The following is a 56048-nucleotide window of genomic DNA, read 5'->3' as shown; positions in this document are numbered from 1 at the left end:
AGGCCAAGCACGGCTTCACCAACCCCGACGCCGACCGCCTCAGCCATGCCGGCCACGGCAGCGAGAAAGGCCCGGATCTGGCCTACAGCAAGGTCGCCGATGAGAACTCCTGGGCCGACATGCAGAGCTTCTTCAAGGAAATCTTCCCCTAATGACGGGCTTGCGGCAGGGGCTCCCTGGCGCCGGCTCGCTCACCCCGCCAGCACGACCCGTTCGCGCGCCCGTCGTCGCCCCGGCACCTCGACCGGGGCGCGCTGTCAGACGAGAGCAACTGTTCGAAAAATGTTGTTTTAATAACAAAATATCCGCACGCATGTGGTGATATTTTGTCTTTATGCGTTATCTTGACGCAATTAAAACAAGATATTCCCCCTGGAGCCCCAACATGCACCCTCGCATTCTGGAAGTCACCGAGCGGGTCATCACCCGTAGCCGACCGACCCGCGAACGCTACCTGGCGATGATCCAGGACGCGGCCAGCAAGGGCCCGCAGCGGGGCAGCCTGCAATGCGCCAACTTCGCCCACGGCGTGGCGGGCTGCGGCGGCATCGACAAGCAGCGCCTGCGGCTGATGGACTCGGCCAACGTCGCCATCGTCACCGCCTACAACGACATGCTCTCTGCCCACCAGCCCTACGAGACCTACCCCGAGGTGCTGCGCCAGGCCCTGCGCGAGATCGGCTCCGTCGGCCAGGTCGCCGGCGGTGTGCCGGCCATGTGCGACGGCGTCACCCAGGGCGAGCCGGGCATGGAGCTGGGCATCGCCAGCCGCGAAGTGATCGCGATGTCCACCGCCATCGCCCTGTCCCACAACATGTTCGACGCCGCGCTGTTCCTCGGCGTGTGCGACAAGATCGTCCCCGGCTTGATGATGGGCGCCCTGCGCTTCGGCCACCTGCCGTCGCTGTTCGTACCCGCCGGCCCCATGCCCTCGGGCCTCTCCAACAAGGAGAAGGCCGAAGTCCGCCAGCGTTACGCCGAAGGCAAGGCCACCCGCGACGAGCTGCTGGAAGCGGAGATGCAGGCCTACCACAGCCCCGGCACCTGCACCTTCTACGGCACCGCCAACACCAACCAGATGCTCGTGGAGATCATGGGCCTGCACCTGCCGGGCGCCTCTTTCATCAACCCCGGCACGCCCCTGCGCGAGGCCCTGACCGCCGAAGCCGCGCGCCAGGTGACCCGCCTGACCCGCCAGGCCGGCCAGTTCGTGCCGCTGGGGCACATCGTCGACGAGCGCGTGCTGATCAACGCCGTGGTTGCCCTGCACGCCACCGGCGGCTCCACCAACCACACCCTGCACCTGCCGGCCATCGCCCGCGCCGCCGGGGTCCAGCTCGATTGGCAGGACATGGCCGAGCTGTCCGAAGTGGTGCCGACCCTGGCCCACGTCTATCCGAACGGCAAGGCCGACATCAATCACTTCCAGGCCGCCGGCGGCGTCGCCTTCCTGGTGCGCGAACTGCTGGATGCCGGCCTGCTCCATGAAGATGTCGAGACCGTCGCCGGCCGTGGCCTGCGACGCTACACCCAGGAGCCCTTCCTGGAGGACGGCCACCTGGTCTGGCGCGAAGGCCCCGCCGCGAGCCTGGACGAGAACATCCTGCGGCCCGTCGCGCGGCCGTTCTCCCCGGAGGGCGGCCTGCGGGTGATGACGGGCAACCTCGGCCGTGGGGTGATGAAGGTCTCCGCCGTCGCCCCCGAGCACCGCGTGGTGGAGGCCCCGGCACGGGTCTTCCACGACCAGCAGGCCCTGGCCGATGCCTTCAAGGCCGGCGAGCTGGATCGCGACCTGGTGGCGGTCATGCGCTTCCAGGGGCCGCGCTGCAACGGCATGCCCGAGCTGCACAAGATGACCCCCTTCCTCGGCGTCCTGCAGGACCGTGGCTTCAAGGTCGCGCTGGTCACTGACGGGCGCATGTCCGGCGCCTCCGGCAAGATCCCCGCCGCCATCCACGTCACCCCCGAAGCCTATGACGGCGGCCCCCTGGCCCGTGTGCGCGACGGCGACATCGTTCGCGTCGACGGCGTGGCCGGCACCTTGGAACTGAAGGTGGACGCCGCCGAGTTCGCCGCCCGCGAACCCGCCCCCCCCATGCACCAGGCCGAAGTCGGCTGCGGCCGTGAGCTGTTCGCCTTCATGCGGGCCGCCTTCAGCTCCGCCGAAGAGGGTGCCAGCGCCTTCACCGGCAGCCTGGAGGGCCTCAAGTGAGCCTTGCGCTGGTCGGTGATATCGGCGGGACCAACGCCCGCTTCGCCCTGTGGCGGGAACAGCGCCTCGACGCCGTGAAGGTGCTGGCCACCGCTGATTTCCCGGACCCCGAGTCAGCCATCCAGCACTACCTGGCTGGGCTCGACCTGCCCCTCGCCGAGCTGGAGGCCGTCTGCCTGGCCTGTGCCGGCCCCGTGGGCGGGGAAGACTTCCGCTTCACCAACAACCACTGGCGGCTCAACCGCACCGCCTTCTGCCAGCGACTGGGCATCCAGCGCCTGCTGCTGGTCAACGACTTCACCGCCATGGCCCTGGGCATGACCCGCCTGCGTCCCGAGGAGCGCCAGGAGGTGTGCCCCGGCACTCCCGAAGCGGATCGTCCCGCCGTGGTGATCGGGCCCGGCACCGGGCTTGGCGTCGGCACCCTGCTGCCCCTGGGCGAGGGCCGCTGGACGGCCTTGCCGGGGGAGGGCGGGCACGTCGACCTGCCGGTGGGCAGCGTTCGTGAGGTCGCCCTGTGGCAACACCTGCACCAGCACCTCGGCCATGTCAGTGCCGAGAACGTGCTCAGCGGCAACGGCCTGCTGCAGCTCTATCGCGCCAGTTGCGCCCTCGATGGCAGCGAGCCGCATCTGGACAGCCCGTCGGCCATCACCTCGGCCGCCCTGGCCGGCGACCGCGAGGCGAGGGCGGTGCTGGAGCAGTTCTGCACCTGGCTCGGCCGCGTCGCGGGCAACAACGTCCTCACCCTCGGCGCCCGGGGCGGGGTCTACGTGGTGGGCGGCGTGGTGCCGCGCTTCGCCGAGTTCTTCAAGGCCAGCGGCTTCACCCGCGCCTTCGCCAGCAAGGGCTGCATGAGCGGCTACCTGGAGGGCATCCCCGTGTGGCTGGTGACGGCCGAGTACCCGGGCCTCGAAGGTGCCGGCGTGGCGCTGCAGCAGGCGATGCGGGCGTGAGGCGCAATCACGGGAAGCGGACGCGAGGCACGTTCCCGGCAGGCGACCTGTTGTAGGGTGGACCGCGCTTCATCGGTCCACCGATGGCGATGCGCCGACGCCGACAACTGGATGAAAGAGTCTCGGCATCAACGCCTTGCATCCAAACGGACATGACCGATAACAACAAAGGACGGCCGACATGAGCCCTTCCGGAAAGCACATCCTCCTGGTGGATGACGACCAGGAAATTCGCGAACTGCTGCAGGCCTTCCTCAGCCGCGCCGGCTTTCAGGTGCGCACCGTGGCCGATGGCGCGGGCTTTCGTGCCGCCATGGACGAGGCCGGTGCCGACCTGGCGATCCTCGACGTGATGCTGCCCGACGAGGACGGCTTCAGCCTCTGCCGCTGGGTGCGCGAACACCCGCGCCTGGCCCAGGTGCCGATCATCATGCTCACCGCCAGCTCCGACGAGGCCGACCGGGTCATCGGCCTGGAGCTGGGCGCCGATGACTACATCGGCAAGCCCTTCAGCCCCCGCGAGCTGCAGGCCCGGGTCAAGGCCCTGCTGCGCCGGGTCGGCTTCGGTCAGGAGCGCGAGGCCCAGGTGGTCAGCTTCGACGCCTGGCGTCTGGACATGGTCAGCCACCGCCTGTTCCACCGCGACGGCGAGGAGGTGATTCTCTCCGGTGCTGACTTCGCCCTGCTCAAGCTGTTTCTCGACCACCCGCAGCAGATCCTCGACCGCGACACCATCGCCAACGCCACCCGCGGCCGCGAGGTGATGCCCCTGGAGCGCATCGTCGACATGGCCGTGAGCCGCCTGCGCCAGCGCCTGCGCGACACCGGCAAGGCGCCCCGGCTGATCCGCACCGTGCGGGGAGCCGGCTACCTGCTCGCCGCCCAGGTTTCCTCCCGCCGTGCTTAGGGCCGTGCCGCGTTCGCTGCTGGCCCGCATGCTGCTGCTCACCCTGCTGGTGGTGGTGCTGGCCCAGGCCCTGTCGAGCCTGATCTGGGTCTCCCAACTGCGCGCCAGCCAGCTGGAGGGGCTGCTGATCAGCGCCCGCAGCCTCGGCCAGTCCATGGCCGCCAGCGTCAGCTACATCCGCTCGCTGCCCCTGGGCTACCGGCCCATGGTGCTGGACCAGTTGCGCAGCATGGGCGGCACGCGCTTCTTCGTCTCCCTCAACGACAAGCCGCTGGCCATGCGTGTGCTGCCGGAAACCCCGCGCAAGCAGGCGGTGCTCGCCGAGGTGGAGGCGGTGTTGCGCGAGCGCCTGGGCAGACCGGTGGAGATGTCGCTGCACTTCGTCGAACCGGCGGATCTGCGGCTCTTCAACAGCGGCCTCAAGCTGGACGAGTTGCCGCGCTCCTGGGCCCACTACGCCCTGACCCTGGAGCCCCTCGACCCGCCGGTGCTGGTGACGCAGATCCGCATCAGCCCCAACGAGTGGCTGTACCTCGCCTCGCTGCTGCCCGAGCCCTACGCCGGGCTGGAAGACCAGGGCCTGCCGGCCCAGCAATGGGGCTTCATCCTCATCACCAGCGCCTTCCTGCTGCTGTTCATCGGCCTGCTGGTGCGCTGGCAGAGCCGCCCCCTCAAGCGCCTGGCCGCCGCCGCGCGGGAAATGAACCTGGGCGCCGAGGTGCGCCCGCTGCCCGAGGCCGGTGGCAGCGAAGTGGTGGAGGTGAGCCGCGCCTTCAACGCCATGCGCGAGCGCATCAGCCGTTACCTGAGCGAGCGCAGCCAGCTGTTCAGCGCCATCTCCCACGACCTGCGCACCCCCATCACCCGTCTGCGCCTGCGGGTCGAACTGCTGGAGGACGAGGCCCAGCAGGCCAAGTTCAACCGCGACCTGGATGAACTGGAACTGTTGGTGAAGGGGGCGCTGCAGTGTGTGAAGGACACCGACATCCACGAGAACATCGAACAGGTGGACCTCAACCACCTGCTCCACAGCCTGGTGGAGCCCTACCTGGCCAACGGCCGGGTCACCCTCGACGGCGCCGCCCTCGAGCGCTACCCCGGCAAGCCGCTGGCGCTGCGGCGCTGCATCGGCAACCTGCTGGACAACGCCCTGAAGTACGGCGAGCGCGCCCACCTGCGGGTGGAGGACGGCCCTGGAGCCTTCGTCCTGCATGTGGACGACGAGGGCCCGGGAGTGCCGGAGCAGAAGCTGGAGCAGGTGTTCGAGCCGCATTTCCGCCTGGCCGGCCAGCAGCAGGGCTATGGCCTGGGCCTCGGCATCGCCCGCAGCCTGGCCCATAGCCACGGCGGCGGGCTGAGCCTGCGCAACCTGCGCGAGGGCGGCCTGCGGGTCACCCTGCGCCTGCCGCGCACAGGCGCTGACGCGCCCTAGGCGCCGGTGGCGAAGCCGGTGAGCGCCTCGCCATCCAGGCGGTAGCGCACCCACTCGTCCTGGGGCTTGGCGCCGATGGCCTGGTAGAAGTCGATGGCTGGCTGGTTCCAGTCCAGCACGCTCCACTCCAGGCGCCCGCAGCCATTGGCCACCGCCTCGCGGGCCAGGGCACGCAGCAGGTCCCGGCCCGCGCCCACGCCGCGCTTGGCCGGGGTGATGTAGAGGTCTTCCAGGTAGATCCCGTTGCGCCCCAGCCAGGTGGAGTAGCTGTAGAAGTACACCGCGTAGCCGATGGGCTGGCCGTCGCACAGGCACATCAGCGCCTTGGCCGGCGCGCCCTCGCTGAACAGCGTGCGCTGGATGTCCTCGACGCTGGCGATCACCTCATGGCGTGCGCGCTCGTAGTCGGCCAGTTCGATGATGAAGTCCAGGATCTGCTGGGCGTCGCCGGGTTGGGCGGGGCGAATCTCGATGTTCATGGGGCTCTCCAGTAAAGGGGCGCCCATGCTAGCGGCACAGGTAAGCTGCATGAAGTGCATTTATGTCATCAGGAGCTGAAAGCTGTGCATTACTTGCTGCGCCGCCTCGACCTCAACCTGCTGCTGGCCTTCGACGCCCTGCATCGCCACCGCAACGTCAGCATCGCCGCCAGCGAACTGGCCATCAGCGCCTCGGCCTTCAGCCATGCCCTGGCCCGCTTGCGCCAGGCCCTGGACGACGAACTCTTCCTGCGCCAGGGCAGCCGCATGCAGCCGACCCAACGGGCCGAGCAGCTCGCCGGCCCGGTGGCGGCCGCGTTGCGCACCCTTGGCGAGGGGCTGGAGCAGTGGGACCCGTTCGACCCCGCGCGCAGCCAGCGCACCTTCGTCTTCGCCGTCACCGACTACACCGCCTTCGCCCTCATGCCGGCCCTGGTGGAGCGCCTGCAGCGTCTCGCCCCGGGCATCCAGCTACGCCTGGTGCACGCCGAGCGCCAGGTCTCCATCGACGACCTGGCCAGCGGCCGCATCGACTTCGCCCTGGGCTACGGCGAAGAGCAGGACCAGTTGCCAGCGGGCATCCAGGTGCTGGACTGGTTCAGCGACGCCTACCAGGTCATCGCCCGGCGCGACCACCCCCGCGTGCAGGGCGCGCCCGACCTGGATGCCTACCTGGCCGAACGCCATGCGGTGGTGACGCCGTGGAACGAACCGAGTGGGGTGATCGATCAGGTGCTGGCACGCATGGGGCTGCGGCGCGACGTGGCGCTGTGGCTGCCCTCGGTACTCGCCGCGCCCTTCATCATCGGCGCCAGCGACCTCTTGATGACCGCCCCCGGCCACGCCGCCGAGACCCTGCGGGACGTGGCTGGCATCGCCCTCTACCCGGCGCCCTTCGCCATCCCGCGCTACACCCTGCGGCTCTACAGCCACGCCCGCTACGCCGGCCGCGACGCCCATGCGTGGATGCTGGAGCAACTGCAGGCGCTGCCGATCCGCTCGCGGTCGCCGAACTGAAACATCACTGTCATCAACTCGTCATCGCGGGCAGCGATGATGCAACTGCACCCAACGGGCAGTGGGTGCGTGCATATCGTTGTTTCCACATCGATCGTGCCCTCGCTGGGCAGGAACCGACCTTCAAAGGTCGGTTTTTTTTCGCCTGCGTATCCTGCCGCGGTTTCCCGACCTGAAAGCACATTGTGAAATTCCGGCTGGCCGCTCCTGACATCAGATCGCAACATCCCTCCTTCAGGATGCGCGCAGTTTTCCCCTCGGACCCCCGCCGTGACCCGTGCCGTACGTGATTGCCGCAAGCTCCTGGACACCATCGCCATGAACAACGAAGACGCCGCCATCGCCGTGATGAAGGCCGCCGAACGCATCGGCGATGCACACCTCAAACAGCAACTGCTGGAGATCATCCAGCGCATGCACCAGGACGCCGCCGACCTGCGCACCCTGCGCGAGCGCATCGACCAGCGCGCCTGAGCCAGTCGAGGTACTCGGGGGCGTGCATGGCGCCCCTCCGGTGCGCCGTGCCGGTCGCGGCGTCCTCCAGTTCAGAGCGCAGGGAGCGGAGCCTCGTTCACCTTGCGGTGCGTCAGCCGGCGCCGCCCAGCACGCCTTCGCGGCGTAGCAGGTCGAGCACCGCGTGTAGGTCGGGCAGCACGGCCAGGCAGCGGCGCCGGATGTCTTCGGGGGGCTGGGTCAGGTCCGGCACCATCAGCGTTGGCACGCCCGCGGCATGGGAAGCGGTCACGCCGGGGATGGAGTCCTCCACCGCCAGGCAGTCCGCCGGGGCCAGGCCCACGCGCTGTGCCGCCAGCAGATAGAGCGCCGGGTCGGGCTTGCCCAGGTCCACGTCGTCGCGGGTGACCACTACGTCGAAGTAGCCGTCGATGCCGCCCAGGGCCAGGTGCTCGTGGGCCGAGCGGCGGTGGGAGGAGGTGGCGATGGCCATCGGCCGACCGCTCTCGCGCATGGCGCTGAGCAGGGGGACGACACCGGGCTTGAGCGGCAGGCCGTCCTCCAGCATGAAGGCCTTGTGGCGCAGGTAGGCGGCGCCGAAGTCGTTCAGCGGGAAGTCGGCGCCGTAGTGCCCGAACAGGCGCTGGCGGTAGGCCGGCCAGTCGATGCCCACCAGGCCCTCGCACAGCGACTTGGCATCCGGCAGGCCGAGGGATTCGAGGGCGTGCAGGGAGCAGGCGAGGTTGAGGGTCTCGGTGTCCACCAGGGTGCCGTCGAGGTCCAGCAGGAAGCCGGCGATGCGGGGCGGGTTCATCGGCGAGTCTCCTGTGCCGTCGAAGGAGCCCGCATGCTGAACGATCCGAGTGGCGATGTCGCCTGGTTTCATGTGGCTAGGTGCCACCGACCCAGGCCAGGTCAGCCCCGGCGATGCGATAGCGGTCGCGCCCCTGTTGCTTGGCCTGGTACATCGCCGCGTCGGCGTCCTTGATCAGTTGGGTGTGGCTGCGCTCGTCACCAGGGCGGAACAGCGCCACACCGATGCTCACCTGCACCTCGGCGCTCTGACCTTCCAGTTGGTAGGGCTCGCGGACGGCAGCCAGCACTTTCTCCGCCACCGCATGTACCGCCGGGCGGTCGCACAGGGGGTGGACGAGCAGGGTGAACTCGTCGCCGGCCAGGCGGTAGACCAGATCGGCGCCGCGCAGGCTGGCGCGCAGGCGTCGTGCCACTTCGCGCAGCAGCGCATCGCCGGCGTCGTGGCCGAGGGCGTCGTTGACCCGTTTGAAACCGTCCAGGTCGAGGAACATCAGGGCGAAGGCTTCGCCGTGGCTGTCGGCACGCTGCATCAGTGTCGGCAGGTGGTCGTACAGCGCCCGGCGGTTGGGCAGGCCGGTGAGCGGGTCCTGCAGGGCCTCGCGGCGCAGGCGGTCTTCTCGCTGCTTGCGCTGGCTGATCTCGTGGAGGAAGGCGTTGAACAGTACCCTGCCGCCGGCCCGCAGGACGTCGATGTGCACTTCCAGGGGGATCAGTTGGCCGTCCCGGTGCAGGGCGTCCAGTTCGATGCGCCGGCCCAGCACCTGGTGCTCGCCGGTCTGCAGGTAGTGGCGCAGGCCGTTGAGGTGCGCCTGGCGCATGGGCTCGGGAATGAGCAGGTCGTGCATGGCCTGGCCGATGGCTTCGTCCCGGGTCCAGCCGAACAGCGCCTCGGCAGCGCGGTTCCAGGCACTGATGCGGCCCTCGCTGTCCATCGCCACGTAGGCGTCCTGGGTGTGTTCCAGCACCGCGCGCAGTTCCATTTCACGCTCTGCCAGGGCTTGGGTGCGCTCATGGACGCGCTGCTCCAGGGTGCGTTGCAGCTCCGCCAGGTGGGCCTCGGTGTGCTTGCGTGCATCGATGTCGTTGATCACCGCGAGGAAGTGCTCCAGGGCGCCACGGCGGTCGAGCTGCTTGGTCACCGTGATGCTCACCCAGATCTGGCGGCCGTCCTTGCGCACGTAGCGCTTTTCCAGCTCGTAGCGATCGATCTCGCCGCGGATCAGTCGCTGCACCTGTACCAGGTCGGCATTCAGGTCCTCGGGCACGGTGACGTCCGCGAAGCTCATGCCGGCCAGCTCCACGCGGCTGTAGCCGAGCAGTTCGACCAGCGCCTGGTTGACCCGTAGCCAGCGCCCTTCGGGGCTGATCACGGCAAGACCGGAGCCGACGCGCTCGAAGAGCATCTCGAAGCGGCCTTCCGCCTCCCGGGCCAGGCGCCGCGAGTCGAGGGCCGCCTCGCGCAGGTGGAATTCGCGGGCGACCAGGGCCGCCAGGTCTTCCAGCACCCGGCGTTGTTCGTCGGTGAGCTGCCGAGGGCGGTTGTCGATGGCGCACAGGGTGCCCAGGGCGAAGCCGTCGCGGGTGCGGATCGGCGTGCCGGCATAGAAGCGGATGTGGGGTGCCCCGAGCACCAGGGGGTTGTCGCGGAAGCGGGCGTCGGTGCGGGTGTCCTCCACCACCAGGGTGCCGCTGCCGCCAATGGTGTGGGCGCAGAAGGCGGCGTCGCGCGGAGTTTCCTGCACGTCCAGCCCCACCCGGGACTTGAACCACTGGCGGTGCTCGTCCACCAGGGACACCAGGGCGATGGGCACACCCAGGCTGCTGGCCAGTACGCGGGTGATGCGGTCGAACACCTGCTCAGGCGGTGTGTCGAGGATTTCCAGGCTGCGCAGCAGATGGAGGCGTTCGGCTTCGTGTTGAGCGTTGCTCATGGGGGTCAGGGTTCGCTTGGCTTTGCTACAGCCTAGTAGAGCGTCACCCAGCATGTGTTCATGAATTCCGGGCCGCCCCCTGGAGGAAGAACTGCTCGCCTTTGCGCCGGAAGGTCAGGCCATCGGCCACTGCACCTCGGGCAATTGCTCGAACGCCGGTCGGGCGAACAGGAAGCCCTGATAGAGGTGGATGCCCAGCGCCTTGAGCTTGGCCAGCTCCTCGCCGGTCTCCACCCCCTCGGCGATGACCTCGATGGACAGCGCCTGGCAGACGCCGAGAATGCCCCGGACGATGGCCTCGCGCACCGGGTCCTGGTCGATGTTGCGGATCAGCGCCATGTCCAGCTTGATGATGTCCGGCTGGAACTCGGCCAGCAGGTTGAGGCCGGAATAGCCGGCGCCGAAGTCGTCGATGGCGGTCTTGAAACCCTGCTTGCGGTACTCGGCGATGATGCTTTTCAGGTGGGCCTTGTCTACCAGCTCCTCACCCTCGGTGATCTCGAAGATCAGTCGGCTGGTCGGGAAGCCGAAGCGCCGTGCCGCGTCCAGGGTGGCGCGGATGCAGGTGGCGGCCTGGTAAACGGCGTTGGGCAGGAAGTTGATGCTGACGTAGCAAGGCACGTCCAGGCGTGCGGCCAACTCCACGGCCTTCACCCGGCAGGCCTGGTCAAAGGCGTAGCGGTTCGCCTCGGTGACCTGCTCCAGCACGCTGCTCGCGCCCTGGCCGTCGAGCCCGCGCACCAGGGCTTCGTAGGCGAACAGGCTGCCGTCACGCAGGTCCACGATGGGCTGGAACGCCATGCTGAAGTCGAAGTCGAGTGCGTTGCCGTCACGGCAGTGGGCGCAGGGGCTTGGGCGATCGGTCGGGGTGTACATGCAGGCTCTCCATGAGGGAAGCGAAGTGTGAGTCCCGTCACGCCTTAATGCTAGACGCCCGTTTCAGGGGGCGCAGGTGGCAGTTTGTCGGTCGTTGGGAAGCCGCGGGCGGATGTCGGCGCCGGCCTGCATCGAAGCCGGCTCCTGCCTGGGCGCCTGCCTGCTGATGACCGAGCTGCGTCAGCGCAAGAGTGCTCAGCCCTGGCGGAAGGCGACGCCTCGGCGGGTGAGGGTGATGGTCCGGGCATCGACCAGCAGGCGGCCTTGGGCATCACAGGTTTCGGACCAGTCGAGCTGGGCCCGGATGAGGCCGAGTTCATCGAGGTCGCGCAGGCCGATCAGCACCCGCTGGGGGTCGCCGTCGAGGTGGCGGGCATCGCGAGGGTGTTCCTCGCTGAGTTGTTCGATCAGGGCGCGCAGGAGTTGGGTACGGCTTTGTATATCCATGGACTGGTAGGGCGCAGTCGGATTCATGGGGTGGGATTCTAGACCAGCCTCTCCGCTCCGGGGCACCCATCGATCCACAGATGGGGCAACGTTTTTTTCACCGTATCTTGATGGGCGCTTTACGGCCGCTTGGCCAGTCTGTGGGCGAATCGAACGAGGACACGCCCATGCCCCGAGGCCCGCACTTCTCACTCACTCTCGCGGCTGTGGCGGCATTGCTGCTGCTATGCATCACCGCAGCCCAGGCCCGCACGCCGCCCCTGGATGCCCCGACAGCCCGATCCCGGGTCGCTCCGGAGGAGTTCGCCGCCCGCCCGACAGGAATCCAGGGGAACTTCAATCGTCCGGGCGGATGATGCCCTTGCGCACGGCGTAGAGGACCAGCCCTGGCACGTCGTGGATGTCCAGCCGCTTCATGATCTGCGCCCGGTGCGCCTCCACCGTCTTCACGCTCAGGCACAGGCCGTCGGCGATGGCGCGGGTCGAAGCCCCCCGGCAGATCAGCCGGAGTATCTCCACCTGGCGCTGGGTCAGCTCGGCGTCCATCTCGTCGCGGCTCGCCAGAGCCTGCTCGATCACCGGCTGTGCCACGGCGGAACTCAGGTAGCACTGGCCCCGGTCCACGGCCTTGAGGGCCATGTGCAGCTCGGACATGGCCGCATCCTTGAGCAGGTAGCCGGCGGCACCCTTCTTCAGCGCAGAGAGCACCAGCTCCGCCTCGGCGTGCATCGAGAGCATCAATACGCGGGATTCCGGTACCTGGTGGCCCAGGCGTTGCAAGGCTTCTAGCCCGTCGAGGCCGTGCATGGAAATGTCCAGGAGGATGATGTCGGGTCGCAGGCGCTCGGCCATGGCAACGGCCTGTTCGCCATCTTCCGCTTCACCGACGACTTCGTAGCCTTCGAGTTCGTTGACCATGGCGCGGACGCCTACGCGAATCAGGGCGTGGTCGTCGGCCAATAGCAGTCGACAGGTCATGGGCGCTCCTTGCTCATTGCGAGACTCGGGTACTCCTGACGCACGGCGCGCCCCGAAAAGGCAGGCCGTACAGCTACGGAGTAGCACCGAACGCAAAAGTTCGCCTCTTTGGTCCGGACGAACGGTAGCAACCGGCCATCATCGATGGCCGGGGAGCGGAAGGCCCTAGCGTGCGCTTTCGTGCGCGCGTGGGTTGGACTGGCCGCGGGCGTATTGCACGATCACTTCCGACAGACGGCCGAGGGGCTCCGTCACCTGGGCTGCGCCCATGCGCAGCGCCTCCTTGGGCATGCCGAAGACCACGCAGCTGGCCTCGTCCTGGGCTACGGTGCGGGCGCCGGCCTCACGCATGGCCAGCAGGCCACGGGCGCCGTCATCGCCCATGCCGGTCATGATCACGCCCATGGCGTTGTGCCCGGCGTGGCGCGCCACCGAGCGGAACAGCACGTCCACCGAGGGCCGGTGGCGATTGACCGGGGGAGCGTCGATCACCTCCACCAGGTACTGCGCGCCGCTGCGCTTGAGCTGCATGTGCCTGCCGCCCGGGGCCACCAGGGCCAGGCCCGGCCGTACCCGGTCCATGTGCCGCGCCTCGCGCACCTCGATGGCGCAGATGCTGTCCAGGCGCTGGGCGAAGGCGGCGGTGAACTTCTCCGGCATGTGCTGGACGATGACGATCCCGGGGCAGTCCACCGGCAATTGGCGCAGCACCACTTCCAGGGCCTGGGTGCCGCCGGTGGAAGTGCCCAGCGCCACCACCCGGTCGGTGGTGGACAGGGTGGTGGGACGGGGAGCGGGTGCCTCCTTGGTGGGGGCTGTCGCCACGGGTGGGGAGGGCATCGCGCGTGGGTGGCTGCGAGCGGCAGCCTCGATCTGCCGGATCAGCTCGCCAGACAGTTGCTGAAGGCTGTCCTTCAACCCCTGGCGGGCCTTGGCGAACACCCCAACGGCACCGGCGGCGAGGGCCTCCAGGGTCACCGCCGCGCCTTTCTCGGTCAGCGTCGAGCAGATGATCGCCGGGGTCGGGCGCTCGGCCATGATCTTGCGCAGGAAGGTGATGCCGTCCATGCGTGGCATTTCCACGTCAAGCACCAGCACGTCGGGCCATTGCTTGCGCATCTTGTCCAGGGCGAACAGCGGGTCGGCGGCCTGGCCGATCACCTGGATGCCGGGATGGTTGTCGAGGCACGCGGTGAGCACCTGGCGCACCAGGGCCGAGTCGTCGACGATGAAGACCTTGATCATGGCGGCGTTCTCCCTGGCCGGGCTCATGTGCGTTGGTAGACCGAGGGGCGGACCGCTCGCAGCGGCAGCTTGAAGCCGTGCAGGCTTTCGGCGTGGCCGATGAAGAACAGGCCCTCCGGGCGCAAGCGCTCCACCAGCCGCTCGACGATGCCGCGCTTCTCGTCCTGGCCGAAGTAGATCAGCACGTTGCGCAGGAAGATCACGTCGAAGGGGCCGATCTCCCGGGGGATCGGCCGGGTCAGGTTGAGTTCGGCGAACATCACCCGGTGACGCAGTGCCTGGTTGATGCGGAACAGCCCGGCGCTTTCCTCCACGCCGCGCAGGCAGTAACGCTGCAGCCAGCCGGGGGGGAAGTGCTCGGTCTGCTCCATGGGGTAGGTGGCGCTGCGGGCCTTTTCCAGCATGCGCAGGCTGAGGTCGCTGGCGAAGATGGACCAGTCCTTGGTCCGGGCATGTTCGGCGAGGGTCATCGCCATGCTGAAGGCCTCCTGGCCGGATGAGCTGGCCGCGCTCCACAGGTGCAGCGGTTTGCGCTGGTGGGCGGCCCACTCGCCGAGCTCCTTGAAGTGCTGCGGCTCGCGGAAGAAATAGGTTTCATTGGTGGTCAGCAGGTCCACCACCAGGCGCCGCTCGTCCTGGTTGGCGGGATCGCCGAGCAGGCGCAGGTAGTCGCTGAAGGAGTCAACGCCCACCGCCCGCAGCCGGCCCATCAGGCGGCCGGCCATGAGGATGCGCTTCTGATCGGTCATGTGGATGCCCGAAGCCTCCAGCATCAACTGCTGCAACTGCCGGAAGTCGGCGTCGCTGAGCTTGGGCAACTGCCGGTGGGGCATCAGCCGGCCTGCTGGGCGAGGCTCAGCTGGCGGATGTCCTCCAGCGACAGCACCCGCCGCACGTCGAGGATGATGGTGAAGCCGCGTTCGTCCCGGGCCATCCCGGCGATGAAGTCGGTACGGATGCCGGCGCCGAAGGGCGGTGCCTGCTCCACCTGATCCGTCTCGATGTCCAGCACGGCATCCACGGCATCCACCACCAGGCCGATGCGCTGGTGCTGTTCGTCCAGGTCCAGCTCGATGATGACGATGCAGGTGCGCTTGTTCGGCACGCTCAGGTCCTGACCGAAGCGCGCCGCCAGGTCCATCACCGGTACCACGTTGCCGCGCAGGTTGATCACCCCGTGGATGAAGATCGGCATCATCGGCACGGTGGTGACCTGACCGTATTCGATGATTTCCCGCACCAGGTCGATGGGCAGCGCGTAGCGTGCATCGCGCACCCGGAAGGACAGCTGCTGCACGCTTTCCGCCGCCTCGCTGGCCAGGACTGCCTGGAGTTCGCTCATGCCGCTCCCCTCAGTTGAAGTTGACGAAGTGGCCTTCATCGGCCACCGGCTGGGGCTTGCGGGCCACGGCGGTGCTCGGCTTGCGCAGCTCGCGCACGGCCGCTGGGCGCTCCGTCCGCACGGTCGAGGCGGCCCGCGCGCTGGTCGCTTCGAGGCGGAAGTAGTTGATCAGCTCGAGCAACTGTCCGGCCTGGGCGTTCATCTCCTCGGCGGTGGCCGCCAGCTCCTCGGAGGCGGAGGCATTCTGCTGAGTGATCTGGTTCATCTGGCCCATGGCGATGTTGATCTGCGACGCGCCGGTGCTCTGCTCGCGGGAGGCAGCGGTGATCTCCTGCACCAGATCGGAGGTTTTCTGGATGTTCGGCACGATCTCGTCCAGCAGGTGCCCGGCCTGCTCGGCCAGTTGCACGCTGTTGCTGGCCACGCCGCCGATCTCCTGGGCGGCCACCTGGCTGCGCTCGGCGAGCTTGCGCACTTCGGCGGCGACCACCGCGAAGCCCTTGCCGTGGTCGCCGGCGCGTGCAGCCTCGATGGCGGCGTTGAGGGCCAGCAGGTTGGTCTGGTAGGCGATGTCGTCGATGATGCCGATCTTGTTGGCGATCTGCTTCATGGCCTGGACCATCTCGCCCACCGCCTGGCCGCCCTGCACGGCGTCATTGGCGGCCTTGCCGGCGATGCCGTCGGTGATCTGCGCGCTTTCGGTGTTCTGCGCGATGGAGGCGGACATCTGCTCCACCGAGGCCGTGGTCTCCTCGACGCTGGCCGCCTGTTCGGTGGCCGCCTGGCTGAGGGACTGGGAGGTGGCGCTGACTTCCTCTGAGGCCGAGGACAGCGAGTCGGCGGCGCTGCGCACGTCACTGATCACGGTGCGCAGGCGCTCGGTCATGTGCTTCATGGAGGCCAGCAGGCGGCCGGTCTCGTCGCGGCTGTCCACCTCGATCTCGGTGGACAGGTCACCTTCGGCCAGCTTGTCGGCCACGGCCACCGCGCTGTTCAGGGGGCGGGTGATGGAACGGGTGACGAAGATGCCGATGGCGAAGCCGAGCACGGCGGCAATGATCATCAGGGTGATCAACTGGGCGCGTGAGCCAAGGTAGATCTCGGTGATGGTGTCGTTGGCCTCCTTGGCGCGGGCGTCCTTCTGGGTCACCAGCTCGGAGAACAGCTTGTCGGCGCTGTTTCCCTGGGCTTGCAGCTCGGGCATCAGCGCGGTGAACTCGGTATCACTGGCCAGGGGGACGGTCTTGCTCAGTTCGAGCATCTGCCGCACCACTTTTTCGTAACCCGCCAGGCTCGCCTCCATCTCCGCCAGCTTGGCCATGGACTGTTCGCTCTTGAAGCTGCCCCGAGCGCTGTTGATGTGCTCATGCACGCTCTGCAGCGCCTCCACGACCTGGTCGGCGGTGTGCTGGCGTTCCTCCACGGTGGTGGCCAGCAGGTGGCTGCGCAGGTGACGACCGATGTAGATGAGGTCCATGTTGCCTCTCATCATGGTCTTCAAGGCACCGACTTCGCCCAGGTACATCTGGTCAGTGAGGTCGTTGACCCTGTGCAGGTTGGCGATGCCCAGCCCACCCACCGCAGCGGTGAGCAGCACCACCAGGGTGAAGCCGGCGATCAGCCGGGCTCCGATTTTCATGTTGCGGATGAATTGCATGGTGAGGCTCTCCTACTGACCCGCGAGATCGGGCCGTGCTGGTACGGGGTTGGCGAGGGTGCGCGGTTCTGCGTCCGCGTTCTGTTGCAGGTGCTGGAGCAGGCTGGCGATGTCGAGGATCAGCGCCACCTGGCCGGAGCCGAGGATGGTGGAGCCGCTGATGCCGCGAAGGTGTTCGAAGAGCAGGCCGAGGGGCTTGATCACCGTCTGCAGCTCGCCGTGCAGCTCGTCGACGATCAGCCCGGCCTGGCGCCGCCCGAGGCTGACCACCACGATGTTGCGCCGGCCATGGGCGCTGCAGGGCAGGTCGAAGTGGGCGGCCAGGTCGATGCAGGGCAGGGGCCGGCCGCGCAGCTCGATGTGGCCGTAGGCACGGCGGCCGAGGCGCGCCTCGTCCAGTTCCAGGCACTCGGTGACCAGGTTCAGCGGCACCACGAAATGCTCGCCGCCCAGGCTCACCAGGAAACCGTCGATGATGGCCAGGGTCAGTGGCAGGCGGATGCGGAAGGTGCAGCCCTGGCCGGGGCGTGAGTCGATCTCGATGCTGCCGCGCAGGGCCTCGATGGCGCTGCGCACCACGTCCATGCCGACGCCCCGGCCGGAGAGGTCGGAGACGTTGTCGGCAGTGGAGAAGCCGGCGGCGAAGATCAGCCGCTGCACCTCGTGTTCCGGCGGGTTGGCCTGCGGGTCCAGCAGGCCGCGCTCGATGGCCTTCTCGCGGATACGTGCAGTGTTCAGACCCCGGCCGTCGTCGCTCACCTCGATGACGATCATTCCCGACTCGTGGTAGGCGTTGAGCCCCAGGTGACCCTCGGCGCTCTTGCCGGCGGCCAGGCGCTGTTCGGCGGGTTCGATGCCGTGGTCGATGGCGTTGCGCACCAGGTGGGTGAGGGGGTCGGCGAGCTTGTCGATCACCGTCTTGTCCAGCTCGGTGTCGGCGCCGCGGATCTCCAGGCGGATGTCCTTGCCCAGTTGCTGGCTGACGTCGCGCACCACCCGGTGGAAGCGGTTGAAGGTGTCGCCGATCTCGATCATGCGCAGCTTCAGCGCCGCCTCGCGAATCTGTTCCACGCGCTGGTTCACCGTCTGGGCGCTCTCCTGGCACTGCGGATTGCCGTGTTCCTGGGCCTGCATGCGGGCGGCGGCAGCGCTGATCACCAGCTCGCCCACCAGGTTGATCAGCTCGTCGAGCTTGTGGGCGGCCACCTTCACCAGGGTGCTTTCCGTGTTCGGTGTGCGGCGCTCGCCGTCGCGGCGGGTTTTCTGCTGGCGGGCGAGGGCGGCGTCCACCGCTTGAGGGGCCACCAGACCCTGTTCCACCAGCACCGCGCCCAGGGGCGGTCTCTCCGCCGGGGCGCTGGCCTGGACGGCCAGGCCCTGCTGCAGTTCGTGTTCGGTGAGCAGGCCGGCGGCGACGAGGATGCCGCCGATGCGCTCGTCGGCCTCCGGCAGCGCCTGGATCAGCCGCAGGCAATCGTCCAGGGTGCTGGCCGGCGGCAGCATGCGCAGGGTGCAGAAGTCGCGGATGAACTCGAAGACGTCCTCGATCTCGGTCTTGCTCGCCGGGGTGTCCAGGTCGATCTCCAGGCCCAGGTAGCAGGTTTCCGGGTCCATCTCGGCGAAGGGCGGCAGGCTGTCGTCGAGTACTTCCAGGGCGGTGATCGTGCCCAGACGTCCCAGGTACTGGACGAAGGAGATCGGGTCGAAACCGTTGCGCAGCAGGTCGCCGTCGAAGCGCAGCGACAGGTGCCAGGCGCCGTTGCCGCGCTCTTCCCGCAGGGCGGCCGGGGCATCGACGGCCTCGACCACGGCGGCCAGGGGTTCGCCCAGGTGCTCGGCCAGGGCCGCCAGCAGCTCGGCCTGGTGCGCTTCGTCCACCGGCAGCTCGCCGGTCTCCGGGTCGATCAGGGCGATCATCGAGACGATCTCGTCGAGGCAGCGCAGCATCAGCGAGACCAGCGACGGCTCCAACTGGCGCTGACCGTCGCGCACTGCCATCAGCAGGTTTTCCAGGTGGTGGGTGAAGCTGGCCAGCGGGGTCAGGGAGAACAGCCCGGCCGAGCCCTTGAGGGTGTGCATGGCGCGGAACAGGCCGTTGATGGCCTCGGCGTCGTCAGGCTGCTGATCCAGTTGCAGCAGGTATTCCTCGGCTTGCTGGCTGAGGTCGCGGGCTTCTTCGATGAACCCCTGCAGCAGTTGGCTCCACTGGTCTCCGTTGAGCATGGCGGTCTCCGCTCAGGCCGTGGACGTGGCTGCGGCCGGGAGCAGGTGCTCCAGGCGCAGCAGGGTGATGAGTTCCAGAGGGCCGCCCTGGATGCCTTCCATGACCAGCACGGCGCCGTTGCCGAGCACCTGCCGACGCAGCGCCAGGAGCAGTTGCAGGCCGGCGCTGTCGAGGTCTTCCAGGGCGTGCAGGTCCAGTCGCCAGGGTTGGTCGGCAGCCTGCTCGGCCAGCCGCGCGGTCAGCTCGGCGTGGGCATCGGCCACCTCGTAGATGGTCAGGCTGCCCTCCAGTTCGAGGTGCCCGGGGGATTTCACATGGACCGTGAGCATTTCAACCCACCAGCTTCTCGACAGCGGCCAGCAACTGTTGCGGCTGGAACGGTTTGACGATCCAGGCGCGGGCGCCGGCGGCCTGGCCTTCGGCCTTCTTCGCCTGCTCGCTCTCGGTGGTGAGCATGACGATGGGGGTGAAACGGTAGTCCTTGCTGTTCTTGATCTCCTTCACCAGGCTGATGCCGTCCAGGTTGGGCATGTTCACGTCGCTGATGATGAGGTTGATCTTCTGCCCGTTGAGCTTGGTCAGGGCGTCGCGGCCGTCGACGGCTTCGATGACCTGGTGGCCGGCGCCGCCCAGGGTCATCTTCACCAGTTGTCGCATCGAGGATGAGTCGTCGACGATGAGGATGGTCTTGCTCATGTGTGGCTCCCGGATCAGAAAAAGGTGACTTCGTTGTCGGCCGGCTTGGCACGCCGGCCGGTGCGTTCTTCGTCGGTGGTGAACTGTCGGCGCAGCTCGGCCAGCCAGCGCTGTGGCTCGCCGAGGATCGAGTCCTGGCTTTGCACGGCCTGGCGCAGGCGCTCGATGTCGTGCTGCAGGTGGTCGAGCATCTGGTCGGTGCGGTCCTGGAACTGCATGCCGACGATGATCTGCTGGATGTCGCCCTGGGTGGTGCGGGCGTCCTGCTGCAGGGCGATGGCGCTCTCGGCCAGTTCGTCGAGGTTGGTGCCCAGGTCCTTCATGATTTCCCCGGCTACCTGATCCAGGTAGCGCAGGTTGTTTTCCTCGCTGCTGGACAGCTCGGCGGCGGCACTGACGGTGCCGCGGATGGCCTGGTTGATCTCGCCGACCTTTTCCACCATGCGCTGGCCGGTCTCGGCGGAAAGGCTGGAGAGTTTGCGCACCTCGTCGGCCACCACCGAGAAGCCGCGTCCATAGTCCCCGGCGCGGGCCGCTTCGATGGCGGCGTTGAGGGCCAGCAGGTTGGTCTGGCTGGCGATGTCCTGGACGTGCTTGGACATGCTCTGCAGTTCGGTGGCGTAGCTGTCCAGGTGGCCGATGGTGTTGAGCAGCTCGGTTTTGCGATCGGCGGACTTGTGGAAGGCGGTGGTGACTTCGTCCAGGCGCTGCTGAGCGTGGCGCAGGTTGTCGGCGACGCCGGAGCCACCCACCACGTTCTCCGAGCGTTGCAGGGTCTGGTCCAGGCGCTGGGCGAGGCTGGAGAAATGCTGGAACAGCTGGCCGATGTTGCTGGACACCAGCTCGCGCACCTGGCCGAGGTTCTGCCCCCAGGCCGGCAGCACGCTGACCAGCAGCGGCACGCAATCGGCCTGCACCGGCGTGCTCGGCAGGTCATCCACCTGGGGTTCGCGTGTCGGCGGCGTGCTGCGTGGACGCAGCGCGACGGCGGCGCCCGCCGCCAGTGCCAGGCCCGCTCCGGTGACCCAGGGCTGACCGAGTCCGAGGCCGGCGAAGCCGAGGAGGAGGGCGAGGCAGAGGAGGGAGTAAGCCAGCACGGGACACGTCCTGTGAGATGCGCAATGTTCGAAAAGATAGGTCGCGCCTGGGGGGCTCGATATAGGGATTCCCCCTAGGGGCCCTAGGGGCGCTGGCAGGGGGCGGAGTGCCGGGTCGCGCGCCGACGGCCACCTGGGGGTGGGTGTGAAGGCGTGGCGCTTCGGTGGCCGGTTGCGGATTTTGCCAAGCGCGTCAGGCGCTTGCGTTCACGCAGCGCTTTGTAACGACCCCGTGACCATCGACAATCCCTTTGTTACCCAGGGCCTTTCGGGGCGTGTTTAGACTGCTGGTCAGCGCAAGCACCGACTTGCATGACCAATAAGAACAACAAGGTATTGCCGATGAATGCTCTGTCTCGCCTGACTGCTGCCGTCTCCCTCGCATCGCTGTTCCCCCTGTCCGCCCTCGCCGGCGAAGTGGAAGTCCTGCACTGGTGGACCTCCGGCGGCGAAAAGCGCGCGGCCGACACCCTGAAGAAACTCGTCGAAGAGAAAGGCCACTCCTGGAAGGACTTCGCCGTTGCCGGTGGCGGAGGCGAGGCGGCCATGACCGTGCTGAAGACCCGCGCCGTGTCCGGCAACCCGCCCTCGGCGGCCCAGATCAAGGGCCCCGACATCCAGGAATGGGGCGAGTTGGGCCTGCTCACCGAGATGGACGAAGTGGCCGAGGAGGGCAAGTGGGACACGCTGCTGCCCAAGCAGGTGGCCAGCATCATGCAGCACGACGGCCACTATGTGGCGGTGCCGGTGAACGTGCACCGGGTCAACTGGCTGTGGATCAACCCCGAGGTGTTCAAGAAGGCCGGCGCCACGCCGCCCGCTACCCTCGACGAGTTCTTCGCCGCCGCTGAAAAGCTCAAGGCCGCCGGCTTCATCCCCGTCGCCCACGGCGGCCAGCCCTGGCAGGACGGCACCGTGTTCGAGGACCTGGTGTTCGCCATCCTCGGCCCCGAGGGCTACCACAAGGCCTTCGTCGAGCAGGACAAGGCGACCCTCACCGGCGAGCCCATGGTCCAGGCCTTCGCCGCGCTGAAGAGGCTGCGCGGCTACCTCGACGCCGACGCCGCCGGCCGTGACTGGAACAGCGCCACTGGCCTGGTGATCAGCGGCAAGGCCGGCATGCAGATCATGGGCGACTGGGCCAAGAGCGAGTGGACCGCCGCCGGCAAGGTGGCGGGCAAGGACTACCAGTGCCTGCCGTTCCCCGGCACCCAGGGCAGCTTCGCCTACAACATCGACTCCCTGGCCATGTTCAAGCTGAGCGACGCGGAGAACCGCAAGGCCCAGAACGACCTGGCGCGGACGGTGATGGAGCCGCAATTCCAGCAGTTCTTCAACCAGGAGAAGGGCTCGATCCCGGTGCGCCTGGACCAGGACATGTCCAGCTTCGACGCCTGCGCCCAGCAGTCCATGAAGGACTTCAAGGCCGCCGCTGCCGGCAACGGCCTGCAGCCCAGCCTGTCCCACGGCATGGCCGCCTCCAGCTACGTGCAGGGCGCGGTGTTCGACGTGGTGACCAACTTCTTCAACGACCCCGCCGCCGACCCGAAGAAGGCCGCCCAGCAACTGGCTGCCGCGATCCAGGCCGTCCAGTAACCGCCGATTGACCCGCCCACGGCGCAGGCCCCGCTGCCTGCGCTGCGGGCCCGGCCGTGCCGAATTTCCCCTGCCAACCCGGAGCGCCCCATGAGTTCGACCGCCGCCTTCGCCAAGGCCTCACCGCTGGATGCGCTGCAGCGCTGGCTACCCAAGCTGGTGCTGGCGCCGAGCATGCTCATCGTGCTGGTGGGCTTCTACGGCTACATCCTCTGGACCTTCGTCCTGTCCTTCACCAACTCGCGCTTCATGCCCAGCTACAAGTGGGTGGGCCTGCAGCAGTACCAGCGCCTGTGGGACAACGACCGCTGGTGGGTGGCGAGCCAGAACCTGCTGGTGTACGGCGGGCTGTTCATCGCCATCAGCCTGGTGATCGGCGTGTTCCTCGCCGTGCTGCTGGACCAGCGCATCCGCCGCGAAGGCTTCATCCGCACCGTCTACCTCTACCCCATGGCGCTGTCGATGATCGTCACCGGCACCGCCTGGAAGTGGCTGCTCAACCCCGGCCTGGGGCTGGACAAGCTGCTGCGTGACTGGGGCTGGGAAGGCTTCCGCCTCGACTGGCTGGTGGACCCGGAGCGGGTCGTCTACTGCCTGGTGATCGCCGCCGTCTGGCAGTCCTCGGGCTTCGTCATGGCGCTGTTCCTCGCCGGCCTGCGCGGGGTCGACCCGTCGATCATCCGCGCCGCCCAGGTGGACGGCGCCAGCCTGCCGACCATCTACCTGCGCATCGTCCTGCCGAGCCTGCGCCCGGTGTTCTTCAGCGCGCTGATGATCCTCGCCCACATCGCCATCAAGAGCTTCGACCTGGTGGCAGCGATGACCGCCGGCGGCCCCGGCTACGCCTCCGACCTGCCGGCGATGTTCATGTACGCCCACACCTTCACCCGTGGGCAGATGGGCCTGGGTGCTGCCAGCGCCATGCTCATGCTCGGCGCCGTGCTGGCGATCATCGTGCCCTACCTGTATTCCGAACTGAGGAACAAGCGCCATGACTAGCCTGGCCGGAAAGTCCCCGCTCAGCGTCAGCCGCCTGGCCATCCACGCCACCCTGATCCTCGCCTGCGCGCTGTACCTGGTGCCGCTGGTGGTGATGCTGCTGACCAGCTTCAAGACCCCCGACGACATCCGCACCGGCAACCTGCTGTCCCTGCCGGATGCCTTCACCCTGATCGGCTGGGCCAAGGCCTGGGCCAGCGTCGGCGGCTACTTCTGGAACTCGGTGATGATCACCGTGCCGGCGGTGCTGATCTCCACGCTGCTCGGCGCGCTCAACGGCTATGTGCTGTCCATGTGGCGCTTCCGGGGTTCGCAGTTGTTCTTCGGTGCGCTGCTGTTCGGCTGTTTCCTGCCGTTCCAGGTGGTGTTGCTGCCCGCGTCCTTCACCCTCGGCAAGCTGGGGCTGGCCAACACCACCGGCGGCCTGGTGCTGGTTCACGTGGTCTACGGCCTGGCCTTCACCACGCTGTTCTTCCGCAACTTCTACGTGAGCATCCCCGATGCCCTGGTGCGGGCGGCGCGGCTCGACGGCGCGGGGTTCTTCACCATCTTCGGGCGCATCCTGCTGCCCATGTCGGTGCCCACTGTCATGGTCTGCCTGATCTGGCAGTTCACCCAGATCTGGAACGACTTCCTCTTCGGCGTGGTGTTCGCCAGCGGCGACAGCCAGCCCATCACCGTGGCCCTGAACAACCTGGTCAACACCAGCACCGGGGCCAAGGAATACAACGTCGACATGGCCGCCGCGATGATCGCCGGCCTGCCGACCCTGCTCGTCTACGTATTCGCCGGCAAGTACTTCCTGCGCGGCCTCACCGCCGGTGCGGTGAAGGGCTGAAAAGCGGCTGCGCCCGTTCGCGGCGCTTCTGATTAGTGGAGATCGACATGGCAACCCTCGAACTGCGCAACGTGAACAAACGCTACGGCAGCGGCCTGGCCGACACCCTCCGTGACATCGAACTGTCCATCGACTCGGGCGAGTTCCTGATCCTCGTCGGGCCTTCGGGCTGCGGCAAATCCACCCTGATGAACTGCATCGCCGGGCTGGAAGCCATCAGCGGCGGCGCCATCCTCGTGAACGGCCAGGACATCAGCAGCATGAGCCCCAAGGACCGGGACATCGCCATGGTGTTCCAGTCCTACGCCCTGTACCCGACCATGAGCGTGCGCGAGAACATCGCCTTCGGCCTGAAGATCCGCAAGCTGCCTGCCGCCGAGATCGAGGCGGAGGTGAGCCGCGTGGCCAAGCTGCTGCAGATCGAGCACCTGCTGGAGCGCAAGCCCGGCCAGCTCTCCGGCGGCCAGCAGCAGCGCGTCGCCATGGGCCGGGCCCTGGCACGGCGGCCGAAGATCTACCTGTTCGACGAGCCGCTCTCCAACCTCGACGCCAAGCTGCGGGTGGAGATGCGCACCGAGATCAAGCTGATGCACCAGCGGCTGAAGACCACCACCGTCTACGTCACCCACGACCAGATCGAGGCCATGACCCTGGGCGACAAGGTGGCGGTGATGAAGGATGGCGTCATCCAGCAGTTCGGCACCCCGCAGCAGATCTACAACGACCCGGCCAACCTCTTCGTCGCCGGCTTCATGGGCTCGCCGCCGATGAACTTCATCCCCCTGCGCCTGCAGCGCCGCGACGGCCAGTTGTGGGCGCTGCTGGACAGCGGCCAGGACCGCTGCGAGCTGCCCCTGGGCGAGCGCGGGGCCGGGTTCGAGGAGCGTGACGTGATCCTCGGGGTACGCCCGGAGCAGATCCTCGGTGCCGCGCCGGACAGCCGTGGCACCCCGGGCGTGCGGGTCGAGGTGGAGGTGGTCGAGCCCACCGGCCCGGACACCCTGGTGTTCACCAGCCTCAACCGCACCAAGGTCTGCTGCCGCCTCGGCCCGGATACCGTTCCCCGGCCAGGTGAAAGCCTCACGCTGCACATCGATCCGAGCAAGGTGCTGCTGTTCGACGCCAACAGCGGCGAGCGGCTGCGCCCGGCAGGCCCTTCCAGCAGCCCCGGGCTGCCCGCCAACGTGGCGCAACTGAAGGGGCGTTGAACCATGGCTCGGAACCGCCGGGCCACGGCAGGCAGGGTGCTTCGTCTCAGCCCTGCCGATCGCCCCGTGGTGGGCTGATGCCCACCCTGCGAGGGCGCCAAGGGAACGTTCCATCGCAACACAACAATAAGAATGGAGTGGACATGAACACGAAGATCCGAGGTTTGTGGGTACTGCCCTGCACGCTGTTCGCCGCCTCCGGGCTGGCACAGGCGGTCGAGTTCAGCGGGTACGTGCGCAGCGGCGCCGGCGGTTCCAGCGAAGGGGGCACGCAGTCCTGCTTCCAGTTGCCGGGGGCGCAGTCGAAGTACCGCCTGGGCAACGAGTGCGAGCAGTACATGGAGCTGGACCTGCGCCAGGACCTGCTCAAGCTGGACGACGGCTCGGTGGTCAGCATCGAGGGCATGGCGCAGTTGTACAACCAGTACGGGCACACGCCGAAGTTCACCGGTGACTACGGTTTCGCGCGGATGAACCAGATGTACGCCGAGTGGAGCAACATGCCCGCGCTCAACGGCGGTTCGTTCTGGGCGGGGCGCCGTTTCTACAAGCGCAACGACATCCACATCTCCGACTTCTACTACTGGAACCAGAGCGCCACGGGCTTCGGCTTCGACGAAGTGGCCATCGGCGACCTGAAGTACAGCTACGTGTTCTCGCGCAAGGACAACTACGAGCAGAAGCCCTACATCAACCGCCACGACTTCAACGTCGGCGGCTTCCAGACCAACCCCGGCGGCGAAGTGGAGCTGGGCGTCAGCTATATCGACAAGCCCGACAGCACCGGTGCCCACAGCGGCTGGTCGGTCTCGGCGCAGCACAAGCAGCAGGCCTTCCTCGGCGGGGTCAACACCCTGGCCCTGCAATACGGGCGCGGCCCCGGCACGGCGCTGGGCTACACCGGCGACCCGACCCTGGACAACGCCAACAAGAGCTGGCGCCTGGTGGAGTTCTTCGACTGGCAGGTGACGCCGCATTTCGGCGGGCAGTTCGAAGTGGTCTACCAGAAGGACACCCGCCCGGACGGCGACGACCAGAACTGGCTGTCCATCGGCGTGCGCCCGGTCTACGCCTTCACCGACCAGTTCAAGCTGGTGACCGAGCTGGGCCGCGACCAGGTGGAGGCCCCCGGCGGCACCCGCAAGCTCACCAAGTTCACCGTGGCGCCCACCTGGTCGCCGTCCGGGCCGGGGTTCTCCCAGCGTCCGGAGTTCCGCCTCTACTACACCTACGCCAGTTGGAACGAGGCCGCCCAGCGCGCTGCCAGCGAGCTGGCCGCCGGTTCGGCGTTGTCCGACACCGGGGCCTTCGGCGATGCGTTGCATGGCTCCAACTTCGGCGTGCAGGTGGAGTACTGGTGGAAGTGACGGGAGCGGCCCGTGGCGGCTGCTGAGCGCGACGGGGCGCGCCGCGCAGGGCAGGCGGGGGAGGGCGGCGCGCATCCCCTCGACGCCCTGCTGCGGCCGGCCAGCGGGCAGCTGTTCCGCTGGTACGAACACCAGGGGCGCGAGCTGCTGCTGGTGGAGCATCCCCGCTGCTCGGCGGTGTTCAGTCGCCAGGGTGGGCAGTTGCTGCATTACCAGCCGCGGGGCGAGCACCCGGTGCTCTGGTGCGCCCGTCACTGGCCGCGCGTGGGCGCCATTCGCGGTGGCGTGCCGGTGTGCTGGCCCTGGTTCGGGCGCCATCCGGTGGAAAGCGGCTGGCCCCACCACGGCTGGGCGCGGCTCTCCGACTGGCGGCTGATCGGCAAGGACGCCGACGCCCAGGGCGTGCGCCTGGAGTGGCGCCTGCAGTTGCACGACTGGCAGGTGGAGCTGCGGGCCTGCCTGGGGGATACCCTGAGCCTGGAACTGGTGACGACCCACCATGACAGCGAGCCGTGCGTCCTCAGCCAGGCCCTGCACGCCTACTGGCGGGTGTCGGATGTGGCGCGGGTGGCGCTGCTCGGCCTGGATGGCGCCGACGGGCACGACCTGCTGGCCCGAGAGCCCTGCCGGCAAGCCGGTGAACTGCGGGTCACCGAGGGCGTGCACAGGCGCTTCCAGCGTGGCGGGGCGCTGACCCTGCAGGACCCGGGCTGGCAACGGCGGCTGCGCATCGAGGGCGGCGACAACCCCCACACCCTGGTCTGGCACCCCGGCAGCCGGCCGCTGCCCGAGGTGAGCTGGGCGGAGAGCCTGGGGTTCCTGTCGGTGCAGGCCGCCGCCTGCGGCGACCCGGAGCGGGTCCTGGCACCGGGGGACGAGGCCAGGTTGGCGCTGAAGGCCTGGATCGCGGGGTAGCGGCGTAGCCCGGGCTTCAGCCCGGGAATCGGTGGCGGGAAATCCCCGGACTGAAGTCCGGGCTACGTTCCTGAATCTGCCAAGGCACGGGGTACAACCCAGGCCACCGTGCCACGCCCGTGATGGGCTTCGCGTAGCTCAGCCCATCCTACGAAGGCGGTGCTGCCGCCGGATCATTGGGCTCGAATCAATCGACGGGGTAGCCCTGGCTTCAACCCGGGAAGGGTTGGCGCGGGTTTCCCGGACTGAAGTCCGGGCTACGTTCCTGAATCTGCCAAGGCACGGGGTACAACCCAGGCCACCGTGCCACGCCCATGATGGGCTTCGCGTAGCTCAGCCCATCCTACGAGGGTGGTGCTACCGCCGGACCATTGGGCTCGAATCAATCGACGGGGTAGCCCTGGCTTCAGCCCGGGACGAGGCGGCGGGAGGTCCGCCGTGCCCTATGGGGTGGGGCTCAGGCCGGCTCTTCATCCGCCGGGTAGCGGCTGGCGTTGAGGCTTTCCTTGATCTTGCGCAGGTGCGGCTGGAAGTCGATGCCCCGGCGCAGGGTCACGCCGGTGGCGAGCACGTCGAGCACGGTGAGCTGGATGATCCGCGAGGTCATCGGCATGTAGATGTCGGTGTCCTCCGGCAACGGGATGTTGAGGCTGATGGTGCTGGCCTTGGCCAGCGGCGAGCCGGCGGCGGTGAGGCCGAGCACCGAGGCGCCGTTCTGCCGGGCCAGGCGCGCCACCTCCACCAGCTCGCGGGTGCGCCCGGTGTAGGAAATGATCACGAACAGGTCCCCGGTGTGGGCCACCGAGGCGAGCATGCGCTGCATCAGCACGTCGGAGTGGGCCGAGACGGCCAGGTTGAAGCGGAAGAACTTGTGTTGGGCATCCAGCGCCACCGAGGCCGAGGCGCCGAGGCCGAAGAAGTGGATCTGCCGGGCCTGGATCATCAGGTCCACCGCGCGGCTGATCAGCTGCGGGTCGAGGCTCTGGCAGGCGCTGTCCAGGGAGGTGATGGCGCTGCCGAAGATCTTCCGCGTGTAGGCCTCGGGGCCGTCGTCCGCCGAGACCGCCTGGCTGACGTAGGCCGCGCCACTGGCCAGGCTCTGGGCCAGTTGCATCTTCAGCTCCGGGTAGCCGTTGACGCCGAAGGAGCGGCAGAAGCGGTTCACCGTGGGCTCGCTGACCTGGGCGGCCTGGGCCAGGGCGGCGATGCTGAAGCGGGTGGCCTGCTGCGGGTCCTGCAGGATCACCTCGGCGACCTTGCGTTCGGCCTTGTTGAGTTCGTCGAGACGGCCCTGGATCTGCTCCAGGAGATTGCGCATGCGGTCCATGGGGATTCCTTAGCAGGGCCTGCGGAAACGGTGGCCTATCGTACTGAGGGCCACAGTCGCCAGCCAGAGGTAACAGGGGTGTGACTAAATGTTGTGTTTATTACTACATTTATTCTTGTGTTGCGAGTTCTGGCGGTGTAAATCTCTCACGACCTTGTTGAAGAACAAAACATCATGGCTGTCATCACTGTAGAACCCTGCACCTTCGCCCTGTTCGGCGCCCTTGGCGACCTGGCCCTGCGCAAGCTGTTTCCGGCGCTCTACCAACTGGACCGCGCGGGGCTGCTGCATCCCCGCACCCGCATCCTCGCCCTGGCCCGTGAGAGCGACGAGAACGGCGCCCGCCAGGCCGCCATCGCCGAGCATCTGGGGCGCCATGTGCCCGAGCGCGAGATCGACCCCGACCAGGTGGCGCGCTTCATGGCGCGGCTGGAATACCTGTCGATGGACTTCTTCCTCCACGCCGAGGGCTACCGTGAGCTGGCCGAGCGGGTGGGGGCGGACGAGCCGCTGATCGCCTACTTCGCCACCCCGGCCTCGGTGTATGGCGCCATCTGCGAAGGCCTGGCCCAGGTGGGCCTGGTGCAGAACACCCGGGTGGTGCTGGAGAAACCCATCGGCCATGACCTGGAGTCCTCCCGGCGGGTCAACGACGCCGTGGCGGTGCACTTCCCGGAGAGCCGCATCTACCGGATCGACCACTACCTGGGCAAGGAGACGGTGCAGAACCTGATCGCCCTGCGCTTCGCCAACAGCCTGTTCGAGACCCAGTGGAACCAGCACCACATCTCCCATGTGGAGATCACCGTGGCCGAGCAGGTGGGCATCGAAGGGCGCTGGGGCTATTTCGACGAGGCCGGCCAACTGCGCGACATGGTGCAGAACCACCTGCTGCAGCTGCTCTGCCTGATCGCCATGGATCCGCCCAGCAACCTCTCCGCCGACAGCATCCGCGACGAGAAGGTCAAGGTGCTCAAGGCCCTGGCGCCCATCACTGCCGCCCAGGTGGCGCAGCAGGTGGTGCGCGGCCAGTACATCGCCGGCAGCAGCCAGGGCCGCGCGGTGCCGGGCTACCTGGAGGAAGAGAACGCCAACACCCACAGCGACACCGAGACCTTCGTCGCCCTGCGGGCCGACATCCGCAACTGGCGCTGGAGCGGCGTGCCCTTCTACCTGCGCACCGGCAAGCGCATGCCGCAGAAGCTGTCGCAGATCGTCATCCACTTCAAGGAACCGCCGCACTACATCTTCGCCCCCGAGCAGCGGCCGCTGATCAGCAACCGGCTGATCATCCGCCTGCAACCGGACGAAGGCATTTCCCTGCAGGTGATGACCAAGGAACAGGGCCTGGACAAGGGCATGCAACTGCGCAGCGGCCCGCTGCAACTGAATTTCTCCGACACCTACCGCAGCGCGCGCATCCCCGATGCCTACGAGCGCCTGTTGCTGGAGGTGATGCAGGGCAACCAGAACCTCTTCGTGCGCAAGGACGAAATCGAATACGCCTGGCAGTGGTGCGACCAGCTCATCGAAGGCTGGAAGCAACTGGGCGATGCCCCCAAACCCTATGCCGCCGGCACCTGGGGCCCGGTGGCCTCCATCGCACTGATCACCCGAGACGGAAGGAGCTGGTATGGCGATCTCTGACCTCCGATTCCCCCCGGCCGTGGAGCCGGTGACCCTGGCGGACGCCGCCGAACTGGCCGGGCACCTGGCCCAGCGCGTGGCCGAGGCCCTGCGCGAGGCCCTGGCCGCACGCGGCAGCGCCACCCTGGTGGTGTCCGGCGGGCGCAGTCCGGTGGCCTTCTTCGAACGCCTGGCGCAAGCGCGGCTGGACTGGTCCGCCGTGACCGTCGGCCTGGCCGACGAGCGCTGGGTGCCGGTGAGCCACCCGGACAGCAACGAAGGGCTGGTGCAGCGCCACCTGCTCCAGGGCGAGGCCGCCAAGGCCCGTTTCGTCGGCCTCTACCAGGCTGCCGCCACCCAGGAGGAGGCTGCGCGCCTGGCCGACCAGGCCCTGGAAGCGCTGCCGCAGCCCATCGACGTGCTGGTGCTGGGCATGGGCGAAGACGGCCACACCGCCTCGCTGTTCCCCGGCAGCCCGAACCTGGCCGAGGCCCTGGACCCGGCCTGCCGCGCCCGGTGCCTGGCGACCTGGGCACCCAGCGTGCCCCACCAGCGCCTGACGCTGCCCCTGGCCCTGCTGCAAGGCAGCCGCCTGACCCTGCTGGCCCTGCAAGGGCGCGGCAAGCTGGACACCCTGGCCGCCGCGCTGCAGGGCGAGGACGTGGCGGCCATGCCGATTCGCGCCTTCCTGCGCCGGCCGCTTTCGATCTACTGGTGCCCCTGAGGCTCCATCCGCCTCAAGGGCTCATGCAATGGGAGTAATGCCATGACCACCATCCACAAGCCGCGAACCGCCGTTCGCCGCGTGCCGAGCATGGCCGAGAAGGTGGAGATGATCGACCGGCTCTGCGCCGAGGCGCGCATCCTGCCGGTCATCACCATCGAAGACGAAGCCCACGTCCTGCCGCTGGCCGACGCCCTCGCCGCCGGTGGCCTCAAGGTGCTGGAAGTGACCCTGCGCTCGGCCCACGGCCTGGGCGCCATCCGCCTGCTGCGGGCGCAGCGCCCGGACCTGCTGGTGGGCGCCGGCACCGTGCTGGACGAAGCGATGCTGGCCGAGGCCGAGGCTGCCGGCGCCCAGTTCCTCGTCAGCCCCGGCTGCACCGCCGAACTGCTCGATGCCGCGTTGCACAGCCCACTGCCGCTGCTGCCGGGCGTGGGCAGCGCCTCCGAAATCATGCTCGGCCACGCCCGCGGCTATCGGCGCTTCAAGCTGTTCCCGGCGGAGGTCTGCGGCGGCGTCGCCGCGCTCAAGGCCTTCGGCGGCCCGTTCCCGGCGGTGCGTTTCTGCCCCACCGGCGGCGTGCGGCCGGACAACCTGGTCCAGTACATGGCCCAGCCCAACGTCATGTGCGTGGGCGGCAGCTGGATGCTGGACAGCGCCTGGCAGCGTGCCGGCGACTGGGACCGCATCACCCGCACCACCGCCGAAGCCCTGGCCCTGCTGGCCTGAGCCCCTACCCGGAGCGCGCCATGTCCCTGTTCACCGCCGAGACCCTGTTCCCCCACGCCGAGCAGATTCCCGAGGCCTGGCGCCTGGGCGAGCCCGTCGAGCAACGCGACTACCTGGTGGATGGCGAGCTGCGCCACTGGGCCGGCCCCCTGGCCCCGGTGCGCAGCCCGGTCTACCTCAAGGGGCCGCAGGGCGAGGAGCAGGTGGTGCTCGGCAGCACCCCGCTGCTGGATGCCGAGGCCGCCCTGCAGGCGCTGGACGCCGCCGTGCGCGCCTACGACAAGGGGCAGGGCGCCTGGCCGACCCTGCGGGTGGCCGAGCGCATCGCCCACGTGGAGTGCTTCCTGGCGCGTATGCGCGAGCAGCGCCAGGCGGTGGTGAAGCTGCTGATGTGGGAGATCGGCAAGAACCTCAAGGACTCCGAGAAGGAGTTCGACCGCACCTGCGACTACATCGTCGACACCATCGAGGCGCTCAAGGAGCTGGACCGCCGCTCCAGCCGCTTCGAACTGGTGCAGGGCACCCTCGGGCAGATCCGCCGCGTCCCCCTGGGCGTGGCGCTGTGCATGGGACCGTACAACTACCCGCTGAACGAAACCTTCACCACGCTGATCCCGGCACTGATCATGGGCAACACCGTGGTCTTCAAACCGGCCAAGTTCGGCGTGCTGCTGATGCGCCCGCTGCTGGAGGCGTTCCGCGACAGCTTCCCGCCCGGCGTCATCAACATCATCTACGGCAAGGGCCGCGAGACCGTCAGCGCCATCATGGCCAGCGGCAAGGTGGACGTGTTCGCCTTCATCGGCACCCACTCCGGCGCCGCCGACCTGAAGAAGCTGCACCCGCGCCCGCACCGCCTGCGCGCCGCCCTCGGGCTGGATGCGAAGAACCCCGGCATCGTGCTGCCCCAGGTGGACCTGGACAACGCCGTGGAAGAGGCCGTCACCGGCGCGCTGTCGTTCAACGGCCAGCGTTGCACCGCGCTGAAGATCCTCTTCGTCCACGAAGACGTGCTGGAACCCTTCCTCACCCGGTTCAGCGCGCGCCTGGCGCGCCTGCGCCCTGGCATGCCCTGGGACGACGGCGTGGCCCTGACCCCGCTGCCGGAACCGGGCAAGGTGGACTACCTCGACGGCCTGCTGCGCGATGCCCTGGAGCAGGGCGCGCAGGTGGTCAACGAAGGCGGCGGCCGGCGTCACCAGAGCTTCTTCTACCCCGCGCTGCTGTGCCCGGTGACCCCGGCCATGCGGGTCTACCACGAGGAACAATTCGGCCCGCTGGTGCCGGTGGTGCCCTACCGCGACCTGCAGACGGTGATCGACTACGTGCTGGATTCCGACTACGGCCAGCAGTTGTCCATCTTCGGTAACGACCCCGCCGAAGTGGGGCGGCTGGTGGACACCTTCGCCAACCAGGTGGGGCGCATCAACATCAACGCCCAGTGCCAGCGCGGCCCGGACAGCTTCCCCTTCAACGGCCGCAAGAACTCCGCCGAAGGCACCCTGTCGGTGCATGACGCCCTGCGCACCTTCTCCATCCGCACCCTGGTGGCGACCCGCTTCAACGCGGACAACAAGGCGCTGGTCAGCCGCATCCTCGGCAACCGCGAATCCAGCTTCATCAGCACGGACTACATCTTCTGATGCGTCGCGGCGTGCTGCTGGCGGTGGCGCTGCTGCCGCTGCTGGCCTGGGGCGAGGAGCCAGGGTGCGGCGACTACCTGGCGGCCCTCGGCGTCACCGCGCCCGGGTTGCAGTTCGACGGCTGCCGCCTGGAGGCGGGCGGCCAGCTGCGCCAGCGGGTGGCCGAGTACAGCATCCCCGGGCGTGACGCCCGAGCGCTCGAGGCCCGGCTGGAACAGCGCTTCGGCATGCAGCCGCTGCGCTTCGTCTGCTGCGGCTGGGAGGCCCCGTCCGTCTACGCCCCCCATCCCGCCGGCCGGCCCTACGGCTACGAGATCGGCATGGGCTCCGGCGAAACCCTGGAAAAGGACTGGACCCGCATCGAACGCTTCCACGTCCGCGTCACCCTCTTCCTCGAAGAACCCTGACCCGCACATTTCCTGGGCTTCAGCCCAGGGAGCAGGGGGTTGGGGCATTCCCCGGACTAAAGTCCGGGCTACCCCGTGCTTCAACCTGCAGTCGTTTACTGGCACCCGTAGCCTGGGCTTCAGCCCAGGGAGCGGGGGGGGTTGGGGCATTCCCCGGACTGAAGTCCGGGCTACCCAGTGCTCGCCCCCGCAGTCGTTTACTGGCACCCGTAGCCTGGGCTTCAGCCCAGGGCGCGGAGGTTGGGCATTCCCCGGACTGAAGTCCGGGCTACCCAGTGCTCGAACCCGCAGCCGTTTACTGGCACCCGTAGCCTGGGCTTCAGCCCAGGGAGCGGGGGGGTTGGGGCATTCCCCGCACTGAAGCCCGGGCTACCCAGTGCTCGCCCCCGCAGCCGTTTACTGGCACCCGTAGCCTGGGCTTCAGCCCAGGGCGCGGAGGTTGGGGCATTCCCCGAACTGAAGTCCGGGCGACCTGTCAGCCGTTACGCCGCACATGCAGTTGCCGTGGGACGGCCGTGACGCCGGGCTGGTAGTCCCCGGCGATGGCTCGCAGGGCCTGGGCCAGGACGGCATCGGCGATCAGTTCGTGCTGCTGGCGCATGGCGTTCACCGGCAGGGGCAGGAAGTCCAGCAACTGGGTGTCGCCGAAGGTGCCGACGCGCAACGCCCGGGGCCAGGCGCCGCGTTCGCGCAGCACGTCCAGCACCCCCGCCAGCAGCACATAGGCAGTGGTCACCAGGGCGTCCGGCAGGTGGGCCTGTTCGTCCAGCAGGGACTCCATCATCTGGCGCCCGCATTCGCGGCTGAACTGCGTGCCCTGCATCACCCGCACCTCACCCGCGAACCCCTCCAGCGCCAGGCGGAAGCCCGCTTCCCGCTCGCGGCTGATGTTCAGCTCCGGGCGCGCGCCCAGCAGCGCCACCTGGCGCAGGCCGGGTGCCAGCAGGCTGTGGGTGAGCTGCTGGCTGGCCGGGCGGTCGTCGCTGACCACCGAGCCGAAGCGCGTCGGGTCCAGCACCCGGTCGACGCCGATCACCGGCAGCCCTTCGGCCAGCAGGTCGGCCAGGGTCGGGGCCTCGGGCGGCAGGCAACTGGCGACCACCAGCGCGTCACAGCGGCGGGCGGCGAACAGCTCCAGCAACTGGCGCTCGCTGGCCGGGTCGTCGTCCGAGCTGGCGATCAGCACCTGGTAGCCCCGGGCACGCGCCCGCTGCTCCAGCAGCTTGGCCAGGCGCGCATAGCTGGGGTTCTCCAGGTCCGGGAGGATGAACCCCAGGGTGCGCGTCTGCCCCCGGCGCAGGCCGGCGGCCTGGGGGTCGGGGCGGAAGCCGTGGGCTTCCACCACTGCCTGCACCCGCGCCACCGTGGCAGGGGAGATGCGCTTCTGCTCGGCCTTGCCGTTGACCACATAGCTCGCTGTGGTGAGGGAGACGCCGGCCAGGCGGGCGATGTCGCTGAGTTTCACGTTCGGGGTCCTCACTGGGGCACGGCGGGCGGATGCACATTTCGTCCGCCGGGCACTTCAAGCGGCGAAGGATATCGGTTACCGTGCCGCCCACGCTTAGTGAAACGATTCAGCAAAGCCCTTGTCCAGATGTTCCCACGTCCTGCCTGGCGTGGTCACGGACCGCACGCACCTGCCCGGGCGCGATGGAAGGCAACCCCTAAGCTGATGCAGATGGCACAACGACAAGAGGGCCCCGAGGCCCGTTTGGAGGCACGCATGCTCGAACTGACCCCCGGACAGGTGTCCATGGGCCTGGCCGCGTCGGACAAGGCCGACGCCCTGCGCCAGGTGGCGCAGCGGCTGGTGGCGGACGGCCTGGCCGCCGACGGCTACCTGGCCGCACTGGAGGCCCGCGAAGCGCAGGGCTCCACCTGCCTCGGCCAGGGCATCGCGATTCCCCACGGCACCCCCGAGACCCGCCACCTGGTGCACGCCACCGGCGTGCGCCTGCTGCATTTCCCCGGTGGCGTGGAGTGGGGCGATGGCCAGCGCGTGTACCTGGCCATCGGCATCGCCGCCAAGTCCGACGAGCACCTGCGCCTGCTGCAACTGCTGACCCGCGCCCTCGGCGAGGGCGAGCTGGGCGAGGCCCTGCGCGCGGCCGAGAGCCCCGAGGCGATCCTCCAACTGCTTCAGGGCGCCCCCCGTGACCTGGCGCTGGACGACCAGTTGATCGCCCTCGGCAGCGAGGCCGAAGACCTCGACGAACTGGCCTTGCAAGGCGCCCGCCTGCTGCGTCGCGCCGGCTGCGTCGACAAGGGCTTCGCGGCAGCCCTGCTGCAGCGCGAGCCGCTGCCCCTGGGCGACGGCCTCTGGTGGCTGGACACCGACCAGGCCGTGGAGCGGCCTGGCCTGGCCTTCGTCGCCCCGGCGGCGGCCCTGCAGTACCAGGGCCAGCCCCTGGCCGGCCTGTTCTGCCTGGCGAGCCTGGGGGATGCCCACCAGGCCCTGCTGGAGCGCCTCTGTAGCCTGCTGGTGGAAGGGCGCGGCGGCGAGATCGTGCACGCCGTCTCCAGCCGTGCGCTGCTGGAAACCCTCGGCGGTGACTCCATCGCCGACTGGCCGAGTCTGCGCGTGCCCCTGGCCAACGCCCACGGCCTGCATGCCCGCCCCGCCAAGGAGCTGGCCCAGGCGGCCAAGGCCTTTGCCGGGGAAATCCGCATCCGTGTCGCCGACAGCGGCCAGCCCGCCGTCAGCGCTCGCAGCCTGAGCAAACTGCTGGCACTGGGTGTGCGCCGTGGCCAGGTGCTGGAGCTGCTGGCCGAACCGGCGATTGCCGATGAGGCCCTGCCGGCCCTGCGTGATGCCATCCTGGCCGGGCTCGGCGAAAGCGTTGAGCCGCTGGATGCAGCGCGACCCGAGGCACCCTCGGAAGCACCCGAGGCCCCAGTCGCCGGGCCCACCGCACCGCAGCCCGGCGAGGTGCTGGCGGCCGTGTCGGCGTCCCCCGGCATCGCCATCGGCCCGGCCCATGTCCGCGTGGCGCGGGCCTTCGACTACCCGGCCCGGGGCCAGTCCCCGGCGCAGGAGCGCCAGCGCCTGGAGCAGGCCCTGGCCCATGTGCGGGGCGAGATCGAGGCGCTGGTGGCGCGCAGCGAGGTCAAGGCCATCCGCGAGATCTTCGTTACCCATCTGGAAATGCTCGCCGACCCCTCCCTGGTGGAGGACGTGGACGCGCGCCTGGCCCGTGGCGAGAGTGCCGCTGCCGCCTGGAATGCGGTCATCGGCGAGGCGGCCCGCCAGCAGGAAGCCCTGCAGGATGCGTTGCTGGCCGAGCGTGCCGCCGACCTGCGCGACGTCGGCCGGCGCGTGCTGGCCCAGTTGTGCGGCGTGGAGGAGGTGCCCGAGCCCCGCGAGCCCTACGTGCTGGTGCTGGACGAAATGGCCCCCTCGGACGTGGCCCGCCTGGACCGCGAGCGGGTCGCCGGCATCCTCACCGCCCGGGGCGGCGCCACCTCCCACAGCGCCATCGTCGCGCGGGCGCTGGGCATCCCGGCGCTGGTGGGCGCGGGGGCGCGGGTGCTGGCCCTGGCGCCGGGCGCCATGCTGCTGCTGGACGGCGGGCGAGGGCGCCTGGTGGTGGAACCCGAGGCGGCGCTGCTGGAGCGTGCCCGCCAGGAGTGCAGCGAACGCGAGCGCCTGCTGCGCGAGGCCGAGGCCCACAAGCTGGAGCCGGCGGTGACCCGCGACGGCCATGCAGTGGAGGTCTGCGCCAACCTGGGCGACGCCCGGGGCGCGGCGGCGGCCGTGGCCCAGGGGGCCGAAGGCATCGGCCTGCTGCGCACCGAATTCATCTTCATGGCCCACGCCCAGGCCCCCGACCTGGCCACCCAGGAGGCCGACTACCGCCGGGTGTTCGACGCCCTGGACGGGCGCCCGCTGGTGGCGCGGACCCTGGATGTGGGCGGCGACAAGCCCTTGCCCTACTGGCCCATCCCCACCGAGGAGAACCCCTTCCTCGGCCTGCGCGGTGTGCGCCTGACCCTGCAGCGCCCGCAGGTGATGCGCACCCAACTGCGCGCGCTGCTGCAGGCCGCCGAGGGCCGGCCGCTGCGCATCATGTTCCCCATGGTCGGCAGCGTCGGCGAGTGGCGCCAGGCGCGGGACATGGCCCGTGAGCTGCTGGGCGAGCTGCCCCATACCGACGTGCAACTGGGGATCATGGTGGAGGTGCCGTCCGCCGCCCTGCTGGCGCCGGTGCTGGCCCGCGAGGTGGACTTCTTCAGCATCGGCACCAACGACCTGACCCAGTACGCCCTGGCCATCGACCGTGGCCACCCGACCCTGTCCGCCCAGGCCGATGGGCTGCACCCGGCGGTGCTGCAACTGATTGACATGACCGTGCGTGCCGCCCATGCCCACGGCAAGTGGGTCGGCGTGTGCGGCGAACTGGCCTCCGACCCGCTGGCGGTGCCGCTGCTGGTGGGGCTGGGGGTGGACGAGCTGAGCGTGTCCGCGCGCAGCATTGCGGAAATCAAGGCGCGCATCCGCGCCATGAGCCAGGCAGCCGCCCAGGAACTGGCCGCCGTGGCCCTGCAGGCCGAAAGCGCCGAAGCCGTGCGCGAACTGGCGGAGCGATTCTGATGGCACGCATCCTCACCCTGACCCTCAACCCCGCGCTGGACCTCACCCTGCGCCTGCGCCAACTGGTACCGGGCGCAGTGAACCGGGGCGATGCCCTGGTGGCCCACGCCGCCGGCAAGGGCCTCAATGTGGCCCAGGTGCTGGCCGACCTCGGCCACAGCCTGTCGGTGGCCGGCTTCCTCGGTGCCGACAATGCCCAGCCGTTCGAGGCGCTGTTCGCCCGGCGCGGCTTCCACGATGCCTTCGTCCGCGTCGACGGGGAGACCCGCAGCAACCTCAAGCTGGCCGAGGACGACGGCCGCATCACCGACATCAACGGCCCCGGCCCCGAAGTCGACGCGGCCGCCAGGGCCGCGCTGCTGGAGCGACTGGATCGCCTGGTGCCGGGCCACGACCTGGTGGTGGTGGCCGGCAGCCTGCCCCGGGGCGTGGACCCGGACTGGCTGCGGACGCTGCTGCAGCGCCTGCGCGGGCTGGGTGCCCGGGTGGCGCTGGACACCAGCGGCGCGGCACTGCGGGCCGGGCTCGACTGCGCGCCCTGGCTGGTGAAGCCGAACCAGGAGGAACTGGCGGACGCCTGCGGCCAGCCCCTGGATGACGCCGCCGCCCAGGCCGCGGAGGCCCAGCGCCTGCACGCGATGGGCATCGAGCACCTGGTGCTGTCCCTGGGCGCCGACGGGGTGCGCTGGTTCAACCCGGGCGGGGTGCTGGCGGCCTGTCCGCCCAGGGTGCAGGTGGTGAGCACCGTCGGCGCCGGGGATTCGCTGCTGGCCGGCATGCTGCACGGCCTGCTCAGCGGCTGGTCGCCGCAGCAGACCCTGCGCCACGCCACCGCCATTGCCGCCCAGGCCGTCACCCAGATCGGTTTCGGCATTCACGACCGGGTCCAACTGGCCGCGCTGGAAGGCGCCGTCACCCTGGTCGATGCCCCCGCACAGCACGAGGTCTCCCGATGAAACTCGCCCTAGTCACGGCGTGCCCCAACGGGGCCGTCACCAGCCTGATCAGCGCCCGCCTGCTGGACGCCGCCGCCCGCCGCCTGGGCTGGAGCACCTGCGTGGAGATGCCCGGCGGGGCGCCGCTGTCCGCCACCGACCTGGCCGCCGCCGACTGGGTGCTGGTGGTGGCCACCGGCGAGGTGGACCTGTCGCGCTTCAGCGGCAAGCGGGTGTTCCTCTCCAGCCCGGTGGAGGCGCTGCAGGCCCCCGAGCATTTCCTGCGCCGCGCCGAGGCCCGCGCGGCCCTGCGCGAGCCCTCCGAGGTCGGCGCCCGTGTCCAGCGGCCGCGCCTGGTGGCGGTGACCGCCTGCCCGACCGGGGTGGCGCACACCTTCATGGCCGCCGAGGCCCTCAAGCAGGCCGCCCAGCGCCTGGGCTACGACCTGCTGGTGGAAACCCAGGGGTCGGTGGGCGCCCGTGATCCGCTGCCGGCGGACGCCATCGCCCGTGCCGACGTGGTGCTGCTGGCCACCGACATCGAGGTGGACCTGGCGCGCTTCGCCGGCAAGCGGGTCTACCGCTGCGGCACCGGCGTGGCCCTCAAGCAGGCCGAGGCGACCCTGGAGCGCGCCCTGGCCGAGGCCCGCGAGCTGCAGGCGGAGGTCTCCTCCGGCCCTGCACCGCGTGCGGCGGAGAAGGGCGGCGAGGCCAAGGGCCTGTACAAGCACCTGCTCACCGGCGTGTCCTTCATGCTGCCGATGGTGGTGGCGGGGGGCCTGCTGATCGCCCTGTCCTTCGTCTTCGGCATCGAGGCGTTCAAGGAGCAGGGCACCCTGGCCGCTGCGCTGATGCAGATCGGCGGCGACACCGCCTTCAAGCTGATGGTGCCGCTGCTGGCCGGCTACATCGCCTATTCCATCGCCGACCGGCCGGGCCTGGCACCGGGGATGATCGGCGGGCTGCTGGCCGGCACCCTGGGGGCGGGCTTCATCGGTGGCATCGTCGCCGGTTTCATCGCCGGCTACTGCGCCCGCGCCATAAACCGCTGGCTGCACCTGCCGCAGAGCCTGGAGGCGCTGAAGCCGATCCTGATCATCCCGCTGCTGGCGAGCCTGGTGACCGGGCTGGTGATGATCTACGTGGTGGGCACGCCGGTGGCCGGCATGCTCGCCGCGCTGACCCGCTTCCTCGACGGCATGGGCGCCACCAACGCCATCCTCCTCGGCGTGCTGCTGGGCGGGATGATGTGCGTGGACCTGGGCGGGCCGATCAACAAGGCTGCCTACGCCTTCTCGGTGGGCCTGCTGGCGTCCCAGAGCTATGCGCCGATGGCCGCCACCATGGCCGCCGGCATGGTGCCGCCCATCGGCCTGGGCCTGGCCTGCCTGCTGGCACGGCGCAAGTTCGCCCAGAGCGAGCGGGAGGCGGGCAAGGCGGCGCTGGTGCTGGGGCTGTGCTTCATCTCCGAGGGGGCGATTCCCTTCGCGGCCAAGGACCCGTTGCGGGTCATCCCGGCCAGCATCGCCGGCGGTGCGCTCACCGGGGCGTTGTCCATGTACTTCGGCTGCAAGCTGATGGCGCCCCACGGCGGGCTGTTCGTGCTGCTCATCCCCAACGCCATCAACCAGGTGCTGCCGTACCTGCTGGCCATCGTCGCCGGCAGCCTGCTCACCGCTGTGCTCTACGCCCTGCTCAAGCCCGCCGCCGCGCCGGATCTGGTGCTGGAGAAGGCGGGCGCCTGAGCCCGTCGCCCGCGCCGCTCAACCGGCGCGGGCGCGAATCCCGGCCAGCTCCACCTCGTCCGCCTGCAGCGCGTCGGGCAGGGTCTCGCGCAGGTAGGTCACCCAGGTCCTGATCTTCGCGTCCAGGTACTGGCGCGAGGGGTAGAGCGCGTAGATGTTCAGGCACTGCAGGCGGTAGTGGGGCAGCACCGGTACCAGGGAGCCGTCGCGCAGTCCGTCCATGGCCGAGTACAGCGGCAGGACGCTGATGCCCATGCCGGAGCGGATGGCCTCGGTCATGGCATCGCCCACGTTCACCTGGAAGCTGGGGTTGCCGAGGGTGATCATCTGTTCGCCGTCGGGGCCGACGAAGTGCCAGCGGTCGAAGGGCATCACCGGGCTGATCAGCAGCAGGCACTCGTGCTGGGCCAGGTCCGCCGGGGTGCGCGGGGCGCCACGCTCGGCGATGTAGCCGGGGGAGGCGCAGAGGATGCTGTAGGTGGCGCCGATGCGCTGGGACACCAGCCCCGAGTCGGGCAGCTCGGTGGCGACCACGATGGCCACGTCCAGCCCTTCGTCCAGCAGGTCCGGCACCCGGTTGGCCAGGGTCAGGTCGAGGCTCACGTCGGGGTATTGCTGGCGGTAGCCGGCCATGGCGCGGATCACGTAGTGCTGGCCGATACCGGTCATGGAATGCACCCGCAGCCGCCCGGCCGGGCGCGCATGGGCGTTGCCGGCCTCCGCTTCGGCCTCTTCCACGTAGGCGAGGATCTGCTGGCAGCGCAGCAGGTAGCGCTGGCCGGCTTCGGTCAGGGCGATGCGCCGGGTGGTGCGGTTGAGCAGGCGCGCCTTCAGGTGGCCTTCCAGGTGGGCCACGGCGCGGGAGATGTTGGCGGTGGTGGTGCCCAGCTGCTGGGCGGCGGCGGTGAAGCTGCCGGTGTCGGCGACGCAGCTGAAGGCGCGCATGGTCTGCAGGGTGTCCATGGGGCGGCTCGGGGTGAGGGCTGGGGGCGCCATTATCACGCGGCCGGGCCGGCGGATTGTTACTGATCCGGTAATAGTCATTCACCGAATGCCCCGCTTATGCCGGTGCGGGCCGATCCCTAGAATCTGCTCCACCGGGCACCCGTCGGTGCCTGCTCTCCGCTCCAATCCAGCCACACCATCCCAGGACAGCCCACCGTGCCGCGTCGTCTCGCCAGAGGACTGAGGTCCGCCAGCGCCGTTGTCATTTTTTCAACAATGGCCGGTTGCCTTTCCACCCAGGGCATCGCCCCCTCCGAACAACGCCTGGCCCCCGACCACCTGCAACTGGACGCTGCCATCGCCCAGGCCGGGCAGGATGCCGGCTGGCCCCGGCAGCGCTGGTGGCAGGCCTTCGGCGACCCGCAACTGGACGCCTGGATCGACCAGGCCCTGGCCGGCAGCCCGAGCCTGGCCGAGGCCCGCGCGCGGGTGCGCATGGCCGCCTCCCTGGCCGGCGCCGCCAAGGCGGTGGAGTCGCCCCAGGTCGATGCCAAGGCGTCCCTCAGCCGCCACCGCTGGCCCACGGACTATTTCTACGGCCCGGGCGAGCTGGCCCGTACCACCACCTGGAACAACGACGCCGCCCTGGGGCTGAGCTACGCCTTCGACTTCTGGGGGCGCGAGTCCAGCATCGCCGAGCACTACCAGGGCCTCGCCCGCATGAGCGCCGCCCAGGCGCGCATGGCCCAACTGGAACTGGAGGGCAACGTGGTGCGGGCCTATGTGCAACTGTCCCTGCAGTACGCCGAACGGGATATCGCCCAGGCGCTGCTGGACCAGCAGCAGGCCATTCTCGACCTGGCCCGGCGGCGCCTGGCCGGGGGCCTCGGCACCCAGTTCGAGGTGGGCCAGGCCGAGGTGCCGCTGCCGGAGACCCGCCGCCGCCTGGAAGCGGTGGACGAGGCCATCGCCCTCAGCCGCAACCAGTTGGCCGCCCTGGCCGGCAAGGGGCCCGGTGCGGCGGCCGCACTGCGCCGCCCGAGCCTGTCCCTGGCGGCCCAGCCGGACGTGCCGGCGCGCCTGCCGGTGGAACTGCTGGGGCACCGCCCGGACCTGGTGGCCAGCCGCTGGCAGGTGGCCGCCGAAGCCCGCGGGGTGGACGCGGCGGAGGCCGACTTCTACCCCAACGTCGACCTGGTGGCGAGCGTCGGCTACAACGCCGTGGGCGGCGGCATGCTGGAGTTCCTCCGGGGGCAGAAATTCAACTACGGCATCGGCCCGGCGCTGTCCTTGCCGATCTTCGACGGTGGCCGGCGCCGGGCCCTGCTGGGCGAAGCCTCGGCGTCCTACGACGCGGCCGTGGCGCGTTACAACGGCACCCTGGTGCAGGCCCTGCGGGACGTGTCCGACCAACTGATCCGCGTGCGCAGCCTGGCCCGCCAGCAGCAGTTGGCCGACGACTCGGTGGCCGCCGCGCAGCACACCTACGAACTGGCCACCCAGGCCTACCAGGGTGGGCTGACCGACTACCTCAACGTGCTCAACGCCCAGACCCGCCTGTTCCAGCAGCAGGAGGTGGCGCAGCAGGTCCACGCCGGTCGCCTGGCGGCCCACGCCGGCCTGGTGATCGCCCTCGGTGGCGGCCTGGGTGAGCCGGACCAGGCGCCGGACGACGCCCACCTGCTGCCCGAGCGGGTGCCGTTGCGCACCCCGGAGGCACGCTGATGGCCGCCTCCCACGGCGGCCTGCGCCTGCCGGATGCCGAGGCCTGGCGCCGGGCCTTCTTCGAGTGGGCGCGCAGCGACGGCGTCACCTGGGTCTACATCGGCAAGGTGCTGCTGGCGGCGCTGGTCACCCTGTGGCTGGCGATGCGCCTGGAGCTGCCGCAGCCGAGCACGGCGACCATCACGGTGTTCATCGTCATGCAGCCGCAGAGCGGCCAGGTGTTGGCGAAGGGCTTCTACCGCATCCTCGGCAGCCTGGTGGGGCTGACGGTGATGGTGGCGTTGATCGCCCTGTTCGCCCAGGAGCGGGTGCTGTTCTTGCTGGTGTCCTCGCTGTGGATCGGCCTGTGCACCGTGGGCGCGACCCGCTACCGCGACTTCCGCTCCTACGCCTGCGTGCTGGCCGGCTACACCGCTACCCTCATCGGCCTGCCCGCCACCACCCACCCGGAAGCGGCATTCATGCAGGCGCTGTGGCGCATCCTGGAGATCGCCCTGGGCATCGGCTGCGCCAGCCTGGTGAGTGCGCTGATCCTCCCGCAGACCTCCAGCGCGGCCATGCGCAACGCCCTCTACCAGCGCTTCGGTGCCTTCGCCGCGTTCGTCCTGGAGCACCTGGACGGCGGCGACCGCCAGCGCTTCGAGGCGTCCAACGTGGCCTTCGCCAGCCAGGCGGTGGGGCTGGAGGCGCTGCGCAGCGCCACCGGCTTCGAGGACCCGCACATGCGCCTGCGCAGCGGCCGGCTGTCACGCCTGAACAGCGAGTTCATGGCCCTGACCACCCGTTACCACGCCCTGCACCAGTTGCTCGCACGGCTGCGGGCCCAGGGCGACGGCACCGTGCTGCAAGCCCTGGAGCCGTGCCTGGCCGGCGTGCGCGAGGTGCTCGGGCCCTGGCGCGAGCGCCCGCTCACCGACCAGGACGCCCTGGCCCTGGCCGAGCGCCTGGAGGACCGCCGCCAGCAGCTCAAGCAGCGCATCCGCGATGCCCGCGCCCGGCTGCTCGCCGCCGGTGCCGACGAGGCCCAGCGGCTGGACTTCGACACCGCCGCCGAACTGCTCTACCGCTTCGCCGATGAGCTGCAGGGCTACACCCGCACCCATGCATCCCTGGCGTCCCACCGCCACGCGCGGGAGAACTGGAAGCCGTCCTTCGCCGCCAAGGCCAGCTCCCTGGCGGCGCTGGTGGCCGGGGCGCGCACCGCGCTGATGGTGCTGGTGTTCGGCCTGTTCTGGATCGAGACCGCCTGGCCCAGCGGCAGCAGCTTCGTGCTCAATGCTGCCGCCGTGGCGGCACTGGTCTCGGCGGCGCCCAACCCGGCGCGGATGGCGATGCAGATGGCCATGGGCACGGTGCTGGCGGCCATTCTCGGCTTTACCGTGACCTTCTTCGTGCTGCCGCACCTGGACGGCTTCCCGCTGCTGGCCCTGGCGGTGGCGCCGGTGTTCGCCTTCGGCGCCTTCCTCTCGGTGCGCCCGCAGTGGGCGGGCTACGGCCTGGGGCTGTTGGTGTTCTTCAGCTTCGGCGCGATCCCGGCCAACCTCACGGTCTACGACCCGGGGCGCATGCTCAACGAGTACCTGGCGCTGATCCTCGCCCAGGCCCTGGCGGCAGTGGTCACGGCGGTGATCCTGCCGCCCACCAGTGCCTGGCTCTGGCGGCGCCTGGAGCGCGACCTGCGCCAGCGCGTGGTGCTGGCCACCAGCGAGCGTGGCGAGTTGCTGCCGGCGGCGTTCGACAGCGGCACGCGGGACCTGCTCAACCAGGCCTATGGCGTCGCCAGCGGGCGGCCCGAGGTGCAGCGCGGCCTGCTGCGCTGGACCTTCCAGGTGCTGGAGGTGGGTCACGCCGTGCTGGAGCTGCGCCGCGAGCAGGCGTTGCTGCCGGCAGCGCCGTGCTACGCCGAGGACCAGCCCTGGCGCCAGGCCGTGCGGGCCATGGGCCGGGCCCTGGCGCGGCTGTTCATGAAGCCGGGGGCGGGCAACCTGGAGCGGGCCCGGCTGGCGGTGGAACAGGCCATCGACGCCGTGCGCGCCACCGAGGAGCCCGGCGGCGCCGACTTCGAGCAGTCCCGCCTGCGCCGCGTGCTCAGCTACCTGCACTTCATCCGTACCTCCCTGCTGGACCCGCAGTCGCCCCTGCGCGGGTCCGCCCCTGCCGGAGCGCCTGCCCATGCTGCCTGACAGCCTGCCCCGCGAGATCGCCTTCCACGGCGTCTACATGCCGACCCTGACCTTGCTGTTCATCGCCACCGCGCTGGCCTGCTGGGCCCTGGACCGGGTGCTGGCCGCCGCCGGCCTGTACCGCTTCGCCTGGCACCCGGTGCTGTTCCGGGTGAGCCTGTTCGCCTGCCTGTTCGGCGGGCTTTCGTTGTTCGTCTACCGTTGATCGAGCCCACCATGACCCTCAAATCCGTCTTCAGCCTGCTGGCGACCCTTCTCGTCCTGCTCCTGGCCGTGTTCATCGGCCGCACCCTCTGGGTGAACTACATGGACAGCCCCTGGACCCGCGACGGCCGCGTGCGCGCCGACATCATCAACGTCGCGGCGGATGTGTCCGGCGTGGTGGTGGAGGTGCCGGTGGCCGACAACCAGCGGGTGAAGAAGGGCGACCTGCTGATGCGCATCGACCCCGAGCACTACCGCCTGGCGGTGAAGCAGGCCGAAGCCCAGGTGAACGCCCGCAAGGCGGTGCTGGACATGCGCCGGCTCAGCGCCCACCGCCGCGCGGCGATGGACGAGCAGGTGGTCTCCCGCGAGAGCCTGGACGACGCCAGCAACACCGCGCTGGCCGCCGAGGCGGACTACCAGCAGGCCCAGGCCAACCTGGAGGCGGCCCGGCTGAACCTGGCCCGTACCGACGTGCGCGCGCCGGTGGACGGCTACGTGACCAACCTGACCGTGCACGCCGGTGACTACGCGCGCATCGGCGAGGCCAAGCTGGCGGTGGTGGACGAGACGTCTTACTGGGTCTACGGCTACTTCGAGGAAACCAAGCTGCCGCACATCGCCGTGGGCGACCCGGCGGAGCTGCAACTGATGAGCGGCGAGCGCCTGGAAGGCCACGTGCAGAGCATCGCCCGCGCCATCTACGACCGCGACAACCCCCAGAGCCGCGAGCTGGTGGCCGACGTGAACCCCACCTTCAACTGGGTGCGCCTGGCCCAGCGGGTGCCGGTGCGCATCCACATCGACAAGGTGCCCGAGGGTGTGCTCCTGGCCGCCGGCATCACCGCCACGGTGATCGTGAACCCGGCCAATGGCGCAAACCCGTAGGGGCAAATTCATCCTCCCAGCGACGCGGGGCGTGATCGCCCGTAGCCCGGATGATCGTGCGCCCGACCTGTAGGGACGAACTCACCCGCCCAGCGACGCGGGCGTGACCGGCGGTAGCCCGGGCTTCAGCCCGGGAAGAAGTGAGCCGGCGCTTCACCTGGGCATTTCACACGGGATACCGGCGTGGCCCTGGGCTGAAGCCCAGGCTACGGGGGCTCCTGGCCGCACGCCCGTGATCGGCTTCAGCCCGGGGAGAGGTGGTTGAGCCGGCGCATCACTCGTCTTCGTCTTCCACCAGCAGTTCCCTGGGCACTTCGCTGCGCAGCATCAGTTGGCATTGCTGGCTGTCGGGGTCGAAGAGGATGACCGCCTGCTTCTTCTCCAGGGCCTTGCGCACGCGGGCGACGCGGGTGTCGAGCGGGGTCTCGTCGCCGTTGTCGGTGCCGTCGCGGGTGACGAAGTCCTCGATCAGCCGGGTCAGGGTCTCGGGTTCCAGCAGGTGGTGGGGGATGAGCATGGGTGGGCCTCGTGGAGCGGGGGCGCGATCGTAGCACCTGCGGGTGTTCAGCTCTCGTCTTGCACGCGCTGGCGCGCCAGGTGGTGGTCCAGGGTGGCGTAGAGCTGGTGGGCGTCGAGGGGCTTGCCGAGGAAGTCGTCCATGCCGGCTGCGGCGCCGGCTTCGCGGTGCTCGTCGAAGATGTGCGCGGTGAGGGCGATGATGGGCACCGGGGCCAGGTGACGGTTGCGCTCCAGTACGCGGATGCGGCGGGTGGCCTCGAAGCCGTCCATTTCCGGCATCTCGCAGTCCATCAGGATCAGCGAGATGCCCTGCGGGTCACGCTCGTACTCGGCCACGGCGGCCACGCCGTTGGCCACGGTGCGCACCCGGTAGCCCTGGCGCTTGAGGAAGTTCTGCACCACCAGTTGGTTCACCGGGTTGTCCTCGGCCACCATCACGCAGGGCGCGCGGTCGGGCTCAGGGTGCTGAGGCGCGGGGGCTGGTGCGGGCATGGCCGGGTGTTCGCTGTAGAAGTCGAGCAGAATCTGGCGCAGCGGCAGCACCGCCAGCGGCTGGGCCATGGCCAGAAGCTGCAGGCCGTCGCTGGGGGGCAGGTTCTGGCACTGCTCGGGCGGACACAGCAGCAGCACGCGCTGGCCCTTGGCGAGGCTGGGTCGCAGGCTGTCGAGCCAATGGGCGACGCTGCCCGGCCAGGGCGCCATCAGCACCAGCAGCGGTGGCACGGTGAAGTCTTCCAGGTAGTCCTGCAGGCGTTCCGGGTCCTGGCAGCGCTCGGTGCGCATGCCCCAGCGGCCCAGCAGGCGGCCCAGGGTGTCCAGGCCAAGGCCGTCGAGGGAGGTGAGCAGGGCGGTACGGCCATTCAGCAGGGCCGGCAGCTCGTCGTTTTCCTCCACGGCTTGCAGGGGCAGGTCGAAGGAGAACCGGGTGCCCTGGCCGGGGGTGCTCTGCACTTCGATGCGGCCGCCCATCATCTCCACCAGCTCCTTGCTGATGGCCAGGCCCAGGCCACTGCCGCCGTAGCGGCGGGTGGTGCTGGAGTCGCCCTGGGCGAAGGAGTCGAACAGGTGGGAGAGGGATTCGGTGCCGATGCCGATGCCGCTGTCGCTGATGGCGAACACCAGGCGTGGCTTGCCCAGGCTGTTGTTGCGGCAGCTGACGTTGAGGGCGACGTGGCCTTCGGCGGTGAACTTGAGGGCGTTGCTCAGCAGGTTCATGAGGATCTGTTTGAGTCGTGTGGGGTCGCCCTGGATGCGCCGGGGCACGCCGTTCTCCAGGCTGACGTAGAGGCGCAGACGCTTGTCCAGGGCCTGGGCAGTGAACAGGCTGAGGGCGTCGGAGACCAGTTGCTCCAGGTCGAACTCGATGTGCTCCAGGGTCAGCTTGCCGGATTCGATGCGGGCGTAGTCGAGGATGTCGTTGATCACGGCCATGAGCGCGGTTCCCGAGCTGGAGATGGTGTCGACGTAGAAGCGCTGGGTGCGGTCCAGCGAGGTGTCCTTCAGCAGGTGCAGCATGCCCAGCACGCCGTTGAGCGGGGTGCGGATCTCGTGACTCATCTTGGCCAGGAAGCGGCTCTTGGCGCGGCTCTCGACGTGGGCCTGCTCGGCGGCCTGGCGCGAGCGGTAGCCTTCTTCCTTGAGGGTGTTGATGCGGTCGGCGAGGCCGATGGACAGGGTGATCAGCTCGATGGTGACGCCGATCTTCACTGCCGTGGCGCCAAAGATGCCCAGCACCTCCACGCCCAGGGAGCCGGTGGTGGCCTGGATGAAGGCGAACAGCATGACCCCCCAGGCCAGGGTGTAGTAGGAGCCGTAGCGCACGCCGCGCCGCCAGACGTAGATGCCGGTTGCCAGCAGCAGCAGGGACACGGCCAGGAGGGTGAGGCTGGCGAGGATGTTCCAGGCCGGCAGGCCCACCAGCGGGGCGGATACGAAGGCCAGCAGGATGAACAGCATGGCGCCGCGCAGGCAGTTGTCCAGACGCGGGAAGTAGGCGCGCGCGTGGAGGAAATAACGGCTGAACTGCACGGCGGTGAGGCAGTGCAGGTACATGAGGATGTAGATGCTCACCGATTGCAGGGCGACATGTTCGGGCAGCAGCTTGAACAGCATGCCGTCGAAGCAGGCGGCGAGCAGGCCGACGTTGAGGTTGTAGGCCAGGTACCAGAGGTAGGCGGACTCGCGCAGCGAGAGGTAGAGGAACAGGTTGTAGAAGAACATGGCGAACAGCACACCGTAGAAGGCGCCGTTGAACCCCATGAAGTTTTCCTGGGCCGCGGCACTGGCGCCGTAGGTGCTGAAGAACAGCGGCAGGAACAGCGTGCTGGTGCTCTCCACCCGCAGCAGCACGGTGCTGACCCCCGGCTGCACCTCCAGGGGGAACCAGAAGTTGCGCACCTGCACCGGGCGCTGGGCGAAGGCGAAGCTGTCGCCGGTTTCCTGCACGCTGATACGGTCGTCGGGGCCGTAGGCATACAGGCGGATGTGATCCAGCAGCGGGTAGTTGACTTCCAGGTAGCCGGCCACCGGATGCGGACGGCTGTTGACCAGGCGGACCTTGAACCACCACACCGAGGCGTTCTTGCCCAGGTTGGCGTGTTCGCCGTGGACGGGGGTGAAGGCCTCGTCGGGCAGATGGCGGACCCGATCGGGTGCGAGGCTGCCATCGGGGTCTTCGAGGTAGGCGGCGAAGGGGCTCAGGGACAGGCGTAGTTCATCACGGTCGAGAGGGGCGCCCTGCAGCGCCCAGACCGGTCCGATGACGCACAGGAGCAGAAGCGCCAGACAGAGGCGAGGCATCCGTTGATCCCATCGTTTTTATCGCCTGTGGCCTGGCACTTTGCCCGTATGCGCGGTGGCCTTCAAGCGTCGTTATCGCCCTTGCCTATGAGGCTTCCGACGGTCGGTACGCGGGTGTCGTTCTCCATCTGCGCGCTGTGCTCCAGTTGGTGGCTGAATGGCTCCAGGGAGTGCTGGGCGGTATCGGCGTCGCTGGCGAACACCGGCGGGCTCATGAGGTAGGCGCCGAGCAGGCGGGTCATGGCCTCCAGGCTGTCGATGTGGGTGCGCTCGTAGCCGTGGGTGGCGTCGCAGCCGAAGGCCAGGAGGGCGGCGCGGGTGTCGTGGCCGGCGGCGATCGCCGACTGCGCGTCGCTGTGGTAGTAGCGGAACAGGTCGCGACGAACTGCCACGGCGTTCTGCTCGGCCAGCTTCAGCAGGTGCCGGGAGAGGTGGTAGTCGTAGGGACCGGAGGAGTCCTGCATGGCGACGCTGACGGCGTGCTCGCTGGAGTGCTGGCCGGGCGCAACGGGGGCGATGTCGATGCCGACGAATTCGCTGACGTCCCAGGGCAGGGCGCCGGCGGACCCGGAGCCGATCTCCTCGGTGATGGTGAACAGCGGGTGGCAGTCGATGGGCGGCACCAGCCGCGCCTCGCGGATGCCCTTGAGGGCGGTGAGCAGGGCGGCGACGCCGGCCTTGTCGTCCAGGTGACGGGCGCTGATGTGGCCGCTCTCGGTGAACTCCGGCAGCGGGTCGAAGGCGACGAAATCACCGACGGACACGCCCAGGGACTCGCAATCGGCGCGGGTCGAGCTGTAGGCGTCCAGGCGCAGCTCTACGTGGTCCCAACTGATGGGCATGCTGTCCACCTCGGTGTTGAAGGCGTGGCCGGAGGCCAGCAGCGGCAGCACGCTGCCGCGGATCACCCCGCTCTCGGTGAACACGCTGACCCGGCTGCCCTCGGCGAAGCGGCTGGACCAGCAGCCCACCGGGGCAAGGGCCAGGCGGCCGTTGTCCTTCACCTGGCGGACGATGGCGCCGATGGTGTCCAGGTGCGCGGCGACGGCGCGGTCGGGGCTGTTCTGGCGGCCGGCGAGGGTGGCGCGGATGGTGCCTCGGCGGGTCAGTTCGAAGGGGATGCCCAGCTCATCCAGGCGTTCGGCGACGTAGCGCACGATGGTGTCGGTGAAGCCGGTGGGGCTGGGAATGGCGAGCATCTCCAGCAGCACCTTCTGCAGGTAGGCGAGGTCGGGGTCGGGAAGCGTCTGGCTCATGGTGGCTCCTCTGTGGGGGGGGGCGCGGGCCGGGGCGGCGGTGGGGCCGGCGGCCGGCACGTTCAGGGGGTGCCCGGTTGGCGGCTGAGCGGGAACAGCAGGTCGACGAAGCGTTCGGCGGTAGGTTGCGGCTGGTGGTTGGCCAGGCCGACCCGTTCGTTGGCTTCGATGAAGACGTAGTCGGGCTGGTCGGCGGCGGGGACCAGCAGGTCCAGCCCCACCACGGGGATGTCCAGCGCGCGGGCGGCGCGCAGGGCGGCATCGGCCAGGGCCGGGTGGAGGATGCCGGTGACGTCCTCCAGGGTGCCGCCGGTGTGCAGGTTGGCGGTGCGGCGCACGGCCAGGCGCTGGCCGGCGGGCAGCACGTCGTCATAGCCGTGCCCGGCGTCGCGCAGGGTGCGCTCGGTCTCCGCGTCCAGCGGGATGCGGCTTTCGCCGCCGGTGGCGGCCTGGCGCCGGCGGCTCTGCGCCTGGATCAGGGCGCGGATGCTGCGCTGGCCGTCGCCGACCACTTCGGCGGGGCGGCGCAGGGCGGCGGCCACCACCTCGAAGCCGATCACCACGATGCGCAGGTCCATCCCCTCGTGGCAGCTCTCCAGCAGCACGCGGCTGTCGTAGCGGCGGGCTTCGGCGATGGCGGCCTCGACGTCCTCGATGCGGCGCAGGCCGACGGCGACGCCCTGGCCCTGTTCGCCATCCACCGGCTTGACCACCAGGGTACCGTGCTCGGCGAGGAACGCGGCGTTCTCTTCGCGGCTGCCGGCCAGGCGCTGGGCGGGGAGGTTGAGGCCGGCCCGGGCGAGGGCGCGGTGGGTGAGGGTCTTGTCCTGGCAGAGGGTCATGCTCACGGCGCTGGTCAGGTCCGACAGCGATTCGCGGCAGCGCACGCTGCGGCCACCCTGGCTGAGGGTGAAGAGGCCGGCGGCGGCATCGTCCACGCGCACTTCGATGCCGCGCCGGTGGGCCTCGTCGACGATGATGCGGGCGTAGGGGTTGAGGGTCTGCTCCGGGCCGGGGCCGAGGAACAGCGGCTGGTTGATGCCGTTCTTGCGCTTGATGGCGAAGGTGGACAGGTCGCGGAAGCCGAGTTTGGCGTAGAGCGCCTTGGCCTGGCGGTTGTCGTGCAGCACCGACAGGTCGAGGTAGGCCAGGCCCCGGCTCATGAAGTGCTCCACCAGGTGACGCACCAGCGCCTCGCCTACGCCGGGTCGGGCGCATTGCGGGTCCACGGCCAGGCACCAGAGGCTGGAGCCGCCTTCCGGGTCCTGGAATGCCTTGCGGTGATTGAGGCCCATCACGCTGCCCACCACCTGGCCACTGGCAGGGTCCTCGGCCAGCCAGTAGACCGGCCCGCCCAGGTGGCGCGGGGTGATGGCGGTCGGTTCCACGGGCAGCATGGCGCGGCTGCGGTAGAGCTGGTTGATGGCTTGCCAGTCCTCGTCGCTGTGGGCCCGGCGGATGCGGAAGCCGCGGAAGGCACGGCGCGCCGGGCGGTAATCGGTGAACCACAGGCGCAGGGTGTCGGAGGGGTCGAGGAACAGTTGCTGCGGCGCCTGGGCCAGCACCTGCTGGGGCGCGGCGACGTAGAGGGCGATGTCGCGCTCGCCGGGGCTTTCGGCCAGCAGCTCCCGGGCCAGGCTGGCCGGGTCGGCATAGGTGTGGCCGAGCAGCAGGCGGCCCCAGCCGCAGTGCAGCATCTGCACCGGGTCTTCCGGGGGCGTCTGGTGTTCTTCCGCCAGGCGTGCCTGCAGGCGCTCGTAGGAGGGGGCCTGGCCGCGCATCAGGCGCTGGCTGTGCAGGTAGGGCTGGCCGGTGTGGGCTTTCATGTCTCTCTCCTTAGATTCCCTGTTCGTTGAGCCAGAGGTTGAGGGCCGCCAGTTGCCACAGGCGCGAGCCCCGCAGCGGGGTGAGGTCCTCCTCGGGGTGGGCCAGCAGCCGTTCCAGGCTGGCGCGGTTGAACAGCCCCCGGTCGTTGCCGCCTTCCAGCAGCAGCTCGCGCACCCAGTCGCGGGTGCGGCCCTGCAGGTGCTTGAGGCCGGGCACCGGGAAGTAGCCCTTGGGCCGGTCGATCACGGCGTGAGGGATGACCTGGCGGGCCACTTCCTTGAGCACCTGCTTGCCGTCGTCGCCCAGCTTGAAGCGCGACGGGATGCGCGCCGACAGCTCGGCCACGCGGTAGTCGAGGAACGGCACGCGGGCTTCCAGGCCCCAGGCCATGGTCATGTTGTCGACCCGCTTCACCGGGTCGTCCACCAGCATCACGGTGCTGTCCAGGCGCAGGGCCTTGTCCACCGGGTCGTCGGCGCCGGGGCGGGCGAAGTGCTCGCGAACGAAGTCGCCGGCCAGGTCGCCGGTCTGCCAGGCGGGCATCACCGTGTCGCGGTACTCGGCGTGGCTGCGGTCGAAGAAGGCGTTGCGGTAGGTGGCGAACGGGTCGCGGCTGTCCACCAGCGGCGGGTACCAGTGGTAGCCGCCGAACAGCTCATCCGCGCCCTGGCCGCTCTGCACCACCTTGCAGTGCCGGGACACCTCGCGGGAGAGCAGGTAGAAGGCGATGCAGTCGTGGCTGACCATCGGCTCGCTCATGGCGCGGAAGGCGGCCGGCAACTGCTCGATGATCTCGTGCTCGCCGATGCGCAACTGGTGGTGGCGGGTGCCGTAGTGGCGGGCGATGAGGTCGGAGTACTCGAACTCGTCGCCACGCTCGCCCCCGGCGTCCTGGAAGCCGATGGAGAAGGTCAGCAGGTCCTTAACGCCGGCTTCGGCCAGCAGGCCTACCAGCAGGCTGGAATCCACCCCGCCGGAGAGCAGCACGCCGACGTCGCGGGCGGCGCGTTGGCGGATGGACACGGCCTCGCGCAGGCTCGCCAGCAGGCGGTCGCGCCAGTCCGCCAGTTCCAGCCCGGCTTCGTCGGCATCGTGGCCGTAGGCCAGGCTCCACCAGGTGGCCTGGTCGCGGTTGCCCTGGGCGTCGACCATCAGCCAAGTGGCGGGCGGCAGCTTCTCGATGCCCTTGACCAGGGTGCGCGGCGCCGGCACCACGGCGTGGAAGCTGAGGTAGTGGTTCAGCGCCTCGGGGTCGAGGCTGCCGTCGATGTCGCCGCCCTTGAGCAGGGCCGGGAGGCTGGAGGCGAAGCGCAGGCGCTCGCCGGTGCAGGACAGGTACAGCGGCTTGATGCCGAGGCGGTCGCGGGCGAGGAACAGGCGCTGGCTGCCAGGCTCCCAGATCGCCAGGGCGAACATGCCGTTGAGGCGCGGCAGCATGTCCTTGCCCCAGGCATGCCAGGCCTTGGCCAGCACCTCGGTGTCGCCGCTGGAGCGGAAGTGGTAGCCCAGCGCCTGCAGCGCTTCGCGCAGTTCGGGGAAATTGTAGATCGCGCCGTTGAAGCTGATCGCAAGCCCCAGGTCGGGCTCGACCATGGGTTGGGCGGAGCCGTCGGACAGGTCCATGATCTTCAGCCGACGGTGGCCGAGGGCGACCGGTCCCTGGCTGTGGAAACCCCAGGCATCCGGCCCGCGCGGGGCCATGTGGTGGGTGATGCGTTCGACCGCAGCCAGGTCGGCGGGTCGGTTATCGAAACGTAGTTCTCCAGAAATGCCGCACATAGTTCCTTACCGGTGTGTCCGTTGGGGAGGGTGCACCGCGAGGGTGCATAGGGGTCCGACAGGGGTATGTGCGATCGGTTCAGATCGATTGGTTATAGGGTTGGCGGAGGTGGTGGCGCTTCTGTGGGCGTGGCTGAACAAGTTAGACGTTTGCGGTTTCTGTTGGTCGCCGGGGACTGGAGTCGTCAAGCACCTGATAGTGGGTGCTAATGGATTCCATATTTGCGTAGCAGTTGTTCTGGGTTTGAAAGGCCAGCCCCCAAACCCGGCTTATAGGCGCTGGCCCAACTTGAACGCTGTGCCGGTACAACCTGACACATTGAATCGGAAAGGTCTGAATGGGCTGCTGGGGAAATTGATGCAGTAAAGCTGTAGGACGAAGATTGGCCCCGCCGCGGGCAGGACCTTCATCTCATTGTTACGTTTTAAGATGCTATATAGATTAGCTCAATGATTTCCCCGGGGGTAATTGTTTTTTTCATCCACTGCTCGCATTCCGAGTTCTGGG

At 69.2% G+C, this 56048-nt stretch carries 47 protein-coding genes (1 of these 47 running past the window's edge); 25 read left to right on the top strand and 22 right to left on the bottom strand.

The window, feature by feature from the left end; all coding sequences use genetic code 11:
* The 5 genes from A7D27_RS09725 to A7D27_RS09705 all read left to right on the top strand — a co-directional run.
* Nucleotides 1–152: the end of a dienelactone hydrolase family protein gene (locus A7D27_RS09725; RefSeq protein WP_069564735.1), read on the top strand. 652 nt of this gene lie to the left of the window's left edge; 152 of the gene's 804 nt are visible here — the last part of the coding sequence; the start codon falls outside the window, past its left edge; its stop codon occupies nucleotides 150–152.
* A 233-nt stretch (nucleotides 153–385) separates the two neighbouring features.
* Nucleotides 386–2212 (top strand): phosphogluconate dehydratase, encoded by a 1827-nt coding sequence (gene edd, locus A7D27_RS09720; protein WP_069561163.1) that lies wholly within the window; start codon nucleotides 386–388, stop codon nucleotides 2210–2212.
* Nucleotides 2209–3168, top strand: coding sequence for a glucokinase (locus tag A7D27_RS09715; RefSeq protein ID WP_069564734.1), 960 nt, complete (start codon nucleotides 2209–2211; stop codon nucleotides 3166–3168). Before edd ends, A7D27_RS09715 begins: the two co-directional genes overlap by 4 nt.
* Before the next feature lie 181 nt (nucleotides 3169–3349).
* Nucleotides 3350–4075, top strand: coding sequence for a response regulator (locus A7D27_RS09710; RefSeq protein WP_069564733.1), 726 nt, complete (start codon nucleotides 3350–3352; stop codon nucleotides 4073–4075).
* A 28-nt stretch (nucleotides 4076–4103) separates the two neighbouring features.
* Nucleotides 4104–5507 (top strand): ATP-binding protein, encoded by a 1404-nt coding sequence (locus tag A7D27_RS09705; protein WP_083265586.1) that lies wholly within the window; start codon nucleotides 4104–4106, stop codon nucleotides 5505–5507.
* Here A7D27_RS09705 and A7D27_RS09700 read toward each other — a convergent pair.
* Nucleotides 5504–5986 carry a GNAT family N-acetyltransferase gene (locus A7D27_RS09700; protein ID WP_069561159.1) on the bottom strand — a complete coding sequence of 161 codons (483 nt, stop codon included), beginning with the start codon at nucleotides 5984–5986 and terminating at the stop codon, nucleotides 5504–5506. The genes A7D27_RS09705 and A7D27_RS09700 overlap by 4 nt on opposite strands.
* 84 nt (nucleotides 5987–6070) lie before the next feature.
* Here A7D27_RS09700 and A7D27_RS09695 point away from each other — a divergent pair, with 84 nt between their 5' ends.
* The gene (locus A7D27_RS09695; protein ID WP_069564731.1) at nucleotides 6071–7003 is read left to right on the top strand and encodes a LysR family transcriptional regulator; all 933 of its coding nucleotides are present in this window, start codon (nucleotides 6071–6073) and stop codon (nucleotides 7001–7003) included.
* 270 nt (nucleotides 7004–7273) lie between these two features.
* Nucleotides 7274–7477: a hypothetical protein gene (locus tag A7D27_RS09690; RefSeq protein ID WP_044406437.1), complete on the top strand. Its 204-nt coding sequence runs from the start codon at nucleotides 7274–7276 to the stop codon at nucleotides 7475–7477.
* 112 nt (nucleotides 7478–7589) lie between these two features.
* Here the strand turns inward: A7D27_RS09690 and A7D27_RS09685 are convergent, their stop codons facing one another.
* From A7D27_RS09685 to A7D27_RS09625, 13 genes are all read right to left on the bottom strand, one after another.
* The gene (locus A7D27_RS09685; RefSeq protein ID WP_069564730.1) at nucleotides 7590–8270 is read right to left on the bottom strand and encodes an HAD family phosphatase; all 681 of its coding nucleotides are present in this window, start codon (nucleotides 8268–8270) and stop codon (nucleotides 7590–7592) included.
* 76 nt (nucleotides 8271–8346) lie between these two features.
* A complete protein-coding gene (locus A7D27_RS09680; protein ID WP_069564729.1) occupies nucleotides 8347–10203 on the bottom strand; it encodes a PAS domain S-box protein in 1857 nt (618 codons plus the stop codon).
* A gap of 114 nt (nucleotides 10204–10317) precedes the next feature.
* Complete coding sequence (locus A7D27_RS09675) at nucleotides 10318–11079, bottom strand: EAL domain-containing protein (protein WP_069564728.1); 762 nt, start codon at nucleotides 11077–11079, stop codon at nucleotides 10318–10320.
* Between the two features lie 195 nt (nucleotides 11080–11274).
* Nucleotides 11275–11553: a hypothetical protein gene (locus A7D27_RS09670; protein WP_083265580.1), complete on the bottom strand. Its 279-nt coding sequence runs from the start codon at nucleotides 11551–11553 to the stop codon at nucleotides 11275–11277.
* Between the two features lie 309 nt (nucleotides 11554–11862).
* Nucleotides 11863–12504: a response regulator transcription factor gene (locus A7D27_RS09665; protein WP_069561154.1), complete on the bottom strand. Its 642-nt coding sequence runs from the start codon at nucleotides 12502–12504 to the stop codon at nucleotides 11863–11865.
* 165 nt (nucleotides 12505–12669) lie between these two features.
* Entirely contained in the window at nucleotides 12670–13749 is a 1080-nt protein-coding gene (locus A7D27_RS09660; protein ID WP_069561153.1) for a chemotaxis response regulator protein-glutamate methylesterase, read from the bottom strand.
* A gap of 23 nt (nucleotides 13750–13772) precedes the next feature.
* Entirely contained in the window at nucleotides 13773–14582 is an 810-nt protein-coding gene (locus A7D27_RS09655) for a protein-glutamate O-methyltransferase CheR (protein ID WP_069561152.1), read from the bottom strand.
* Nucleotides 14582–15091, bottom strand: coding sequence for a chemotaxis protein CheW (locus A7D27_RS09650; RefSeq protein ID WP_069561151.1), 510 nt, complete (start codon nucleotides 15089–15091; stop codon nucleotides 14582–14584). Before A7D27_RS09650 ends, A7D27_RS09655 begins: the two co-directional genes overlap by 1 nt.
* A gap of 10 nt (nucleotides 15092–15101) precedes the next feature.
* Nucleotides 15102–16748, bottom strand: a complete 1647-nt coding sequence (locus tag A7D27_RS09645; RefSeq protein WP_069564727.1) for a methyl-accepting chemotaxis protein — start codon at nucleotides 16746–16748, stop codon at nucleotides 15102–15104.
* Nucleotides 16749–16760: 12 nt separating this feature from the next.
* Nucleotides 16761–18971, bottom strand: a complete 2211-nt coding sequence (locus tag A7D27_RS09640) for a chemotaxis protein CheA (RefSeq protein WP_069564726.1) — start codon at nucleotides 18969–18971, stop codon at nucleotides 16761–16763.
* A gap of 12 nt (nucleotides 18972–18983) precedes the next feature.
* On the bottom strand, nucleotides 18984–19301 hold the full coding sequence (locus A7D27_RS09635; protein WP_069561148.1) for an STAS domain-containing protein: 318 nt from the start codon (nucleotides 19299–19301) through the stop codon (nucleotides 18984–18986).
* A 1-nt stretch (nucleotide 19302) separates the two neighbouring features.
* Nucleotides 19303–19668: a response regulator gene (locus A7D27_RS09630; protein ID WP_044406509.1), complete on the bottom strand. Its 366-nt coding sequence runs from the start codon at nucleotides 19666–19668 to the stop codon at nucleotides 19303–19305.
* Nucleotides 19669–19682: 14 nt separating this feature from the next.
* On the bottom strand, nucleotides 19683–20420 hold the full coding sequence (locus A7D27_RS09625; protein WP_256548377.1) for a methyl-accepting chemotaxis protein: 738 nt from the start codon (nucleotides 20418–20420) through the stop codon (nucleotides 19683–19685).
* Nucleotides 20421–21107: 687 nt separating this feature from the next.
* Between A7D27_RS09625 and A7D27_RS09620 the strand changes: the two genes are divergently transcribed.
* The 6 genes from A7D27_RS09620 to A7D27_RS09595 all read left to right on the top strand — a co-directional run bounded on the left by A7D27_RS09620 (nucleotide 21108) and on the right by A7D27_RS09595 (nucleotide 27688).
* The gene (locus A7D27_RS09620) at nucleotides 21108–22361 is read left to right on the top strand and encodes an ABC transporter substrate-binding protein (RefSeq protein WP_069564725.1); all 1254 of its coding nucleotides are present in this window, start codon (nucleotides 21108–21110) and stop codon (nucleotides 22359–22361) included.
* 90 nt (nucleotides 22362–22451) lie between these two features.
* Nucleotides 22452–23360 carry a carbohydrate ABC transporter permease gene (locus A7D27_RS09615; RefSeq protein WP_069561145.1) on the top strand — a complete coding sequence of 303 codons (909 nt, stop codon included), beginning with the start codon at nucleotides 22452–22454 and terminating at the stop codon, nucleotides 23358–23360.
* Entirely contained in the window at nucleotides 23353–24198 is an 846-nt protein-coding gene (locus A7D27_RS09610) for a carbohydrate ABC transporter permease (protein ID WP_069564724.1), read from the top strand. Before A7D27_RS09615 ends, A7D27_RS09610 begins: the two co-directional genes overlap by 8 nt.
* A gap of 47 nt (nucleotides 24199–24245) precedes the next feature.
* A complete protein-coding gene (locus A7D27_RS09605) occupies nucleotides 24246–25406 on the top strand; it encodes an ABC transporter ATP-binding protein (RefSeq protein WP_069564723.1) in 1161 nt (386 codons plus the stop codon).
* A 143-nt stretch (nucleotides 25407–25549) separates the two neighbouring features.
* On the top strand, nucleotides 25550–26773 hold the full coding sequence (locus A7D27_RS09600) for a carbohydrate porin (RefSeq protein WP_069564722.1): 1224 nt from the start codon (nucleotides 25550–25552) through the stop codon (nucleotides 26771–26773).
* Between the two features lie 12 nt (nucleotides 26774–26785).
* The gene (locus tag A7D27_RS09595) at nucleotides 26786–27688 is read left to right on the top strand and encodes a D-hexose-6-phosphate mutarotase (RefSeq protein ID WP_083265579.1); all 903 of its coding nucleotides are present in this window, start codon (nucleotides 26786–26788) and stop codon (nucleotides 27686–27688) included.
* A 457-nt stretch (nucleotides 27689–28145) separates the two neighbouring features.
* Here A7D27_RS09595 and A7D27_RS09590 read toward each other — a convergent pair whose 3' ends face one another.
* Nucleotides 28146–29006, bottom strand: a complete 861-nt coding sequence (locus tag A7D27_RS09590) for a MurR/RpiR family transcriptional regulator (RefSeq protein WP_170832287.1) — start codon at nucleotides 29004–29006, stop codon at nucleotides 28146–28148.
* Nucleotides 29007–29189: 183 nt separating this feature from the next.
* On the opposite strand from A7D27_RS09590, the gene zwf reads away from it, so the two are divergent.
* The 5 genes from zwf to A7D27_RS09565 all read left to right on the top strand — a co-directional run bounded on the left by zwf (nucleotide 29190) and on the right by A7D27_RS09565 (nucleotide 34144).
* On the top strand, nucleotides 29190–30662 hold the full coding sequence (gene zwf / locus A7D27_RS09585) for a glucose-6-phosphate dehydrogenase (protein WP_069561140.1): 1473 nt from the start codon (nucleotides 29190–29192) through the stop codon (nucleotides 30660–30662).
* Nucleotides 30649–31365, top strand: coding sequence for a 6-phosphogluconolactonase (gene pgl / locus A7D27_RS09580; RefSeq protein ID WP_069564721.1), 717 nt, complete (start codon nucleotides 30649–30651; stop codon nucleotides 31363–31365). The genes zwf and pgl overlap by 14 nt, the downstream gene beginning before the upstream one ends.
* 90 nt (nucleotides 31366–31455) lie before the next feature.
* A complete protein-coding gene (locus A7D27_RS09575) occupies nucleotides 31456–32094 on the top strand; it encodes a bifunctional 4-hydroxy-2-oxoglutarate aldolase/2-dehydro-3-deoxy-phosphogluconate aldolase (RefSeq protein WP_069564758.1) in 639 nt (212 codons plus the stop codon).
* A 20-nt stretch (nucleotides 32095–32114) separates the two neighbouring features.
* The gene (locus tag A7D27_RS09570; protein WP_069561138.1) at nucleotides 32115–33737 is read left to right on the top strand and encodes an NADP-dependent glyceraldehyde-3-phosphate dehydrogenase; all 1623 of its coding nucleotides are present in this window, start codon (nucleotides 32115–32117) and stop codon (nucleotides 33735–33737) included.
* A complete protein-coding gene (locus A7D27_RS09565; RefSeq protein ID WP_069561137.1) occupies nucleotides 33737–34144 on the top strand; it encodes a DUF4952 domain-containing protein in 408 nt (135 codons plus the stop codon). Before A7D27_RS09570 ends, A7D27_RS09565 begins: the two co-directional genes overlap by 1 nt.
* A 475-nt stretch (nucleotides 34145–34619) precedes the next feature.
* On the opposite strand, the gene cra is transcribed toward A7D27_RS09565, so the two are convergent.
* Nucleotides 34620–35609, bottom strand: a complete 990-nt coding sequence (gene cra / locus A7D27_RS09560) for a catabolite repressor/activator (protein ID WP_069564720.1) — start codon at nucleotides 35607–35609, stop codon at nucleotides 34620–34622.
* A gap of 258 nt (nucleotides 35610–35867) precedes the next feature.
* Here cra and ptsP point away from each other — a divergent pair, with 258 nt between their 5' ends.
* Genes ptsP through A7D27_RS09545 form a run of 3 tightly spaced genes read left to right on the top strand, consistent with a single transcriptional unit; the run spans nucleotide 35868 to nucleotide 41415 of the window.
* Nucleotides 35868–38735, top strand: coding sequence for a phosphoenolpyruvate--protein phosphotransferase (ptsP, locus tag A7D27_RS09555; RefSeq protein ID WP_069564719.1), 2868 nt, complete (start codon nucleotides 35868–35870; stop codon nucleotides 38733–38735).
* Nucleotides 38735–39691 carry a 1-phosphofructokinase gene (gene pfkB, locus A7D27_RS09550; protein WP_069564718.1) on the top strand — a complete coding sequence of 319 codons (957 nt, stop codon included), beginning with the start codon at nucleotides 38735–38737 and terminating at the stop codon, nucleotides 39689–39691. Before ptsP ends, pfkB begins: the two co-directional genes overlap by 1 nt.
* Nucleotides 39688–41415, top strand: coding sequence for a fructose-specific PTS transporter subunit EIIC (locus tag A7D27_RS09545; RefSeq protein WP_069564717.1), 1728 nt, complete (start codon nucleotides 39688–39690; stop codon nucleotides 41413–41415). The genes pfkB and A7D27_RS09545 overlap by 4 nt, the downstream gene beginning before the upstream one ends.
* A gap of 18 nt (nucleotides 41416–41433) precedes the next feature.
* Here the strand turns inward: A7D27_RS09545 and A7D27_RS09540 are convergent, their stop codons facing one another.
* A complete protein-coding gene (locus A7D27_RS09540) occupies nucleotides 41434–42378 on the bottom strand; it encodes a LysR family transcriptional regulator (protein ID WP_069564716.1) in 945 nt (314 codons plus the stop codon).
* Nucleotides 42379–42636: 258 nt separating this feature from the next.
* Here A7D27_RS09540 and A7D27_RS09535 point away from each other — a divergent pair, with 258 nt between their 5' ends.
* From A7D27_RS09535 to A7D27_RS09520, 4 genes are read left to right on the top strand one after another with little or no spacing between them, the layout of a single operon-like run.
* Nucleotides 42637–44085, top strand: coding sequence for an efflux transporter outer membrane subunit (locus A7D27_RS09535; protein ID WP_069564715.1), 1449 nt, complete (start codon nucleotides 42637–42639; stop codon nucleotides 44083–44085).
* Nucleotides 44085–46268 carry an FUSC family protein gene (locus tag A7D27_RS09530; RefSeq protein ID WP_069564714.1) on the top strand — a complete coding sequence of 728 codons (2184 nt, stop codon included), beginning with the start codon at nucleotides 44085–44087 and terminating at the stop codon, nucleotides 46266–46268. Before A7D27_RS09535 ends, A7D27_RS09530 begins: the two co-directional genes overlap by 1 nt.
* Before the next feature lie 4 nt (nucleotides 46269–46272).
* Complete coding sequence (locus tag A7D27_RS09525) at nucleotides 46273–46473, top strand: DUF1656 domain-containing protein (protein ID WP_044406645.1); 201 nt, start codon at nucleotides 46273–46275, stop codon at nucleotides 46471–46473.
* Between the two features lie 11 nt (nucleotides 46474–46484).
* Entirely contained in the window at nucleotides 46485–47360 is an 876-nt protein-coding gene (locus A7D27_RS09520; protein ID WP_069564713.1) for an HlyD family secretion protein, read from the top strand.
* 274 nt (nucleotides 47361–47634) lie between these two features.
* Here A7D27_RS09520 and A7D27_RS09515 read toward each other — a convergent pair whose 3' ends face one another.
* From A7D27_RS09515 to A7D27_RS09495, 5 genes are all read right to left on the bottom strand, one after another.
* Complete coding sequence (locus tag A7D27_RS09515; RefSeq protein WP_044406564.1) at nucleotides 47635–47877, bottom strand: YheU family protein; 243 nt, start codon at nucleotides 47875–47877, stop codon at nucleotides 47635–47637.
* Nucleotides 47878–47924: 47 nt separating this feature from the next.
* On the bottom strand, nucleotides 47925–50678 hold the full coding sequence (locus A7D27_RS09510) for a hybrid sensor histidine kinase/response regulator (protein WP_069564712.1): 2754 nt from the start codon (nucleotides 50676–50678) through the stop codon (nucleotides 47925–47927).
* Nucleotides 50679–50740: 62 nt separating this feature from the next.
* Nucleotides 50741–51934, bottom strand: coding sequence for an osmoprotectant NAGGN system M42 family peptidase (locus tag A7D27_RS09505; RefSeq protein WP_069561127.1), 1194 nt, complete (start codon nucleotides 51932–51934; stop codon nucleotides 50741–50743).
* Nucleotides 51935–51996: 62 nt separating this feature from the next.
* Nucleotides 51997–53760, bottom strand: coding sequence for an N-acetylglutaminylglutamine synthetase (ngg, locus tag A7D27_RS09500; protein WP_069564711.1), 1764 nt, complete (start codon nucleotides 53758–53760; stop codon nucleotides 51997–51999).
* A gap of 10 nt (nucleotides 53761–53770) precedes the next feature.
* On the bottom strand, nucleotides 53771–55540 hold the full coding sequence (locus A7D27_RS09495; RefSeq protein ID WP_069564710.1) for an N-acetylglutaminylglutamine amidotransferase: 1770 nt from the start codon (nucleotides 55538–55540) through the stop codon (nucleotides 53771–53773).
* Nucleotides 55541–56048: the final 508 nt, after the last annotated feature.

It is taken from the genome of Pseudomonas sp. 1D4 (genome assembly GCF_001728925.1).
GTDB classification, from domain to species: Bacteria; Pseudomonadota; Gammaproteobacteria; order Pseudomonadales; family Pseudomonadaceae; genus Metapseudomonas; species Metapseudomonas otitidis.
The sequence above is the reverse complement of the archived record's forward strand: the minus strand, read 5'-3'. Positions and strand labels throughout refer to the sequence as shown.

What these genes read in the sequence shown, in the direction of transcription:
- pfkB (WP_069564718.1), top strand. Translation starts at nt 38,735, where the DNA reads ATGGCACGCATCCTCACCCTGACCCTCAACCCCGCGCTGGACCTCACC.
- A7D27_RS09655 (WP_069561152.1), bottom strand. Translation starts at nt 14,582, where the DNA reads ATGCCCCACCGGCAGTTGCCCAAGCTCAGCGACGCCGACTTCCGGCAG.
- pgl (WP_069564721.1), top strand. Translation starts at nt 30,649, where the DNA reads ATGGCGATCTCTGACCTCCGATTCCCCCCGGCCGTGGAGCCGGTGACC.
- A7D27_RS09570 (WP_069561138.1), top strand. Translation starts at nt 32,115, where the DNA reads ATGTCCCTGTTCACCGCCGAGACCCTGTTCCCCCACGCCGAGCAGATT.
- A7D27_RS09505 (WP_069561127.1), bottom strand. Translation starts at nt 51,934, where the DNA reads ATGAGCCAGACGCTTCCCGACCCCGACCTCGCCTACCTGCAGAAGGTG.
- A7D27_RS09520 (WP_069564713.1), top strand. Translation starts at nt 46,485, where the DNA reads ATGACCCTCAAATCCGTCTTCAGCCTGCTGGCGACCCTTCTCGTCCTG.
- A7D27_RS09710 (WP_069564733.1), top strand. Translation starts at nt 3,350, where the DNA reads ATGAGCCCTTCCGGAAAGCACATCCTCCTGGTGGATGACGACCAGGAA.
- A7D27_RS09670 (WP_083265580.1), bottom strand. Translation starts at nt 11,553, where the DNA reads ATGAATCCGACTGCGCCCTACCAGTCCATGGATATACAAAGCCGTACC.
- A7D27_RS09605 (WP_069564723.1), top strand. Translation starts at nt 24,246, where the DNA reads ATGGCAACCCTCGAACTGCGCAACGTGAACAAACGCTACGGCAGCGGC.
- A7D27_RS09630 (WP_044406509.1), bottom strand. Translation starts at nt 19,668, where the DNA reads ATGAGCAAGACCATCCTCATCGTCGACGACTCATCCTCGATGCGACAA.
- A7D27_RS09540 (WP_069564716.1), bottom strand. Translation starts at nt 42,378, where the DNA reads ATGGACACCCTGCAGACCATGCGCGCCTTCAGCTGCGTCGCCGACACC.
- A7D27_RS09685 (WP_069564730.1), bottom strand. Translation starts at nt 8,270, where the DNA reads ATGAACCCGCCCCGCATCGCCGGCTTCCTGCTGGACCTCGACGGCACC.
- A7D27_RS09515 (WP_044406564.1), bottom strand. Translation starts at nt 47,877, where the DNA reads ATGCTCATCCCCCACCACCTGCTGGAACCCGAGACCCTGACCCGGCTG.
- A7D27_RS09650 (WP_069561151.1), bottom strand. Translation starts at nt 15,091, where the DNA reads ATGAGCGAACTCCAGGCAGTCCTGGCCAGCGAGGCGGCGGAAAGCGTG.
- A7D27_RS09615 (WP_069561145.1), top strand. Translation starts at nt 22,452, where the DNA reads ATGAGTTCGACCGCCGCCTTCGCCAAGGCCTCACCGCTGGATGCGCTG.
- A7D27_RS09705 (WP_083265586.1), top strand. Translation starts at nt 4,104, where the DNA reads ATGCTGCTGCTCACCCTGCTGGTGGTGGTGCTGGCCCAGGCCCTGTCG.
- zwf (WP_069561140.1), top strand. Translation starts at nt 29,190, where the DNA reads ATGGCTGTCATCACTGTAGAACCCTGCACCTTCGCCCTGTTCGGCGCC.
- A7D27_RS09510 (WP_069564712.1), bottom strand. Translation starts at nt 50,678, where the DNA reads ATGCCTCGCCTCTGTCTGGCGCTTCTGCTCCTGTGCGTCATCGGACCG.
- A7D27_RS09640 (WP_069564726.1), bottom strand. Translation starts at nt 18,971, where the DNA reads ATGCTCAACGGAGACCAGTGGAGCCAACTGCTGCAGGGGTTCATCGAA.
- A7D27_RS09700 (WP_069561159.1), bottom strand. Translation starts at nt 5,986, where the DNA reads ATGAACATCGAGATTCGCCCCGCCCAACCCGGCGACGCCCAGCAGATC.
- A7D27_RS09590 (WP_170832287.1), bottom strand. Translation starts at nt 29,006, where the DNA reads ATGCGCAATCTCCTGGAGCAGATCCAGGGCCGTCTCGACGAACTCAAC.
- A7D27_RS09620 (WP_069564725.1), top strand. Translation starts at nt 21,108, where the DNA reads ATGAATGCTCTGTCTCGCCTGACTGCTGCCGTCTCCCTCGCATCGCTG.
- A7D27_RS09675 (WP_069564728.1), bottom strand. Translation starts at nt 11,079, where the DNA reads ATGTACACCCCGACCGATCGCCCAAGCCCCTGCGCCCACTGCCGTGAC.
- A7D27_RS09545 (WP_069564717.1), top strand. Translation starts at nt 39,688, where the DNA reads ATGAAACTCGCCCTAGTCACGGCGTGCCCCAACGGGGCCGTCACCAGC.
- A7D27_RS09600 (WP_069564722.1), top strand. Translation starts at nt 25,550, where the DNA reads ATGAACACGAAGATCCGAGGTTTGTGGGTACTGCCCTGCACGCTGTTC.
- A7D27_RS09680 (WP_069564729.1), bottom strand. Translation starts at nt 10,203, where the DNA reads ATGAGCAACGCTCAACACGAAGCCGAACGCCTCCATCTGCTGCGCAGC.
- A7D27_RS09635 (WP_069561148.1), bottom strand. Translation starts at nt 19,301, where the DNA reads ATGCTCACGGTCCATGTGAAATCCCCCGGGCACCTCGAACTGGAGGGC.
- A7D27_RS09610 (WP_069564724.1), top strand. Translation starts at nt 23,353, where the DNA reads ATGACTAGCCTGGCCGGAAAGTCCCCGCTCAGCGTCAGCCGCCTGGCC.
- A7D27_RS09530 (WP_069564714.1), top strand. Translation starts at nt 44,085, where the DNA reads ATGGCCGCCTCCCACGGCGGCCTGCGCCTGCCGGATGCCGAGGCCTGG.
- A7D27_RS09665 (WP_069561154.1), bottom strand. Translation starts at nt 12,504, where the DNA reads ATGACCTGTCGACTGCTATTGGCCGACGACCACGCCCTGATTCGCGTA.
- edd (WP_069561163.1), top strand. Translation starts at nt 386, where the DNA reads ATGCACCCTCGCATTCTGGAAGTCACCGAGCGGGTCATCACCCGTAGC.
- A7D27_RS09495 (WP_069564710.1), bottom strand. Translation starts at nt 55,540, where the DNA reads ATGTGCGGCATTTCTGGAGAACTACGTTTCGATAACCGACCCGCCGAC.
- A7D27_RS09645 (WP_069564727.1), bottom strand. Translation starts at nt 16,748, where the DNA reads ATGCAATTCATCCGCAACATGAAAATCGGAGCCCGGCTGATCGCCGGC.
- ptsP (WP_069564719.1), top strand. Translation starts at nt 35,868, where the DNA reads ATGCTCGAACTGACCCCCGGACAGGTGTCCATGGGCCTGGCCGCGTCG.
- A7D27_RS09535 (WP_069564715.1), top strand. Translation starts at nt 42,637, where the DNA reads ATGGCCGGTTGCCTTTCCACCCAGGGCATCGCCCCCTCCGAACAACGC.
- A7D27_RS09575 (WP_069564758.1), top strand. Translation starts at nt 31,456, where the DNA reads ATGGCCGAGAAGGTGGAGATGATCGACCGGCTCTGCGCCGAGGCGCGC.
- ngg (WP_069564711.1), bottom strand. Translation starts at nt 53,760, where the DNA reads ATGAAAGCCCACACCGGCCAGCCCTACCTGCACAGCCAGCGCCTGATG.
- A7D27_RS09565 (WP_069561137.1), top strand. Translation starts at nt 33,737, where the DNA reads ATGCGTCGCGGCGTGCTGCTGGCGGTGGCGCTGCTGCCGCTGCTGGCC.
- A7D27_RS09660 (WP_069561153.1), bottom strand. Translation starts at nt 13,749, where the DNA reads ATGATCAAGGTCTTCATCGTCGACGACTCGGCCCTGGTGCGCCAGGTG.